General features: G+C 53.4%; 56 protein-coding genes and 1 pseudogene. 24 read left to right on the plus strand and 33 right to left on the minus strand.

The features are described from left to right. Positions 1–138: 138 nt before the first annotated feature. A complete protein-coding gene (locus MVB78_RS07085) occupies positions 139–687 on the plus strand; it encodes an ATPase (protein WP_297489762.1) in 549 nt (182 codons plus the stop codon). Between the two features lie 2 nt (positions 688–689). Here the strand turns inward: MVB78_RS07085 and MVB78_RS07090 are convergent, their stop codons facing one another. After that, positions 690–1,847 (minus strand): alanine--glyoxylate aminotransferase family protein, encoded by a 1,158-nt coding sequence (locus MVB78_RS07090; RefSeq protein ID WP_297489848.1) that lies wholly within the window; start codon positions 1,845–1,847, stop codon positions 690–692. A 166-nt stretch (positions 1,848–2,013) separates the two neighbouring features. Between MVB78_RS07090 and MVB78_RS07095 the strand changes: the two genes are divergently transcribed. After that, positions 2,014–3,186 (plus strand): MFS transporter, encoded by a 1,173-nt coding sequence (locus MVB78_RS07095; RefSeq protein ID WP_297489764.1) that lies wholly within the window; start codon positions 2,014–2,016, stop codon positions 3,184–3,186. A gap of 54 nt (positions 3,187–3,240) precedes the next feature. Continuing rightward, a complete protein-coding gene (locus MVB78_RS07100) occupies positions 3,241–3,789 on the plus strand; it encodes a 50S ribosomal protein L16 (protein ID WP_297489766.1) in 549 nt (182 codons plus the stop codon). A gap of 162 nt (positions 3,790–3,951) precedes the next feature. Here MVB78_RS07100 and MVB78_RS07105 read toward each other — a convergent pair whose 3' ends face one another. Continuing rightward, positions 3,952–5,520: a hypothetical protein gene (locus MVB78_RS07105; RefSeq protein ID WP_297489768.1), complete on the minus strand. Its 1,569-nt coding sequence runs from the start codon at positions 5,518–5,520 to the stop codon at positions 3,952–3,954. A gap of 105 nt (positions 5,521–5,625) precedes the next feature. On the opposite strand from MVB78_RS07105, the gene MVB78_RS07110 reads away from it, so the two are divergent. Further along, positions 5,626–9,534, plus strand: coding sequence for a replication factor C small subunit (locus MVB78_RS07110; protein WP_297489850.1), 3,909 nt, complete (start codon positions 5,626–5,628; stop codon positions 9,532–9,534). A gap of 5 nt (positions 9,535–9,539) precedes the next feature. Continuing rightward, positions 9,540–10,973 (plus strand): replication factor C large subunit, encoded by a 1,434-nt coding sequence (locus MVB78_RS07115; RefSeq protein WP_297489851.1) that lies wholly within the window; start codon positions 9,540–9,542, stop codon positions 10,971–10,973. Positions 10,974–11,180: 207 nt separating this feature from the next. Here the strand turns inward: MVB78_RS07115 and MVB78_RS07120 are convergent, their stop codons facing one another. The 9 genes from MVB78_RS07120 to moaA all read right to left on the minus strand — a co-directional run bounded on the left by MVB78_RS07120 (position 11,181) and on the right by moaA (position 19,937). After that, positions 11,181–12,986, minus strand: coding sequence for a hypothetical protein (locus MVB78_RS07120; protein ID WP_297489770.1), 1,806 nt, complete (start codon positions 12,984–12,986; stop codon positions 11,181–11,183). After that, positions 12,983–14,206 (minus strand): hypothetical protein, encoded by a 1,224-nt coding sequence (locus tag MVB78_RS07125; protein ID WP_297489771.1) that lies wholly within the window; start codon positions 14,204–14,206, stop codon positions 12,983–12,985. The genes MVB78_RS07120 and MVB78_RS07125 overlap by 4 nt, the downstream gene beginning before the upstream one ends. A 162-nt stretch (positions 14,207–14,368) precedes the next feature. After that, positions 14,369–15,166 (minus strand): ABC transporter ATP-binding protein, encoded by a 798-nt coding sequence (locus MVB78_RS07130; protein ID WP_297489773.1) that lies wholly within the window; start codon positions 15,164–15,166, stop codon positions 14,369–14,371. Next, positions 15,138–15,581 carry a hypothetical protein gene (locus MVB78_RS07135; RefSeq protein ID WP_297489776.1) on the minus strand — a complete coding sequence of 148 codons (444 nt, stop codon included), beginning with the start codon at positions 15,579–15,581 and terminating at the stop codon, positions 15,138–15,140. The genes MVB78_RS07130 and MVB78_RS07135 overlap by 29 nt, the downstream gene beginning before the upstream one ends. Continuing rightward, complete coding sequence (locus MVB78_RS07140) at positions 15,568–16,365, minus strand: hypothetical protein (RefSeq protein ID WP_297489778.1); 798 nt, start codon at positions 16,363–16,365, stop codon at positions 15,568–15,570. The genes MVB78_RS07135 and MVB78_RS07140 overlap by 14 nt, the downstream gene beginning before the upstream one ends. Further along, positions 16,362–17,159: a hypothetical protein gene (locus MVB78_RS07145; protein ID WP_297489780.1), complete on the minus strand. Its 798-nt coding sequence runs from the start codon at positions 17,157–17,159 to the stop codon at positions 16,362–16,364. Before MVB78_RS07145 ends, MVB78_RS07140 begins: the two co-directional genes overlap by 4 nt. A gap of 47 nt (positions 17,160–17,206) precedes the next feature. Further along, complete coding sequence (locus tag MVB78_RS07150) at positions 17,207–17,716, minus strand: hypothetical protein (RefSeq protein ID WP_297489782.1); 510 nt, start codon at positions 17,714–17,716, stop codon at positions 17,207–17,209. A gap of 249 nt (positions 17,717–17,965) precedes the next feature. Beyond that, positions 17,966–18,976: a class I SAM-dependent methyltransferase family protein gene (locus MVB78_RS07155; protein ID WP_297489784.1), complete on the minus strand. Its 1,011-nt coding sequence runs from the start codon at positions 18,974–18,976 to the stop codon at positions 17,966–17,968. A gap of 37 nt (positions 18,977–19,013) precedes the next feature. After that, positions 19,014–19,937, minus strand: a complete 924-nt coding sequence (gene moaA, locus MVB78_RS07160) for a GTP 3',8-cyclase MoaA (protein ID WP_297489853.1) — start codon at positions 19,935–19,937, stop codon at positions 19,014–19,016. A 122-nt stretch (positions 19,938–20,059) separates the two neighbouring features. On the opposite strand from moaA, the gene MVB78_RS07165 reads away from it, so the two are divergent. Then, complete coding sequence (locus MVB78_RS07165) at positions 20,060–20,818, plus strand: hypothetical protein (protein ID WP_297489786.1); 759 nt, start codon at positions 20,060–20,062, stop codon at positions 20,816–20,818. After that, the gene (locus MVB78_RS07170; protein ID WP_297489788.1) at positions 20,784–22,199 is read left to right on the plus strand and encodes a DUF402 domain-containing protein; all 1,416 of its coding nucleotides are present in this window, start codon (positions 20,784–20,786) and stop codon (positions 22,197–22,199) included. The genes MVB78_RS07165 and MVB78_RS07170 overlap by 35 nt, the downstream gene beginning before the upstream one ends. On the opposite strand, the gene MVB78_RS07175 is transcribed toward MVB78_RS07170, so the two are convergent. The 4 genes from MVB78_RS07175 to MVB78_RS07190 form a co-directional block, all read right to left on the minus strand. Then, positions 22,196–22,582: a PIN domain-containing protein gene (locus MVB78_RS07175; protein WP_297489791.1), complete on the minus strand. Its 387-nt coding sequence runs from the start codon at positions 22,580–22,582 to the stop codon at positions 22,196–22,198. The genes MVB78_RS07170 and MVB78_RS07175 overlap by 4 nt on opposite strands. Beyond that, the gene (locus MVB78_RS07180) at positions 22,579–22,803 is read right to left on the minus strand and encodes an AbrB/MazE/SpoVT family DNA-binding domain-containing protein (protein ID WP_297489793.1); all 225 of its coding nucleotides are present in this window, start codon (positions 22,801–22,803) and stop codon (positions 22,579–22,581) included. The genes MVB78_RS07175 and MVB78_RS07180 overlap by 4 nt, the downstream gene beginning before the upstream one ends. A gap of 159 nt (positions 22,804–22,962) precedes the next feature. After that, positions 22,963–23,655: a DNA repair and recombination protein RadB gene (gene radB, locus MVB78_RS07185; RefSeq protein ID WP_297489795.1), complete on the minus strand. Its 693-nt coding sequence runs from the start codon at positions 23,653–23,655 to the stop codon at positions 22,963–22,965. Between the two features lie 10 nt (positions 23,656–23,665). Then, entirely contained in the window at positions 23,666–24,301 is a 636-nt protein-coding gene (locus MVB78_RS07190) for an MBL fold metallo-hydrolase (protein ID WP_297489855.1), read from the minus strand. Between the two features lie 62 nt (positions 24,302–24,363). Between MVB78_RS07190 and MVB78_RS07195 the strand changes: the two genes are divergently transcribed. From MVB78_RS07195 to MVB78_RS07205, 3 genes are read left to right on the plus strand one after another with little or no spacing between them, the layout of a single operon-like run. Further along, positions 24,364–25,530, plus strand: a complete 1,167-nt coding sequence (locus MVB78_RS07195; protein WP_297489797.1) for a DUF4157 domain-containing protein — start codon at positions 24,364–24,366, stop codon at positions 25,528–25,530. Further along, complete coding sequence (gene thrC, locus MVB78_RS07200; protein ID WP_297489799.1) at positions 25,484–26,632, plus strand: threonine synthase; 1,149 nt, start codon at positions 25,484–25,486, stop codon at positions 26,630–26,632. Before MVB78_RS07195 ends, thrC begins: the two co-directional genes overlap by 47 nt. A 5-nt stretch (positions 26,633–26,637) precedes the next feature. Next, complete coding sequence (locus MVB78_RS07205; protein ID WP_297489857.1) at positions 26,638–27,426, plus strand: extradiol dioxygenase; 789 nt, start codon at positions 26,638–26,640, stop codon at positions 27,424–27,426. A gap of 1 nt (position 27,427) precedes the next feature. On the opposite strand, the gene MVB78_RS07210 is transcribed toward MVB78_RS07205, so the two are convergent. Next, entirely contained in the window at positions 27,428–27,880 is a 453-nt protein-coding gene (locus tag MVB78_RS07210; protein ID WP_297489801.1) for an alanyl-tRNA editing protein, read from the minus strand. 191 nt (positions 27,881–28,071) lie between these two features. Between MVB78_RS07210 and MVB78_RS07215 the strand changes: the two genes are divergently transcribed. The 4 genes from MVB78_RS07215 to MVB78_RS07230 all read left to right on the plus strand — a co-directional run bounded on the left by MVB78_RS07215 (position 28,072) and on the right by MVB78_RS07230 (position 30,793). Beyond that, positions 28,072–29,418 (plus strand): cyclic 2,3-diphosphoglycerate synthase, encoded by a 1,347-nt coding sequence (locus MVB78_RS07215; RefSeq protein WP_297489803.1) that lies wholly within the window; start codon positions 28,072–28,074, stop codon positions 29,416–29,418. Positions 29,419–29,495: 77 nt separating this feature from the next. Then, the gene (locus MVB78_RS07220) at positions 29,496–29,747 is read left to right on the plus strand and encodes a PLDc N-terminal domain-containing protein (RefSeq protein ID WP_297489806.1); all 252 of its coding nucleotides are present in this window, start codon (positions 29,496–29,498) and stop codon (positions 29,745–29,747) included. A 117-nt stretch (positions 29,748–29,864) separates the two neighbouring features. Then, entirely contained in the window at positions 29,865–30,281 is a 417-nt protein-coding gene (locus MVB78_RS07225) for an EamA family transporter (protein ID WP_297489808.1), read from the plus strand. A gap of 206 nt (positions 30,282–30,487) precedes the next feature. Then, positions 30,488–30,793, plus strand: coding sequence for a hypothetical protein (locus MVB78_RS07230; RefSeq protein ID WP_297489810.1), 306 nt, complete (start codon positions 30,488–30,490; stop codon positions 30,791–30,793). Positions 30,794–30,796: 3 nt separating this feature from the next. On the opposite strand, the gene MVB78_RS07235 is transcribed toward MVB78_RS07230, so the two are convergent. The 6 genes from MVB78_RS07235 to MVB78_RS07255 form a co-directional block, all read right to left on the minus strand. Further along, positions 30,797–31,276 (minus strand): DUF3368 domain-containing protein, encoded by a 480-nt coding sequence (locus MVB78_RS07235; RefSeq protein ID WP_297489859.1) that lies wholly within the window; start codon positions 31,274–31,276, stop codon positions 30,797–30,799. Continuing rightward, on the minus strand, positions 31,266–31,514 hold the full coding sequence (locus MVB78_RS07240; RefSeq protein WP_297489861.1) for a UPF0175 family protein: 249 nt from the start codon (positions 31,512–31,514) through the stop codon (positions 31,266–31,268). Before MVB78_RS07240 ends, MVB78_RS07235 begins: the two co-directional genes overlap by 11 nt. A 220-nt stretch (positions 31,515–31,734) precedes the next feature. After that, positions 31,735–31,815, minus strand: a complete 81-nt coding sequence (locus MVB78_RS11330) for a hypothetical protein (RefSeq protein WP_297522710.1) — start codon at positions 31,813–31,815, stop codon at positions 31,735–31,737. Beyond that, a complete protein-coding gene (locus MVB78_RS07245) occupies positions 31,803–31,997 on the minus strand; it encodes a hypothetical protein (RefSeq protein ID WP_297489812.1) in 195 nt (64 codons plus the stop codon). Before MVB78_RS07245 ends, MVB78_RS11330 begins: the two co-directional genes overlap by 13 nt. Positions 31,998–32,060: 63 nt before the next feature. Further along, the gene (locus MVB78_RS07250; protein ID WP_297489814.1) at positions 32,061–32,216 is read right to left on the minus strand and encodes a hypothetical protein; all 156 of its coding nucleotides are present in this window, start codon (positions 32,214–32,216) and stop codon (positions 32,061–32,063) included. After that, positions 32,213–32,464 carry a UPF0175 family protein gene (locus tag MVB78_RS07255; protein WP_297489816.1) on the minus strand — a complete coding sequence of 84 codons (252 nt, stop codon included), beginning with the start codon at positions 32,462–32,464 and terminating at the stop codon, positions 32,213–32,215. The genes MVB78_RS07250 and MVB78_RS07255 overlap by 4 nt, the downstream gene beginning before the upstream one ends. A gap of 128 nt (positions 32,465–32,592) precedes the next feature. On the opposite strand from MVB78_RS07255, the gene MVB78_RS07260 reads away from it, so the two are divergent. Then, positions 32,593–33,054, plus strand: a complete 462-nt coding sequence (locus MVB78_RS07260) for a hypothetical protein (RefSeq protein ID WP_297489817.1) — start codon at positions 32,593–32,595, stop codon at positions 33,052–33,054. 81 nt (positions 33,055–33,135) lie between these two features. Continuing rightward, positions 33,136–34,326, plus strand: coding sequence for an ATP-binding protein (locus tag MVB78_RS07265; RefSeq protein ID WP_297489819.1), 1,191 nt, complete (start codon positions 33,136–33,138; stop codon positions 34,324–34,326). Here the strand turns inward: MVB78_RS07265 and MVB78_RS07270 are convergent. Together MVB78_RS07270 and MVB78_RS07275 are read right to left on the minus strand one after the other, a co-directional pair. Beyond that, positions 34,301–34,714 carry a secondary thiamine-phosphate synthase enzyme YjbQ gene (locus MVB78_RS07270; RefSeq protein ID WP_297489821.1) on the minus strand — a complete coding sequence of 138 codons (414 nt, stop codon included), beginning with the start codon at positions 34,712–34,714 and terminating at the stop codon, positions 34,301–34,303. The genes MVB78_RS07265 and MVB78_RS07270 overlap by 26 nt on opposite strands. After that, positions 34,714–35,610, minus strand: a complete 897-nt coding sequence (locus tag MVB78_RS07275) for a thiamine-phosphate synthase family protein (RefSeq protein WP_297489822.1) — start codon at positions 35,608–35,610, stop codon at positions 34,714–34,716. The genes MVB78_RS07270 and MVB78_RS07275 overlap by 1 nt, the downstream gene beginning before the upstream one ends. A gap of 111 nt (positions 35,611–35,721) precedes the next feature. On the opposite strand from MVB78_RS07275, the gene pyrB reads away from it, so the two are divergent. From pyrB to MVB78_RS07310, 7 genes are read left to right on the plus strand one after another with little or no spacing between them, the layout of a single operon-like run. Continuing rightward, positions 35,722–36,657 (plus strand): aspartate carbamoyltransferase, encoded by a 936-nt coding sequence (gene pyrB, locus MVB78_RS07280; protein ID WP_297489824.1) that lies wholly within the window; start codon positions 35,722–35,724, stop codon positions 36,655–36,657. Continuing rightward, positions 36,658–37,113: an aspartate carbamoyltransferase regulatory subunit gene (pyrI, locus tag MVB78_RS07285; protein WP_297489826.1), complete on the plus strand. Its 456-nt coding sequence runs from the start codon at positions 36,658–36,660 to the stop codon at positions 37,111–37,113. A gap of 38 nt (positions 37,114–37,151) precedes the next feature. After that, positions 37,152–37,958 (plus strand): hypothetical protein, encoded by an 807-nt coding sequence (locus tag MVB78_RS07290; protein WP_297489827.1) that lies wholly within the window; start codon positions 37,152–37,154, stop codon positions 37,956–37,958. Continuing rightward, positions 37,955–38,533, plus strand: coding sequence for an AAA family ATPase (locus MVB78_RS07295; RefSeq protein ID WP_297489863.1), 579 nt, complete (start codon positions 37,955–37,957; stop codon positions 38,531–38,533). The genes MVB78_RS07290 and MVB78_RS07295 overlap by 4 nt, the downstream gene beginning before the upstream one ends. A 32-nt stretch (positions 38,534–38,565) precedes the next feature. Then, positions 38,566–38,760, plus strand: coding sequence for an antitoxin family protein (locus MVB78_RS07300; RefSeq protein WP_297489829.1), 195 nt, complete (start codon positions 38,566–38,568; stop codon positions 38,758–38,760). Continuing rightward, the gene (locus MVB78_RS07305; protein ID WP_297489831.1) at positions 38,747–39,211 is read left to right on the plus strand and encodes a type II toxin-antitoxin system VapC family toxin; all 465 of its coding nucleotides are present in this window, start codon (positions 38,747–38,749) and stop codon (positions 39,209–39,211) included. Before MVB78_RS07300 ends, MVB78_RS07305 begins: the two co-directional genes overlap by 14 nt. A gap of 1 nt (position 39,212) precedes the next feature. Next, on the plus strand, positions 39,213–39,788 hold the full coding sequence (locus MVB78_RS07310; RefSeq protein ID WP_297489865.1) for a hypothetical protein: 576 nt from the start codon (positions 39,213–39,215) through the stop codon (positions 39,786–39,788). On the opposite strand, the gene glmM is transcribed toward MVB78_RS07310, so the two are convergent. The 8 genes from glmM to MVB78_RS07350 all read right to left on the minus strand — a co-directional run bounded on the left by glmM (position 39,785) and on the right by MVB78_RS07350 (position 47,784). Next, positions 39,785–41,134, minus strand: coding sequence for a phosphoglucosamine mutase (gene glmM, locus MVB78_RS07315; RefSeq protein WP_297489833.1), 1,350 nt, complete (start codon positions 41,132–41,134; stop codon positions 39,785–39,787). The two genes, MVB78_RS07310 and glmM, sit on opposite strands and share 4 nt — an antisense overlap. Positions 41,135–41,213: 79 nt before the next feature. After that, positions 41,214–41,672 (minus strand): hypothetical protein, encoded by a 459-nt coding sequence (locus tag MVB78_RS07320; protein ID WP_297489835.1) that lies wholly within the window; start codon positions 41,670–41,672, stop codon positions 41,214–41,216. Between the two features lie 10 nt (positions 41,673–41,682). Next, positions 41,683–42,393, minus strand: coding sequence for a hypothetical protein (locus MVB78_RS07325; protein ID WP_297489837.1), 711 nt, complete (start codon positions 42,391–42,393; stop codon positions 41,683–41,685). A 36-nt stretch (positions 42,394–42,429) separates the two neighbouring features. Then, entirely contained in the window at positions 42,430–42,813 is a 384-nt protein-coding gene (locus MVB78_RS07330) for a hypothetical protein (protein ID WP_297489839.1), read from the minus strand. A 29-nt stretch (positions 42,814–42,842) separates the two neighbouring features. Beyond that, entirely contained in the window at positions 42,843–44,555 is a 1,713-nt protein-coding gene (locus MVB78_RS07335; RefSeq protein WP_297489841.1) for a hypothetical protein, read from the minus strand. 13 nt (positions 44,556–44,568) lie between these two features. Beyond that, positions 44,569–45,324, minus strand: coding sequence for a hypothetical protein (locus tag MVB78_RS07340; protein ID WP_297489842.1), 756 nt, complete (start codon positions 45,322–45,324; stop codon positions 44,569–44,571). Beyond that, positions 45,321–46,736 (minus strand): hypothetical protein, encoded by a 1,416-nt coding sequence (locus MVB78_RS07345; RefSeq protein WP_297489844.1) that lies wholly within the window; start codon positions 46,734–46,736, stop codon positions 45,321–45,323. Before MVB78_RS07345 ends, MVB78_RS07340 begins: the two co-directional genes overlap by 4 nt. Positions 46,737–47,007: 271 nt before the next feature. Continuing rightward, positions 47,008–47,784, minus strand: a complete 777-nt coding sequence (locus MVB78_RS07350; protein ID WP_297489846.1) for a BtpA/SgcQ family protein — start codon at positions 47,782–47,784, stop codon at positions 47,008–47,010. Between the two features lie 139 nt (positions 47,785–47,923). On the opposite strand from MVB78_RS07350, the gene MVB78_RS07355 reads away from it, so the two are divergent. Further along, positions 47,924–48,505, plus strand: a complete 582-nt coding sequence (locus MVB78_RS07355) for a PH domain-containing protein (protein ID WP_297489867.1) — start codon at positions 47,924–47,926, stop codon at positions 48,503–48,505. On the opposite strand, the pseudogene MVB78_RS07360 reads toward MVB78_RS07355, so the two are convergent. Next, positions 48,450–48,799, minus strand: a pseudogene (locus MVB78_RS07360) (hypothetical protein); the annotation flags it as partial. The gene MVB78_RS07355 and the pseudogene MVB78_RS07360 overlap by 56 nt on opposite strands.

Consider the following 48,799-nt stretch of genomic DNA (forward strand, 5'->3'; position numbering starts at 1 on the left):
CGTGCCTTCGGGCTGAACCGAAACCGGTAACAGAAGTAGGTGGATGAGTGCCCGTAAACCGAACCGCCCTTGGCGAGGGGTTAAACCGTTGGAACCCTCGCCTTTCAAGGCGGGGAGGAGGTCAGCCCCGACGACCTCGTGCGCTACGGCTCGGCCAGGCCCGAGCAACTCGAACTCCTGAGGGAGGAGATTCTTGATAGGAGGGACGTTCTCATAGTTGGAACGAGCAGGAGCGGAAAGACCAAACTCGTTGAGGCGCTCCTCCACTACGTCCCCGAGGACTGGAAGGTTGCGGTTGTAACGGCCTACGGGGAGTTCAAGCCCTTCAGGCCAAATATAGAGATAGTGGACACCAAGTTTGACCGCAGGTCTCTCAAAGCGAGAACCGAAGAGGTCATAGGGAAGCTGAAGAATATAAGCCCGGATTACATCGTCATAGACACACTGCACACCGTGGACGTCCCGAGGATTTTAGATGAGCTGATAGACGACTACGCCTTCATGGTCACCTCGTTGGCGATGAGCGATGACCTTAAAGCGGAGGTTATCCACTGGCTCAGGATAGACGAGGGAACCTTCGACCGCTTTGACGTGCTGGTGGAGCTCAGCAGGGACTGGAGAAAGGGGATAAAAAAGATAAACCAGATTTACAGGATAGAGAAAGGGGAGCTGAAGCCCCTGCTCTGATTTCACTTCTTTCTCAGCTTTTCTATGACCTCCCTCAGGTTGTCGAGCATCTCCCTTATATCCTCAAAGGTCACGTAGCCCATGTTGCCTATGCGGAAGGTCTTCTCGGCAACGCTTCCGTAGCCCTTAGCCAATTCAAAGCCCCTCTCGCGCATCGCGTTGTAAACGTCAACCCCCTTCATCCCCTCGGGAACGACGACCGCTGTTATAGTCGGGCTCTCGTAGCCCGGTTCAGCCAGAATTCCGAGGCCCATCTCCCTGACGCCTTCCCTGATCATCCCACTCCTCTTCCTGTACATGTCGAGCCAGGCCTTCTTTCCTCCCATCTTCTCGACAATTCTGAGGACGACGTTGAGCCCGAATATCTGTGGCAGAGGTGGCGTTGAGGGCGTTCCCTTCTTCTTCTCGTTGAACTCCTTGTATAGCGGCAGATCGAAGTACCAGCCCCTCTCTGGCATTTTCTCCGCTATCTCGAAAACGCGCTCGCTTACCGCGGCAACCGCTAATCCCGGAGGAACGCCAAAGGCCTTCTGGCTGCTCGCGAAGACCAGATCGATCCCCCACTCGTCGAACCTTATGTCCGCACCGCCCATCGCTGAAACGGCGTCAACGAAGAGCAGCTTGTCGTGCTCGTGAACCACTTTGGCAAGCTCGGGGAGCGGGTTTAAAACGCCGGTTGAAGTCTCGTTGTAAGTTATGGTAACCGCGTGAACGTCGGGGTTCTTCCTCAAAGCCTCGTCGAGCTCCTCGGGCTTTACCGCCTGGCCCGGCTCCTTTTCAAGGACAACCGCCTTTCTGCCGTTTGAATTGACGACGTCAGCGAAGCGCTTTCCAAAGGCACCTATAACCGTAACCAGAACCTTCTCGCCACGCGGAACCGTGTTCCTGACCGATGCCTCCATGAAGCCCGTTCCCGAACTGGGGAATAGAATTATCTCTCCTTTATCAGCCTCAAGGAACTTCTTGAGCCTCTCAAGCGTGTCAACGTGAACCGCTTTGGCCTCGGCCGAGCGGTGACTGAACATCTGGACGGACATTATAGCGAGAACCTCCGGGAAGCAGGCAACCGGACCGGCTGTGAAGAGCTTGTACTTCGGCTTCACCATCTCATAGACTTCCCTGTATGCATCCTCGTAATTCATATCAAACTCGAGGGTCAGACCCATGGGGATCACCACTCCCAATTGCCCGGCATCCATAAAAAGGGTTCGTTCGTCTTGGGCGAGTGGTTTCGATGGAAGTTCCGGCCTTCTGGCTGGCTCCCGAAGAACCTTCACGGAGATTAAGACTTTTAAAAAGTTGCCCCAACGTTAAGACGGTGGTCTAATGGAAAACAGAAGGCTCGCAGGGATAGCGCTCCTCGTGCTCTCAGCTTTCACTGGAACGATAGCCTTCCGTCTGGCAACTCCAGCTATAGCCTTCTACACTCGCGATGTTTTGAGGGCGAGCATGCTGGCGGTTTCTCTGGTTTCCATGTCCTTCGTTCTGGCGAGGGCCCTAACCTCCGTCTTGGGTGGTCTTGCCCTTGAGAGGAGAAAATGGCTGGTCTACTTGGGCGCGGTGGCTATGATGGGAAACGCCCTCGCGGTTCAGCTCTACCCTCTAACCTCAAGCTGGATTCAGGTTGCGGGAATAAAGCTCCTCAACGGCTTCCTCAACGGGCTGAGCTGGCCGATGGCCCAGTTCGTCGTGGCGGTAACAACGCCGAAGGAGATAAGGGCCCGGGTTACGGCCGTTTACTTCTTCTTCGGGAGCATCGCTTCGCTCCTCGGGAACTACGCCTATGCATACACGGTAAACCTCGGTTTAGCAGGCCAGATGTGGATATCCTCGGCCTTCTTCGTCCTGACGGGTCTGATAATGCTCCTGAGCTACTACCTCCTCTACAACAGGATAACGCCGAGGAGTGAGGGAAAGAGTGGAGTTATAAGCCTTGACCCGGGAAAGGTTCTGATCATAGCTTCCCTCATGGCCGTCATAGTGGCCTTCACATCGGGAGAGATAACCTACGTCTACGTTGCAGAAACCCTCGAGCTGAGCAGGGAGAGAACTGCTGTTTTACTGGGCTGGACCGGATTTACGGCCTCTCTGCTCAGCTATTTCTCCTCGTGGTTCGCTGACGTGAGGAGCGAGGCAAAGACGGTGAAGCTGACAGCATTCTTAGCTGGGATTTCACCGCTTTTGACATCGATAAAGACCGCCCCAACGGTCTTCCTTGGCGTCTTCCTCGCTCTCTTCGCCTTCCAGAGCTTCCGTCCGATTTCTAGGAAGGTCTTAGCGAGCTACCACCGCTCTTCCTTAGCTATAGGGGGAGTCAACGCGATTCAAAACCTCTCGACCTTCGTCGGCGGGATGATCTTCGGCTTAGCCTACTCCCTCGGCGAGGTTCACATCTGGTTGAGCCTCAATCTGGCCCTCCTTGCTTTCCTGCCCTTTTCAGTTGGGCTTTTCGTTGAGGGCATGAAGATTGGAAAAGATATCCCTCCAAAACTTTTATAAAAGCGGGGGCAAGCTAAGTTTAGGCTTAGCTTACGCTCATTTGGAGGTGAGAGTATGGGACTGAGGCCAGCAAAGATTGATAGGGACGTTGACAAGCCCGCTTACACGAGAAGGGAGTACATACGCGGTGCCCCTGGGCCGAAGATAACGATCTTCGACATGGGCAACCTCTCCGCCGAGTTCCAGTACGAGGTCAGCCTTCACGCCGAGCAGGCCATGCAGATAAGGCAGAACGCCCTTGAGGCTATTCGTATTCAGGTCAACAGGTACCTTCAGAAGAACGTCGGCAGGAGCAACTTCCACTTCAAGATCCGCGTCTTCCCATTCCAGGTGCTTAGGGAGAACCCGATGGCCACCGGAAGGAAGGCCGACCGTTACGGGAACGGTATGCGCAGGCCCTTCGGAAAGCCGATCGGCCTTGCTGCGAGGGTCAGAAAGGACCAGAAGATACTCAGCGTCTGGGTGAACGAAGGGCACCTCAAGTTCGCCCTTGGAGCGATGCACAGGGCCAAGATGAAGCTGCCCTACTCAGCCTACTACAGGATCTACGACAGGGAAGGAAACGACGTCACCACCAAAGTTCTCTCGACCATGAAGCGCTGAACAGGCCTTTGAGTTTTGAGCGTTCCCTTTTCCAACTTTGCCCCCGCCCCACAAGAGGGGGGAGTAGCTGCTTGGGCTCAAGCGTAAAATACATCGTTCTCTTGAAAAAGAGAAAGGAAGACATCGCGATATCTCCAGGCCCGGCAGGAGGAGCCCCGGGCTTTAGTTCACGGGGTACACTGGATGGTGGGGGTTTATCGGGAGCGTTGGGCCGTACTTCGGGATCTCGTAGATGTCAACGTACATCACCGGGATGACGTAGCTCTTCTTGTCCCTCAGGTAGAGGAAGAGGTCTTTCAGCTTGTAAGCGGTCACCTTGAACTTCTGATCCTTGTTCCAAGATTTATAGGCAACATTCATCTCAAGAAATGATGTGTCGTCAGAGGACATGCCTATCGAGAACCCCGCTACTGGCATCAGCCCGAGGTCGTCCACCGAAACCCCCATGGAGAACAGGGGGGTGTAGTGGGACTCGCTCCTGAGTTGCCAGGTATCCACGTGGAATTGCCCGGTGAACGTGTAGTTCCTGTACGTTTCAAAGGTGTTCTCGATGTCCCTGACCTTCTCCACGAGCCTGGAGCCGTTGTCCCCGCCAAAGATCCCGTCCCACGCCTTTATCCTCGCCCCCTCCGGGGTCTTCTCAAGGACTGGAACCGCTATCGTGAAGAAGGCCCTCGTCTTGGTCGGCTCAACCAGCCTCGTCCCGGTCTCGTCCTGGGCGTCCTCGTAGAGCCTGAAGCGCACGACGGCGTAGTGGCCGACGATCCCGGACATCACGTAGCTGTCTTCATCATCCGGCAGGTCTCTTCCAAAGAAATGAGTGTAGTGTTCCAGCCATTTCCCCTGTTTCTTGAGGGTGAAAACCGGGCCAGCAGATACGGGGATTACTGAGCCCCCATAGTTCTCAGCGCCGAGCGATGAGAAGGATATTGAAACCCCGGATGAGCTCTCGGTCGCCATGAACATCCTAAGGAGCCCTGAATCCCTGATGTCGGTTTTCCCCCAGATGTGGGCTATGACCAGGGGGATTGTGGTGTTGATGCCGTAGGACAGGGTTTTGCCGTCGGGGGCCCAGTAAAAACAAATACTTCCGTAGCAGCCGTCGTCAATGCGATTTGGGATCACCGAATCCAAGAGGATCTCGTCATTCCTATCTATCACCCAGTTATCCGAATCATTCCATATCGACTCAACCCCCATGGTTCTGTTCTCTATGGGCTTCAGGGAGGACTGGGACAGCCTGAGCATCGGTGCAGAGACCGAGACCTTCACCGCGTAGCCCTCCAGCACCTTATCCACGCGTATCGGAACCGCGAACGCCGTTGAATAGGTGCCGTTATCCTTCCTAACAACCCCGAGGAAGAGCATCCCCGGGTTTACGCTCCCGGGATCCAGTCCGAGGTGCCTCAGGTGCTCCTCCCATATCCTCGCGTAGAGGAAAACGGCCTTCATGCTCACGTGAAAGCTCCCGTCCCCATGGTAGTAGCCGAGGAAAACGGGGCTCCCATTGGGCAGCATCCCGACTGCCGTGAAGGTTCCCGTGCCTGACCCGAAGTGAACGGCAAAGCGATCCCCCTTGTTAACCAGGAACCTTGAAAACACTGACTTACTGTACTTAACCTGGACTCCCTGAAAGTTGTCCGCCGCCACTTTTAGCGAAAACTGATTCACCGCCATGCCAAATAAAAACAAGATCAAAACTCCCACTATTATCCATTTATGTATTCTCATTGGTTATCACCACCACATAGAAAAAAAAGGATTTAAAAATGTTGCGTTGCAAACATGGCACAAAAAGATTAAGAGGTGTAGGACATAGGAGACTGGGGGATGAACATGTCGGCTGAAGTCCAGGAGGTTAAGATCCTCGAAAAGCCCTGGGTTGAGAAGTACAGGCCGGAGAGGCTCGACGAGATAGTCGGTCAGGGTCACATAGTTAAGAGGCTCAAGCACTACGTCAAAACGGGCTCGATGCCCCACCTTCTCTTTGCCGGGCCTCCGGGCGTCGGGAAGTGCCTCACTGGGGATGCGAAGGTCGTAGTCAATGGAGAGTTAACCACAATAGGGGAACTCGTTGAAAATCTGAGCAATGGAAAGTTCGGCCCAACACCGGTTAACGGCCTCAGGGTTCTTGGAGTTGACGAGGACGGCAAACTGAGAGAGTTGCCGGTGGAGTACGTTTACAAGGACAAAACCAGCGAGCTTGTTAGAATAAGGACGAGGTTGGGAAGGGAGCTTAAAGTTACCACTTATCATCCCCTCCTCGTAAACAGGAAGGATGGAAGAATAGAGTGGGTAAAGGCTGAGGAACTTAGGCCCGGGGACAGGCTTGCAGTCCCGCGTTTTCTCCCCGCGGTTCTCGATGAAGACCCCCTCGCTGAATGGCTCGGCTACTTCATAGGCGACGGACATGCAGATTCCAACACCAACGCGATAACATTCACAAACACCGACGAAAGGCTGAGAAAGCGCTTTATGGAGCTCACAGAGAAGCTCTTTCCAGACGCGAGGATCAAGGAGAGACTTCACGAAAACCGTGCTCCTGATGTTTACGTGAACTCAAAGATAGCGAAGGAGCTCGTTAAGGCCCTTGGCCTCGCGGGCAGAAAGGCCGACAGGGTTTACATACCCACTCAGGGATGGAAAGGACTTCGCTCCTTCCTGAGGGCCTACTTCGACTGCGATGCCGGCGTGGAGAGCAACGGCATCGTCCTCTCAACCGCGAGCAGGGATATGGCGGAGCAGGTCTCCTACGCTCTGGCTGGACTTGGAGTGGTTGCCAAAATCAGGGACAAAACCATCAGGGGGCGCACCTACTACTACGTTGTGATCTCCGGCTCAGGGAACATCTCACGCTTCCTCTCCGAGGTTGGCTTCTCCATGGAGGAGAAGAGGAGAAAGGCGGAGGCTCTGGTAAAAAGGCCGAACCCCAACCTCGGCTCCCTCTACGCCGACAGGGAGCTTATCTCCTACGTCAGGGACAGGCTCAAGCTCAAATTCTACGACGACAAAGTCAGATGGAGCCCAGAAAAGGCAAGGAAAATAGCCTGGGAGCTGATGAAGGAAATCTACTACCGCCTCGACGAGCTGGAAGGGCTTGAGAAGACCCTGTCGAAGAGCATTCTTATTGACTGGAATGAAGTGGCCGAGAGGAGGAAGGAAGTAGCTGATAAGACTGGAATACGGACTGACAGACTCCTTGAGTACATCAGGGGCAAGAGGAGGCCCAGTCTGAAAAACTACCTCAAGATTGCAGATGCCCTCGGAATCGGGCTTGAGGAAACGATAAAAGCAATGCGGACCTTTGCGAAGAGGTATTCAAGCTACGCGGAGGTTGGACGGCTTATCGGGACTTGGAACTCAAGCGTAAGGGTAGTCCTTGAGAGCAACACAGAAAAGATAGAGACCCTTGAGGAGATCAGGAAGGCCGAGCTGAAGCTCTTGAGGGAAATCCTGAACGACAAAAAGCTTAAGCGGGGAGTAGCGTACCTCATCTTTCTCGCCCAGAACGAGCTCCTCTGGGATGAGATAGTTACGGTCGAGAAGCTCAAAGGCGACTTCGTCATCTACGACCTCCACGTGCCGGGCTACCACAACTTCGTAGGCGGCAACCTTCCGACGGTTCTCCACAACACAACGGCGGCTTTAGCCCTTGCGAGGGAGCTGTTCGGCGAAAACTGGAGGCACAACTTTCTGGAATTGAACGCCTCCGTTTCAAAAGACACACCAATTCTTGTGAGGATCAACGGAAAAACCATCAGAACGACCTTCGCCGAGCTCGATAGGCTCTACTTCGACGAGAGAGACGGCGACGTCGCCTACAGAGACGCCCCGAACCTTGAGGTTCTCACGGTTGACGAGAACTACCGCGTGAGGTGGGCGAGGGTAAGCAAGATAATCCGCCACCGCGTCCCGGTTATACTGCGCGTTCACCTTGAGGACGGAGGAAAGCTCGAACTGACGGGCAACCACTCCGTTATGGTCCTCACCGAAAACGGTCTCGAAACTGTGAAGGCGAGCGAACTCAAAGAGGGTTCGATACTCCTGAGCTTCACGGCCAACTTCCGGGGCTTCCTCGATGTCCTCGACGTGAGCGACTATCGGGTTAAGGAAAGCACGAGGACGAGAACCTTTGAGAAGCTTCCGGTTGGCGAGGAGCTCTCATACATGCTCGGACTTTACGCGGCGGAAGGAGCTGTTGGCTTCAGGGGCAACACCTCGGGACAGGTAATCTACACGCTCGGGAGCCACGAGGGTGAACTCATAGACCGCGTTAGGGAGTTCGCCGATGGGTTAGGGTTGAGCGTTTACGAGAACTATACCTCTTCAGGCTTCAACCGCTCAAGGAAGAGCGCCTACCAAGTTAGGCTACTCAACACCCAGCTGGCTAAGTTCTTCGATGAGAACTTCTACGACGGTAACGGAAGGAAGGCTGGAAACAAGAGGATTCCCGGATTCGTCTTTGAGTTCCCAATCCAGGAGAGAATAGCCTTCCTTAAGGGCCTAGCCGACGGCGACGGAACCGGTGAATGGGGCGGAGTCATCAGGGTTTCATCGGTCTCGAAGGACTTGCTAATTGACACCGTCTGGCTGGCGAGAATTTCCGGAATCGAGGCGAGCCTCTTTGATAGGGAGGCGAGGCTGATCTGGAAGGGAGGAATGAAGTGGAGCAAGGCGGAGCTCCTCCCTGCTGACCCTGTAGTCAAGATGCTCAAGGCAATTGAGCACTCCATAGAGGGCAACTGGCGCTACGAGCTGAGGCACCAGCTCTATGAGGACAAGAAGCGCGTGAGGAAGGAGACGCTGAAGAAGGTTATCGGAATGATAAACGAGGAGAAGCTCGACGAAAGGGGCAGGAAAACCCTCAAAACGCTCAGAAAGCTCGCCAGTACAGATCTCCACGCCCTAATTGTCAGGAAAGTTGAGCTCGTCGAATACAACGACTTCGTCTACGACGTCAGCGTCCCCGAAAACGAGATGTTCTTCTCGGGAGAGATACCGGTATTGCTCCACAACTCCGACGAGCGCGGCATAAACGTCATCCGTGAGAAGGTGAAGGAGTTCGCAAGGACGAAGCCGATAGGAGGGACCAGCTTTAAGATAATCTTCCTCGATGAGGCCGACGCACTAACCCAGGACGCCCAGCAGGCCCTCAGGAGAACCATGGAGATGTTCTCGAACAACGTAAGGTTTATTCTTTCTGCGAACTACAGCAGCCGCATTCTTGAACCGATACAGAGTAGGTGCGCCATCTTCCGCTTCAGACCGCTCGATGATGAGGCCATAGAGGAGCGCATAAAGTACATCGCGGAGAACGAGGGGCTTGAACTAACCGAGGAGGGCATTCAGGCGATTCTATACGTTGCCGAAGGTGATATGAGGCGCGCGATAAACGTCCTTCAAGCTGCTGCCGCCCTCGACACAAGGATAACCGACGAGAACGTCTTCCTCGTTGCGAGCAGGGCAAGACCAGAGGACGTCCGCGAGATAATGCAATTGGCCCTGAAGGGCAACTTCCTCAAGGCGAGGGACAAGCTGAGGGAGATTCTCCTCAAACAGGGCCTCAGCGGTGAAGACGTGCTCATCCAGATGCACAGGGAGGTCTTCAACCTCCCGATTCCAGAAGATAAAAAGGTGGCTTTAGCGGACAGGATAGGCGAGTACAACTTCCGCCTCGTTGAAGGGGCCAACGAGATGATACAGCTCGAGGCGCTCCTCGCCCAGTTCACAATAATGGGCAAGTGATGACCATGAGCGAAGTCCCGTGGGTCGAGAAGTACAGGCCGAGAAGACTGAGCGAGATTATCAACCAGACCAAGGCCATCGAGCAGGTCAGGGCATGGGTTGAGGCTTGGCTCCACGGCAACCCGCCGAAGAAGAAGGCCTTAATCTTAGCGGGTCCGCCGGGAACGGGAAAGACGACCACTGTTTACGCTCTGGCGAGAGAGTACGGCTTCGAGGTAATCGAGCTGAATGCGAGCGACGAGAGAACCTATGAGAAGGTGGAGCGCTACGTTCAGGCTGCATACACGATGGACATCCTCGGAAAGAGGAGGAAGCTCATATTCCTCGACGAGGCCGACAACATGGAGCCAACGGGGGCGAAGGAGATAGCCAAACTCGTGGACAGGGCCAGGAACCCGATAATAATGAGCGCCAACCACTACTGGGAGATACCGAGGGAGATACGGAACAGGGCCCAGATAGTCCAGTACAAGAGGCTCAGCCAGAGGGACATAATCAAGGCCCTTGTGAGGATCCTCCACATGGAGGGAGTAACGATCCCCAAGGAGCTGCTCTACGAGATAGCGAAGCACGCCAACGGCGATTTAAGAGCGGCTGTGAACGACCTGCAGACGGTCGTGACCGGTGGAGTTGAGGACGCGGACAGAGTTCTCGCGTACAGGGACACGGAGAAGAGCGTTTTCCAGGCTTTGGCACAGGTCTTCGCAACCGACAACGCCAAGAGGGCAAAGATCGCGGTTTTGGGGGTGGACATGTTCCCGCACGAACTCCTCCAGTGGATAGAGGAGAACGTCCCCTACGTCTACTACAGGCCGGAGGACATAGCGAGGGCCTACGAAGCCCTCAGCAGGGCGGACATATTCCTCGGCAGGGCCCAGAGAACCGGGAACTACTCCCTCTGGAAGTACGCCACCGATCTGATGACTGCCGGAGTTGCCGTTGCCGGAGTCAAGAAGAAGGGCTTCGTGAAGATCTACCCGCCGAAGACGATCAAGTTGCTCACCGAGAGCAAGACCGAGAGAACCCTCAGGGATTCCGTGCTCAAGAAGATAATGGCAGAGATGCACATGGCCAAGCTTGAGGCCCTGGAGACCCTCAACTACCTGAGGGCAATATTCGAGAACAACCCGGAAATGGCAGCACACTTCGTCGTCTACCTCGATCTCGACCTGAAGGAGGTCGAGTTCATAGCCGGGGATCCTGAGAGGGCCAGGAGGATCTGGGCCAGGAGCATGAACATAGAGAAGAGGATGAGAAGAGAAACCGAGCTCGAAGCCAGGGCAAGGGAAGCTGCCAGAAAAGCAGGAGAAGAAGCCGGAGAAGAGCTAAGCGGTGAGGAGCTTGAGGAAGCCGAGAAAGAGATCGAGGCCGTTGGCAAGAAAAAAGAGGAAAAGAGGAAAGGCAAGCAGGCCACGCTGTTCGACTTTTTGAAGAAGTGAAGGCATGTTTTGATTTTTGTATTCTTTGCAATACAAATTTTTGCCATTTTTGTATTTTGCGGAATATAAGTCGCTAAGATCTCTGGCTTGAAAACAGAGCATCATCACTGGCTGGGGGTCCTGCGAGGAGAGGAGGAAAGAATAGGGGCTAAAGTGCCTTCCGCTTTGGCGGTTCCTGTTTGGTCGAGTCTTTAACACCAGCACTGTCTAAGGTTCACCCTCGGTTAACTCCGCTAAAACTCTCGAAAGCGACTCAATGAACTTGCCTAGCGGTACCAACTCCCCGGTTGAAAGATTAAACGTGTAATACTCGACATTAAGGTTTGAGTAGAGCTTTCCTTTTTTAATGCCTGCAATCTGATGTTTAAATTCATGCAGATGCAACAATACTGTAATTGGCTCGACGACTATGCGAACTTTTGCTCCAGGTTTGGCCCTTGCGTATTCATCCAGTTTGTTGGTTATCTTCCTAAAGCTCTCTCCAAATAGTGTTTCGAATTCAAAATAGGCCTCTTTTGGCTTGTACAAAACGTCTGGCCTTGGATAACTCTCAGGCTCGGTCTCTATTATTGTCCTAACCTTATCCCATTCAACATCCTGTAAACGGGAAGGTAGTTTCCCTTCTCTCTGGAGCCGTTTAATAAGCGTGTGAATTATGAAATATTTTGCCAAGACATGCTCAGTACTTTCATCATCTGAAGCTCTGACAGGGAAGAATGGTTCATATTTGTGCATAATCCGTTTTAGAGCTTTCAAGTACTGTTTCTCGGCTGTATTCACAATCCATGAGACTTTTGAACCCGGCATCAGGTCAGGGAGGGACACGAAACCGTAAACATGCTCTATAATTCTTAGTTTTTCCTCAAACGGCAGCTCTCTGGCAAGTATTTTGAAGATCTCGGGCTTTAATCCCAGTTTGTTCCAGTTCAGCTCTTGGACAAGCTCATTGATTGCGTAGAAAGTATCATCGTCTTTGGTGTGGAATACGACTGTTCCATCCCCCTTCGAGAAAATTGCCCATAACCTGTCCGCTATGTCCCTCTTTGTTAGTTTGTCAAGAATTTCCCTATTGGCGACTTCAATGAATATGATACCGCCCTCGTCAAGCCACTTTTCAATTTCTTCTTTGTTCCAATCTTCATCACTGAGAGTCAGCTTTTTGACCTTTCCTGTTTTTCCCTTTTCTCTCTGGAGCCTCAAAAGGAGCTTTTCAAAGAGGTGGATATAACCCTCGTCTCTAACGTCTTTGAAAAGTATGATTGCGGCGTTAGGTTCTCTTAGTTCTTGACTGCTAACACCGAAGAGAGCTTTTATGAAGTCCTCTGTCTCTGTTTCAATAATCCAGTTGCTACTGCCTGTTTCAGACAAACTTACGGCTTCAGTTTCTTGGGTAGTTTCAAGGGGTCTAGTCTCGTGTTTCGGAACTGAAATTGGCTGAATGACCCTTTGAGTTTTCTTCGCTTGGATTATTGGAAGCTGTGAAATGTCGCTTAAAGGCGGATTAGGACTAATGTCTACCACTAAATCAAGGGTTTTGTCTTGAAAGACAAAAACTGGGGCGTGGAGCCTTATCCGGGGGATTTTTATAAACCTCCTGGCTTTCTTTGTCATTGTAACATTGCTGTCCACAGATATCCTTTGAAATTCCAAAATAGGAGCGTTTATTTTGATGGTTGGTACCTGTACCCTCTGCTTCTTCTTTTGGATAGAATACTCGGTATCCATTTTGATCAGGTCATACTCGATTGTTGGGGTGGAAATCAGCACTTTTGGGATGGTAACTTTGTAAGGCTCATTTACTTGTACTGCCAATTTTGAGATGTGGTCAATACCTTCAGATGGTTCTTGTGGGACTTTGCCCTCCTTTGGAGTGTGGCTCCTAAGCTTTTCTGTCTTGGGTTCTTGTGTGGCATGTGTGGAGTGATGGGAAGCCCTCTCCTCTCGTCTTGCCCTTCCCTTTCGTTCTCTGTGGTATTTTGATTTTCTTTTAGTTTCATCTCTTTGCTCATTCATCCCAACCACCAGACGGCGTTCATTGGGATGTTCCCGTAGTATTTGAGGTGCTCTTTGTGTTTTGGATGTCTTGAAATCTCTCCATATCCTGTGAACAGGTACGGCCCAAGCTGATCAAGGAACTCGATAAAGGAAAGCTTGGGTTTCGAATGTTCTCGTTTAAGTACATCCCTTGCAGCACTAGTTGCACTGACGCTGGATATCAACGTTTCATTTGGCCAATCCGTTATCCACAGTCCCTCGATTTTCAGGTCATAGCTATCCTTTGGGTAAAACCGCTCATTCCCAATATGTATCTCCCTTGGGTCTCCTAGAGCATCTTTCACGAGTCTTATATGGCCTTTTGCTAAGTCCTCGGGGTTCTTGGTTATGTATCTGAGTGCATCTTCGATAGGCTTGTTTATTTCGGTCTCCACTTCAAAGTTGAAGCGTCCCCAGAGTCCAATTTGCATTGAGTAAATGCTCTCTGCAATTTCACCTCTTGAATGGCTCCAGATTGTGTAATCTCTCTGGACGTCTTCTTTTCCGGTTTCGGGAATAAATATCTCTTCTAATCCCAAGAATTCCTTTATCTCGTCTAGATTCTCCTCCAGTTTGTGATAACCCTCTCTTAGTGCTTTCCAGTGTGTTCCTCTAGTGCTGACAATAAAGAATGTGTAGTAGTTGTGATTTGCACTAAACGAAATACTGAATCTGTAAAATTCCTTAAGGACATCCAGTATCTTCTCCGGCTGTTTGATTATTTCACCAGAAGAAGGGATTGAGATTTCGGAAGGGCCAATATCTGCAAGTTCGAGCACATTGCCACTTAGCCGATTTAGACCGCTTATCAGGCGAAGAAAAACAGAGCTCTCTTTTTCCTCTGCTTTAACAACGACTTCACTCAACCCCTCTTCTCCCAAGCTTGAGACAGCACTTGAGAATTCACGGGGATCCACATAAAGTCCGTAGATAAGTCGGGTAAGTTTTGCAAGGCTGTACTTCGAGTAGTCCCCGTCCTTAATCCCGCCTGCGAGAAACGGCAGTAGTTCTCTTCTTGAATTTGTGATTACACCAAAGGAATTACCGGTGTACGGGGCAAGTTCGTCCCTAACTTCAAGGAGCGTAGTGGTTATTGAGTATAACGGTGCAATGTTTTGTTGAATGTATTGTTTCCATGCTTTGACATCCCAGTACCGGAACCCAGAAATGCTCTCATAATAGCCACACATTTCTGTCACCAATTCCTATTCCTCTCTTTGATATTTAGCTTTTTTGAGGTTCATCAGAAATTGTGGATCAGAAATCCTCACGTCCGCGCAGACATTGAGGGCTCTCGCTGTAAGCTTACAGACTGCCCTCTTAACCACGAAAGAGCGCTGATAAAAGCCACAAAACAGCCGCTACTGGAGCCTACGTTCCTTGCCTCTCAGCGTCTCGTATATCACGTCTTCCGGGGTTATCGGTTCAATACGGGCAAGCTCCTTTCCTTCCCTGATCCACTTCATGAGCTCCCCAACATCATCTTCCACCACCGATCCGTCTTGGAAGACGGCCCTAAAGCCCCCTACAGTCTTAGCCTTATCCCCCACTCTGTTCACCACAACCCTTCCGTTGTGGAGCAAGACCAATGAATCCAAGTTCCTCAATCCTGAGATTATGTGGGAAACTATGACGATGCTGACCTCCCCTTTTATTTCCTGGAACGTCCTGCTGAGCTCCACCTTTGAGATCACATCCAAGTTGCTGAACGGTTCATCCAAGAAAACAACATCAGGCTTTCCCACGAAGGCGGCTGCTACCAAAAACCTCCGTTTGTATCCCTGAGATAGCTCTTTAAACCTTGCCCCTTGGTATTCTCTGAGCCCAAACATGTCGACAACATCATCAACGTTATCCAAGCCACGATATTCCGCAACGGCCTCCAGGTAGTCCCTGACTTTAACCCTGGGGAGCATGATAGTCTTCTCAAACGAAAATCCAACTTTATGAGGCGGGTACTCCTTGTACTTCATGCCCCTGAGGACAATGCTTCCATCATCCGGCTCGATGATCTTGGAGAGTATCTTCAAAAACGTCGTCTTCCCACTTCCATTGGGGCCCAAGATTAGGGACAGCCCGTCCGCAAGGGAGAATGAGACGTTCTGCAGTGCTTTTACATTGCCGTATGACTTACTCAAATTTGAGCATTCCAACAGCAAAGCCAACCACCCCCGAAAGAACTATGGCAACCAGTGGAAGGGCATAGGTGGGTGCCCCCTCATGTTGGAACTCGACGCAAACATCAGAGCTCTGGTTGAGAATTATAACTCTGACAACCCTGCTTCCCTTAATGCTGACCTTCACTGGATTCTTATAGAGCTTTGAAGCCGTCTGAATGTAAAGTTCCGCGTTGCCCCTCATATCAACTGAATACTCTCCAGTTAGGGGGAGTACAATCTCCTTGTTGGCCGCTTGAACCATGTTGAACCCTTTCCCAGTCTCTGGGAACTGGAACAGAACTTCCACCCTAACTGGAGAGGACGAAGCGTGGAGATACAGTCCCCATGCTGTTCCAACGGAGAGCAGTGAAGCAACCACAAATAAGACTAAGAAGACCCTCCTAATAGAAATCACCCCCCTCAAAGGCCTTAACTGCCAGTACACTGAGGACGGTGTATAAGACGAACCCCGAGTACAGGTAGTCGCCAGGGTGACCAAAGCGAGAAGAACTCCAAAGTATAAACGTAAGATCCTTAAAAGGAAGCAACAGGCGGGCAAAATTCCCGCCCGCAAGGATGCCCACGAAGACCGTAAAAACTCCTAAAACCGGAACCACCAGATCCCGGGACAGGGCCGCCAGGAGGAGAGTTAAAAACGCGGAGGAGAGTATAGAGAGGAATGACGTTCCGAGGAGGACCAAAAAGAACCTGGCATCAGGTGATATCCCGAACCCGGGCGGCAAGTAGTACAGAAAAACAGCGGTGAGAGATGAGAGCAAAGTGGCGCAGAGGACTAAAAAGAGGGTTCTCACGGCAAGCACTCTTCCCTTACTTCCCAGTGCGGCGATGTCGTGTATCACGGTTCCCCTCGCTATAGGAACCCCAAAGACGAAGGCCCCGAGAAGACCACCGAGAATGAAATCAAACACCACAGCTGCTGAAACCGCATTGAAAAACGCCTTCCATTGTGCAAGGCCAAAAGATACGAAGATGCTGGTGTCACTGGTGAGGTTGGCGAGCACCTGAGCCTGAAGATTGTAGTTTGGGGGAACGGGGAAGACGGAGGATCCTGTGACAACGGTCGCACTGGAGAGTCTGCTCCATACGATGTAGACCAGGATTGCCGGGGCGGAGACCAATATGGAGATGAACTGGGGCATTGACCTGAGTTCAACCCCAATGAACTTTACCGATCTCAACCCCTCCACCTCCAGAGGAGCAGGCCTAAAAGGACGGCAGCAGCGAGCCCGGCCAGGTAAAGCTTGAGTGGACTATTTCCGGGGATGTCCTTCACAGATCTGAGAAAGCTCTTAGCCTGCGGTGAGTCTACCACGTCAAAGTTTATCAGCACGGGATGATCTTCTGCAATGCCAAATGGATCCGAGCTGTAATAAACCTCACCGGTAACAGGGTAGGGGCCTTTAAAAACGATGTCCGTGGTGAAGTTCCGGGGCCCTGCCCCTACACACTTAGGGCTCTGGTTCAGGAACTTCCCATTGGCCTGCGGTATCGAAAACGCCGTGCACTTCTCGATAATCCTCGGATGCCCCTCAAGATCCACGCCCCACCCTATACGGTTCCCTTCGCTGCTGTTGTGGAGGTATATCTCGGTCCTCGAGGGTTTAAGCTCGTTGCCGAGGTTGTAGAAAGTTCGGGAAAGAGTATATCCCACCCAGTAAAAGGCGAAGAAAGCGGGCTTCCCATCGAGGATGAAGGTGTTGGTGTCCTTCTTAACCACAAACGAGACCCTCTTTGTCCTCGGGCAGGAAAGGTTGAGGTTCACACACCTTGTGATTTTAAGCCACAGAACGACGGTGTAAACCGAACCGTTGTCCTCATAGGTCAGGTTCGTCAGGGTGAAGGTATACCCTGCGTTGATCTTTCCAAGCACTACAACGTCTCCCCTCCATGCTAATGGTGCCCCTGCAACCGCCGCATGAGACTGCACCAGCAGGAGTACAATGAGAAGTGAAAGGGCAGCGGAACGTCTCATTTTACTCACCTCATGGGAATTCTTAAAAATCAAAGAATAAAAATATTTCAGTTACTGGAGTTTTCCGTGCTTAGAACCTTATTGGGATCGGGGATATATCCCTGAAGTGTGCCTGAAGTATCTACAATGGTCTTAGTGTCTGATCCCCCCAGGAGATGGGACACTTTTTCCTTGACAGTTACATGGTAGGGGGTCACTATGTTATAGCCACCCCAAGAACTTATATATCCGTAGGTGTATCCCATATTTATGTCAACAGAGTAGCTTATTTTGGTTATATGTATCAATGGAGTCTGATAGTTCTTAACGGAGTACCTGTACCCGTGGGAGAAAAGGATGAACTTGTTAATTGTATCATCATAGAGTCCATATTGATAAAGGCCCCATGCTGCTCCATGGTGATCATTCCAAGAAACACTGAAACTTACGCTTACCCCATCATAAGCTCCAGAAACCTGCAGATGTGGATCTATGCCCTCATCAGTCCTTCCGGTAGCCTGACCTGCTGGGACACCCCAGACCGTAGCGGCTGCACTTCCTGAGGTCATTCCAAGCACTAGCAGACCAAGCAAAATTCCCAATAACCCCCTGCCATCGCATAATGCCCACCCCGTTAAGTTATCTGCAATAGATTCTATTTAACCTATCCTTATAAGCTTTTTCCTTTACTATAAGTAATAACTCCTTCTTTTTTTTTTTTTTGAATATTAAATTTATTCAGAGTTGCATTTTGCTCCTGAACTTATCTAAAAGAAGCCCGAGTAAAAGAGTTGCATGGCCATGCAACCAATGCCGTTCGGCGTTTGTTACCTCACCACTACATCGGCGCAGACCTTAAATACGTGGGGCTTAAAGTCGCTCACCTTCTTCACCCTCACCTCGCACTCCTTCCCCTGGCTTGAGCATTCCTCGATTATTCTCCTTCTGAAGTTCTCTATCTCGGCCTCGCCAACGAAGTCGTAGTAGTGGAGCCACCTCTCCGCTTTGCTCAGCGTTAAAGCTAAGGCATCAATGCCCCTCGGCGTTGGGCTTATCACGCGGTCGTAAGTGGGAAGCTCAGGCAAAACCTCAAAGGCATCGCCGTGTATGAACTCTATCTCACCCTTCAAGCGCTTCCTGTTGAGTTCAATGTTCTCCAAACCCAGTTCGTAGGCTTCCCTGTTCAGCTCGACCGCCGTTATTTTGACCCTCCTATACCGCGCTATGACTAAAGCGTAGGGAAGAACGCCCGCGAAGGGGACTAAAACCCTCTCGCCATCGCGAACGAGCTGGGCCAGCCGATAGCGTTCGCCCTTCATCCTCGGGTTGAAGAAGACCCTGCTTAGGTCAACCTTTATCTCGACGCCGTTCTCCCTGTGGATTGTTTCGAGCCTCTTCTCGCCCCAGATTATCGAGTAGTCCCTTATTCTGAATTTGCCTTCGTGGAAGCCCTTCTGGGCCACGACCCTGATGAACGGGTGAACCTTTCGGAGGCCCCAAACGATGTCATCAACCCTATGTTCCAGCTCGGGCGGGATTTGAACGACCGCTATGTCGCCGACGATGTCGTACCTCCGGAGGTGCCTCAGCTCATCTTCACTCAGCTTTTCCGCCAAAACGCTCTCAAGGTTCTTGTATATCTGCCTCTCAGGTCTCAGCGGGAGCTCAACCGGTAGAACTTCGTAGCCGAGCGAGCGAACCATCTCATCTCCAACAACGGGAAGGAGGACGAAATCACCCTCCCTCCTCGGCCTTCTCTTCCCATCGTATATCCCGAGGCTTTTCAGTTTTCTCTTCACCGGCTCTGCCTCTCGCTTTGGAACCTTTAGTGCGGGCATATGTATCAGAAGGGGTTCGGTCGGCACCTTAAAAGCTTCACTTCCAGTAGGGCTCCCTCATGACGACTGCTTCCCTGAATATCTCCACTATCTCCCCATCGCCCGCGCCGTTTCTCATCGCGGTCATAAAGTCTATCAGGTCGTCGTTCCTCAGCAGGCAGGTCTTGAACATCCCGTTAGAGGTGACCCTCAGGCGGGTACAGTTGGCGCAGAAGACCGTGTTGTGCATAGCCCTCACAACTTCAACCTCGGCTATGCCGTAGTCGGTTGGAACGAAGTACTTCTTCCGCCTGTGCATCCTCCTCTCGCGCGTTTCCACAGCTTTCCTCTCAAGCTCCCTCTCAACCGGTTTGAGCGGGTAGAAGTACTTCCGGAAAAATGCAGTCTCCTCAACCTCCCTTGGGGCCTCAAGCTCGATGAGCTGGAGTATCGTTCCAGTTTTAGCCGCGAAGTCAACCATGTCCCAGATTTCACCCTCGTTCAGGCCCCTCATAACCGTCATGTTAAGCTTTACGGGAGAGAGGTATTTCACCGCCTCCCCTATCCCCTCCAGGACAACGTCGAGCATGTCGACGCCGGTTATGCGTTTGTAAACCTCTCTCCTGAGGCTGTGGAGGGAGACGTTAACGCGGTCGAGGCCGGCCTTTGCCAACGGTCTCGCCAGCTCTTTGAGCCTGCTCCCGTTGGTCGTCATGCTGAGGTCAATGAGGTAGGGCTTTATACGCCTCACGATTTCGATTATGTCCTCCCTGACCGTTGGCTCGCCCCCGGTCAGCTTGACCTTCCTGATGCCGAGGCGCGAGGCTATCCTGACGATCCTCTCGATCTCTTCCGGGGTCATTTCGTTTTTAGCTAAGAACCTCTGACCCTCACGGTGGCAGAAGAAGCAGTGGAAGTTGCACTCCTGCGTCAGGGAAATCCTGAGGTTCGTCACCGGCCTTCCAAAGCGGTCGTAGAACATCCCCTTCCCCCGCATTATTTAGCGCTTTGAGTTAATAAATTTTTTCAAGAAAACAAAATTGTTTAACATAATCATGGGAAAAGTAAATGTAGGGGTAAAATGAAGGGTGATGGGGGGAGACCATGAGGACAGAGAGGGGCAGGGAGATACTCAACCGGCTTGAGGATCTTCACAGGAATTTTGAAAGGCGTTTTCCCGAGCTCTATTCTGAGAAAGGGACTGAGGAGCTCTACAAGCTGGTAAGCGGCCTCTATGAGATAGTGAACGAGAGCATGGAGCTTGTGAACGACCTCTACCGGGAGATGGCTGCCGCTGGACCGGAGCTTGAGTCCACGCTGAGGGAGCTGCAGAAGGGAGAGCACCAGATGAAGTTCCGCCTTGAGGAGCTGTTGGGAATCCTCGCGAAGCCCCAGGACTACTCGACCAAGGCCAGACTGAAGGTGGCCCTCGACAGACTCGTCCAGTTCCACAGGGTGTACGACTACACAGTTTCGAGGGCCCTGGCGGCCCTCGGCAGGGAGATAGAGGGGCTTGAGTTCATGGAGAGGATGGGCGTTGAAAGCGAAAATCAGAAAAAGGCACCGGCGAGTATAATCGAGAGGCTCAGGAAAATCGATGAAACTGAGGAGAAGCTTGAAAGGCTTACCTCCTTCGTTGGAAGGCTGTACCTTCATCCATCCGATGTCTACCGCGTGGAGAACGCCCTGATGGAGTGGCACCGCATGGGGCTTCTCTGGGTGGAGGCGAGGTACGTTGGAAAGCTCAGCGGGGTCGCGAACCCTGAGGAGATACTGGAGGGACTAGCGCTCATTGGAGTTGTGGAAAAGAAGGAACGGGGGGGTGAAAGTGTCTACAGACACAGGAGTTTCAGTTCGGGTTAGGGGGATATACAGCACCGCCCTAACAAAGCTGTTCCTCGACAGGGGCTTCAAAATCGCCCAGCCAAGCCAGAAAACGGCCGAGAGGCTCGGTATAGAAAGGGGCTACGACGAGTTCGATGTGGACGTCTACGACAGGAAGGATCACCAGGGGGTCATCCTGACAGGGGATGCCGTGGAGAAGGTCAAGGCCCTGTTCGAGGAGGAGTTCATTGACGCCCTCTTCAGAAAGCTCCCTTACCAGCTCTACGGAATCTACAAGGGGCTCGTCATCAAGAGGGATGAGAAGTACGTGTACGTGGACATCGGGAGCGCCATAGGAACCGTGCCCGCAGAGGAGGGCCGGAACCTGAGGGAGGGCGACGAGGTTCTGGTTCAGGTTAAGAGGCACAGCGTTCTGCCCCACCTCAGCACGACGATAACGATCCCCGGGGACTACGCCGTCCTCATTCCAAAACCCGTTGGAAGCCAGAGACACGTCAAGATATCGAGGAAAATAAGGGAGCAGAAGGAGAGGGAGAGGCTCAGGATCCTCGGACTGAGTATAGACATGGGCGAATGGGGCATCCTGTGGAGAACGGCCGCGGCCTACAAGGACTGGAACACCCTCAGGGACGAGATAATAAGGCTTTCAAAGCTCTCGGACAGGCTCAAGAAGGCAGAAGGGGTATCGGCGCCGGAGCAGATAATAGAGGGGAGGAACATCTACGAGGTCGAGTTCGGAGGGGGCACCAAAAAGAAGCTCGACGAAATTAGGAACAGGGTCGTTCCGACCATAGATGGCCACCACCAGCTGAAGGCCTACGACCTGGAGATGAGCTTCGCCGTTGAGATAGCGGAGAGCATACTCGCCAAGATCCCCGGCCAGAGGCTCAAGGTCAATCAGGGGTTCTGGGAGGGCCTGATAGACAGCAAAGGGCCGAAGAAGGGCTGGCTCTTCTTCTTAGAGCACAACAAACCGGACGGCCAGGTTTTCAAGCTGGGGCCGGGGGAGATAACAGAGGTCTCCTTCAACCCGCTCAAGATCACCATGAGGCGGAGCCTGAAGCCCGGCAAGTTCTACGACGGTCTCGACCTGCCGATAGAGAGCGGGGACTACGCGATAACCGAGATAGAGGCCGGGAAGTGGTGGTTCGTGCACCGCTACTACGACAGGAGGGGCAACCTGAAGGGTGAGTACTACAACATAAACACCCCCGTTGAGGTGTACCCAGACAGGGCCCGATACATAGACCTCGAGGTGGACATAGTCAGGTGGCCCGACGGGAAGAAGGAGGTAATAGACAGGGACAAGCTCACTGAACACTACAGGGACGGCATCATCAGCGAGAAGCTCTACCGGGCCGTGCTCAAGATAACCCAGGAAGTCTACGAGAGGGTTTAGGGCAGGGTTTTGATGCCCAGCTTCTCAGCATCTTTTTTCAGTCTTTTATCGTAGGTCGCCAGCCTTTTGAAGTCCTCGGCAGTTGCCAGGATCACCATGTCGTTGAAGCGCTTCGGATTCTTGGCCAGTTCAAGCGCGCGTTTTGTGTACTTCCCGTCATCACCGATAACCTTCGCCCTCGGGCTATTCAGAATCGAGGAGACCACCTTCATTATGTCTTCCCCTCTGTAACCTTTCTCTCTGAAAAACCAGTAGAGCTCGTAGAGGACGATACTCGGTACGACCCATCTTTCCAGCGATGCAAGGATGTTTCTTGCTTCCGAGTTGAACTCAGAATCCCTTAGGGTGGCGTATATGAAGAGGTTGGTGTCTATTACCGTCACTCCTCCTCACCCTGGCCCCTTCTTATTGCCTCCTCGATGTCCTCGACCTTCAGTCCCCTTCCCCCGGGCAGTAGGGGGAGTTCAAGGTCGCTCTTTTTGATCACGGCCTTCCCGTCTTCGATCTCGACGACGAGAACGTCCCCCACTTTAATTCCCAGCTTCTTCCTAATATCGCTTGGGATAGTAATTTGATAGTTCCTAGTTACCTTTGTGACCCCCATAGTCTCACCAGATATAGTAGGGCACTGGAGTGTAAAAACGTTGCGGTGGAAACCCTTTAATATTTCCCAGTGTCTTTTTACTTCTTTCTCCCGAAAGCCTCGCCCTTCAGGGCGGGGAGGAGGTCAGGAAATTGGAGTAATATACTCGGCGGGTAATGTTCAGAGGTTTCCTTTTCCCTTTTCTTGCTCGGTGTCGATTGCGTCTTCAATTCCCCTGTCGGTTATCCTGAAGTAGGCCATTAGGCCGCTGGGCCTGAAGCGGTGCCTCTCAAGGACGGCAGCTCCCCTGCCGTTCGGCAGTCTGTCGAGCCTCAGGATATCCTTGCACCTGTAACCGAGGGTCTGCTCCGCCACTGGGCGGGTCTTCTCAAGTCTGCTGTCGAAGTGAACCTGGTTCACCACTATGACGGGGAGCGAGTTCCTCCTCGCTATCCAGAGCAGAACCTGGAGCTGCTTGCTGATCTCGGGGGTCAGGTTCCACCAGTCTTCCTCGGCCCTGTAGTGGGCCGTTATGGAATCAACGACAACGAGCCTGAAGTCGGCGCTGACGATCTTCTTCAGCGACCCTATGACCCTCCTCTGCTCCCTGAAGTCCGATGGAGTGAAGAGTATGAACCTCTTCAGGGCCTCCTCCGGGTCGATGCCCCTGAGGGAAGCCATCTGGGATAGCCTCTCGGGGGAAAACCCGCCCTCAGTGTCCACGTAAGCCACCTTTCCGCCGCTGAGGAGGCCCGTTTGAACCGCCAGGGTGGTCTTACCCGTGGCGTAGGGGCCGTAGACCTGGGTGAGAACCCCCTCGGCAAAGCCCCCTCCAAGCAGCTCGTCCAGCGATCCCACGCCCGTGGACAGCATGGCGACACCTTCACAGGGTGATCTCCTCGTAGGGCTTGAGGACGCGCAGGAAGGTGAACACCCTGTCCTTCAGGAGCTGCTGTCTGAGCTTCTCAGGGTCGCCGTTCCCGTAGACACCGTAGTGCATTGGTATGGTCACCCTGGGTCTTATGTCCTCTATTATCTGAACGGCCTCACGCTCGTTTGCCGTCGAACGGCCGCTTATCGGGACGAGCAGAACGTCAACCTTTCCCCTGAGCTCCTGAAGGGCGGGAAAGGGATAGGTATCCCCAACGTGCAGGAGCCTCTTGTCCCCCTCTATCAGGTAGCCTAAGGGGTACTGGCTCGATGGGTGCTCCATGAGGTAGGCCGTGACCCTGACGCCGTTTCCAAGCTCCAGAGTTTCTCCGTCCTCAATCTCGCGAACTCGCGTGATTCCATCGCTCACGGCCATGAGGTAGACCGGCTTTGGTCCCACCACCGTTGCACCCCTGAGCCGCGAGAGCAGCTCCACCTTCCCGTAGTGGTCGCTGTGTTCGTGCGTTATGAGGATGTAGTCCACCTCTCCTATTCTGTCGTCATCTACCTCTGGATACGGGTCGATCAGGATCCTGACCCCCCTCGTCTCGACCCAGAAGCAGGAGTGACCGTACCATATGAGCTTCATCCGTCTCACCGAGATAAGTCTGAAGAGGTGGACTTAAATATTTCCCCGCCCAAAACCCTGCGATGAAGATGAAGGGAAAGGTTGCGGCGGCCCTCATCGCGGTCCTTATCCTCTCACTGGCGGCCTCCGTTCAAACGGTCCAGCCCAAAGAAAACGTTTTGAGCGAAGCCCAGGCCATACTGAAGAGCGTTGAGGCCATAAGGGGACTCCAGTTCAAGGAGCCTCCAAAGATAGTGGTGCTGACGCGGGCGGAGGCAGAGAGAATGTTCAAACCCGGGAGACCGGACGTGGAGAGGATGAAACTTGAAGGCGACGTCTACAAAATGAGCCTGCTCCTGAAGCCGGACTACCCCTACGTCCACGAGAAGGTGGAGCAGAGCGTCGGCTGGATAGCGGCCACAGTGGGGGACACGATATACATCATTGAGGAGAACTTCCTCTCGGATCCGGCAACCGCGAAGAGGGTAATAGCCCACGAAAGCGTTCACGTCCTTCAGAAGCAGTGGTTCAACGCCCCTTACGGCGGGCCGACGCTCGACACCACCAAGGCAATACAGGCGGCGATAGAGGGGGACGCCGACCTCGTGGCGGACATCTACTGCAACGAGACTGGCATACCGATCCACAAGATAACCGACCTCTACACGAGGGACCCAGTCACCGACCTCGGGATATTCCCATACGTCTACGGCGACCGCTTCGTTGCGTACCTCTACAGGAGAGGAGGCTGGCCCCTCGTGAACTCAATGTACGGGAACCTCCCTAACACCACGAAGGAGGTCATGTTTCCAAAGCTCTACCTTGAGAACTGGACGCCGGTGAACCTCAGGGAGGAGGCAGTCTCAATGCTCCCGAAGGGCTCTGAGGTAGTCTACTCGGACAGGATGGGGGCCTTTTACATCTTCCTCATCTACTGGGGACACGGTGCGAGCATGGCCAACTCCACTGAAATGGCTGAGGCCTGGACAGGAGACTGGCTGGTCGTGGGGGACTCAAAAGAGGGCGACCTAACAAACAGAACCCTCGTCTGGAATGTGGAGTTCAAGGACTCCAAAAGCGCAGCTGATTTTGCCGACTTCTTAAGGGGGCTTGCAAGGGGAAATCCCTACGCCCACTTCACGATCAAGGAGGAGGAAAAGAGGGTTGTCCTCCGGTCATGGAGGATGGAGGGGGCCGAGGAAAATGAGGGGAAGACTGCACTGCCCGATCTGTGGAAGGGAGTACGATAAACCGATCCAGCGCTGTTCCTGCGGTGAGCCGGTGGAGTTTGAACTCTTTGAGGGAGAGCCCTACATTGCCAAGACAGCCTGGGAGAGGTTTTACGACTTCTGGCCCATCGAGCCAGAGCTTGAGCTTTCCCTCGGTGAAGGCGACACTCCCCTGGTTAGGTCCAGACTCGGAAAGGAACTCGGGGTAAAGCTCTACCTCAAGAACGAGACGGTAAACCCAACCTGGAGCTTCAAGGATAGAGGAACGTTTTTGGCAGTGAGCTACGCCCTCAAAGCCGGCTACAAAGCGGTCGGAACGGTCTCTACAGGCAACATGGGGGCCAGCGTTTCAGCCTACGCATCGCGCTTCGGCCTTAAAGCGAAAATCCTCGTCTCGGAAAACGCAGGCGACGAGAAGGTGAAAGCCATCTCCGTCTACGGCGGGGACGTGATAAGGGTTAAAGGCGACTACGGAAAGCTTTACTTCGAGAGCCTGAAGCTTGGAGAGAAGCTCGGCGTCTATTTCATAAACTCCGACAACCCGTTTCGCGTTGAGGGCTACAAGGGAATAGCCTTCGAGATAGCGGAGGAGCTGAGTCCGGACTACGTTTTAATTCCCACCAGCTCAGGGGGTCTCTTCAGGGGGATAGCGAAGGGCTTCATCGAGCTGAAGGAGAATGAACTGATTGAGGAACTGCCAACGCTAATAGCGGTTCAGGCGGAAGGCTGTTCGCCGATATGCAGGGCGTTCAAAGAGGGGAAAGAAAAAATCGAGCGCTTTAAAAAGCCAGAAACGATAGCAAAGGCCATAGCCAACCCTTATCCACCGAGCGGTAACGCGGTTCTGAAGCTCCTCCGCGAGTTCGGCTGGAAGTGCGTTGCGGTGAGCGATGAGGAAATAACCGAGGCCCAGAGAAAGCTCGCAGGAGAAGGACTCTTCGTCCAGCCCGCGAGCGCAACTGGAATTGCCGCGGTGAAGAAGCTCATCGAGAGCGGTGTTATTTCTGAGGGGTCGAAGGTGGTTTCGATTCTTACGGGTTCAGGTTTGAAGACCCTCCCCCATGCGGAGGGCGGGGAAGTTAGGGAATGCTCCCTTGAAAACCTTGAAAGTTGCCTGAGGTGATGGGAATGCTCGTTGGAATAGGCCTCATGCCCCACGGAAACCCGGTTCTGGAGCCTCCGGATGAAGAGACGAAAAAGTTAGTGGAGGTTCTGAGGGACATCGGGAGAGCCTTCTCTGATGTTGACTCCTACGTCCTGATAAGCCCGCACAACGTGAGGATGAGCGACCACCTTGGAGTGGTCATGGCGGAGAACCTGGTTTCGTGGCTCGGCTTTGAGGGAGTTGAACTTCCGGGAGAGTGGAATACCGATAGGGAGCTGGCCGAGAAAATCTACAGGGCCGAAAAAGATGCTGGAATTCCAGTCGTTGACCTGAACTTCGCCAGCAGGAGCGGAGAATACTCCCGCTGGCCCCTTAGCTGGGGGGAGCTTATCCCTCTCCATTTCCTCAGAAAGAGGCCTCTGGTTTTGATGACGCCGTCGAGAGGGGTTGATAGGGAAACCCTCGTGAAGTCGGGGGAAATCCTTGGGAAAGTTCTTGAGGAGAGCGGGAAGAGAGTTGCTCTGATAGTCAGCGCAGACCACGGGCACGGGCACAGCGAAAACGGCCCCTACGGCAAGGTAAAGGAGAGCGAGGAGTACGACAGGCTTATCATGGAGCTCATCAACGAGAACCGGCTTGAAGAGCTTCTCAACATTTCCGAGGGGCTGGTGAGAAAAGCCCTAGTTGACAGCTACTGGGGGATGCTGATGATGCTCGGAGCTGTGAGTATCGGAGAGTTCGAGCTTAAGGGCTCTGCATACTCCTGTCCGACCTACTTCGGCATGGCGGGAGCGCTGTGGGTGAGGAAATGAGTCAATCCAAAACGTCAAAGCTGATCTCCAAAAGCCCCTTGCTCTTCCTGAAGCGGGTTTTTCTGATTCTTACCTCTCCAATCTCTCCCGTCGTCTTTGTATGCTCTTCCCTGCATGCGTTGACGTTCCAGCCCTCGATGACGACCACTTTGAGGGTCTTTACCTCCGAAGGAACCGGGAAGAGGTCGTACATATCCTCGCCAAAGCGCTTCTCGGCCTCCTCGCGCGGGAGCTCGTAAACCTTGACGGGGGCGTTTTCCATGATTTTCTCGTTGGCGAGGCGCTCTATTTCCCTAACCTCCTCGGGGGCGGGCTTTCGTTCGAACTTGACGGTTAAAATAGCCCTGTTGCCTTTAACGTGGGTCGAGGCCGTCCACTTGGCCCCCTCACCGAGAACTTTAACGACGGCCCCCTTGACCACGTGAAGGGCGGTATGTGTTCTAACCTCGTCCATGCTTGGGGGTTGGAGGTGGAGGATATAGGGGTTTCGGTATGCCGAGTGCAGGGAGTTTTTGAAAGTCCTTCAGGTGAGCTATTCTCTTTCCGAATGAATTGCACTGGAGCCTTTCAACGCTCAACGAAAACCGTTATAAAAGCCAAAGGGGATACACCAGTGCCGAATTAAATGCCTCTGAGGTGGGGAACATGCCGGAGAAGAAGAGAAAGAGGGTTCTCATTTTGGGTGCCGCTGGCAGGGACTTCCACAACTTCAACGTCTTCTTCAGGGACAATCCGGAATATGAGGTCGTTGCCTTCACCGCGACCCAGATCCCGGACATCGAGGGAAGGCTCTATCCGCCGGAGCTGGCAGGAGAACTCTACCCTAACGGGATTCCAATATGGAGCGAGGACGACATGGAGAAGATAATCAGGGAGCACGACATCGACATAGTTGTCTTCGCCTACTCGGACGTCTCCCACGAGCACGTCATGCACCTCGCCAGCAGGGCCCACTCGGCTGGAGCAGACTTCTGGCTTCTCGGACCCAAGAGCACGATGCTCAAGTCCAGCAAGCCTGTGGTAGCTGTAACAGCAGTCAGAACCGGCTGCGGAAAGAGCCAGACCAGCAGGAAGGTCGCCAAACTGCTCCAAGAGATGGGCTACAAGGTGGTTGCCATAAGACACCCGATGCCCTACGGCGACCTCAGAAAGCAGATCGTCCAGCGCTTCGCCACCTACGAAGACCTCGACAAATACGAATGCACTATCGAGGAGCGCGAGGAGTACGAGCCCTACATCGAGAGGGGAATGGTCGTCTATGCCGGCGTTGACTACGAGAAGATTCTCCGCGAGGCTGAGAAAGAGGCCGACATAATCCTCTGGGACGGCGGAAACAACGACTTCCCGTTCTATGTGCCGGACCTCTGGATAGTGGTTACAGACCCGCACAGGCCCGGCCACGAGCTCAAGTACCACCCCGGTGAGACCAACTTTAGGAGCGCTGACGTGATAATCATCAACAAGATAGATACAGCCAACCGCGACGACATCCAGAAGGTCCGGGAGGACATCGAGAAGATCAACCCGAACGCCATCGTTATCGACGGTGCCTCACCGCTCTACGTCGACAAGCCGGAGCTTATCAAGGGCAAGCGCGTCTTAGTTGTGGAAGACGGGCCAACGCTCACCCACGGCGGCATGAAGTACGGTGCCGGCTACATAGCGGCGAAGAAGTTCGGGGCCAAGGAGATAATAGACCCGAGGCCCTACGCGGTCGGCTCGATCGTCGACACCTACAAGAAGTACAGCCACCTCGACGTCATACTCCCGGCCATGGGCTACGGCGAGAAGCAGATCAAGGAGTTGGAGGAGACCATAAACAACGCCGACGCCGATGTGGTTGTCATTGGAACGCCCGTTGACCTTAGGCGCTTCATGAACCTCAACAAGCCGGCGGTGAGGGTAAAGTACGAGCTCGAGGAGATCGGCCAGCCGAAGCTGAAGGACGTTCTCAAGGAGTGGCTTGAGAAGTGCGAGAAGCTCAAGAAGTGATCTTTCTATAGCTTTCATTTTCAACCTTCTCCGAAAACATTTTATATTGGACGTGGCCAAGCTGAAAGGGTGGTTTCATGGTGGTGTTTGCTATAGGGTTAGTGTTGCTATGGATTAGCGGAATAGTAGCGGTGATCTGGGTAATCTACGACGTGCTTACAAACCAAAAGAGAATGCCCGACACGGAGAAAGTAGTATGGATCCTGGTGGCTCTGTTCCTGACGCTGATCGGGGCGCTCCTCTACTACCTCATCGTCAAGAGAGAAAGAAAATATGAGGGGGAGCCAGAGGAGTACGGGGAAAACCGTGAAGAACCCATCGTCTACTGAAGCCTTTTCGAAAGGCTTTTAGGGGGGAATGCCCAACTATCAACGCCCGGGGAGTGCCGCCGAAGGCGGAGCCGATGAACTTGGGCGGGTTATTACCCCCTTTACGGCGGTGGTTCGATGAGAGACTACATCGTCTACGCGGTTCTGGCTGCTTTTTTCGCGGCGCTCGTCCCGATATTCGGGAAGCTCGGCCTCAGGGACGTCAACCCCACCCTCGCGACCGCGATGAGGGCCGTTATAATGGCGCTCTTCTTAGCGGGCGTTGCCCTAGCGAGCGGCTCAACAGGCGTTGCTGAAATCGATGGCAGGGCGCTCCTCCTGATAAACCTTTCCGGACTTGCGGGGGCGCTCTCGTGGCTGTTCTACTTCATGGCAATAAAGAATGGAAGGGTTCCCGCGGTGATTGCGATAGACAAGACCAGCGTTGCCCTCGCGATATTCCTATCGTGGCTCGTCCTTGGGAGCAGGATAAACCTGAAAACGGCGCTCGGGGCAGTTCTCATCGTCATCGGCGCGATTCTGGTGTCGCTGTGAGCGTGTTCGAGTTTCCTCACCGATATCGGAGTTCCGGTCTCAGGTGCCCAATTCTCGCCCAGTATTATACCCTCCGGGAGGAGGGAAATCTATAAATACCCGGAGGGAGGAGGGAAATGAACACGGGCTTAATGATGCTTGTTTGGTTTGCCGTTATATTGCCGGTTTTCGGAATAGAATACTTCCTTTGCGACAAGGCGCCGGTTTTGAAGAGTCAGATATACAGCACTTCCCCCTCAGATCTGATGAGCTGGTCTGAAAAATGCAGAATTGCAGGGGCTATAGGACTGCCCGTGGCCCTGTGGGGAATAGCAATAAACATTGGTCTGTTCGTGGATGGGGAAGTAACCTTCGGCTTAGCGGCGCTGTTTTTCACCGGAGGCTCGGTGTACATGTTCGCTGGCGATGCTATGAGGAGCATCAAATACCGGGCCGTAGCCCAGGAGCGCCTCCTTCAGGAGGCCGTCGCCAGCGGTGTCGAAATAGGCATGAAGAAGGCAAAGGAGAGCTGAGCTCTACAGTTCCCCAGCTTCCTTTAGTATCTTCTCATAAAGCCCTTCACTAAGCCAGAAACCAGTATCTCTTAGCCTCTCCAGTTCGTCTTTAAGACTGGTTATCCTCCCAGTGAACTTGGCTTTAAGGAGAATGCCGATGGTTCCGGTCACTCTGAGACCGAGAGCTTTAGCAACTTCCCTTCCATCGTAATCATCTATCAAGGCAAGTTCAGCGCTCTTTTCAAGGGCCAGGACTATCGCTTCACTCTCGCCTTCATCCAGCTCGATCATTAGGGACCTCTTGAGTCTCTCGTCAGCTATCCTCTCCACCCTAATCCATTCGGCGTTTTTAATTGTCCTGGCGTCTTCGCTATCGCCACCTTCAATAACGCATTCTCTGTAAACGGCTTCAGGGATTAAGATCTCGCCAAAGAACTTCCTCAGAAGTGCAAGCCTCCCGATTTTAGCGAGATGGATTAATGGAGTCGAGTTACTCACCACGGGCAAAGGCCACATCCTCCAGCAGTTCCCTTTCGGTGTAGTGCCGCGGGATCCTTCTCTTAGCGAGTTCCTCAAGGAATTCCCTTTTGGTCACTCCTGCGAGCTTAGCCGCTTTCCCAAGGGGGAGAACGCCCCGCTGGTATAGTATAACAGCCAAATCCAGTCTCAGCTCCCTTTCAACTTCATCCTTGGGAAGCTTCATGGCGGTGACAACATCATTCGGAATGACTATCTCCATTCCCTCCACCAGATTAATGTTGAACGAGAGCATATTTAACTCTTCTTACCAACCTTTTCGAAGGGGATGTATACCCTGAGCCCCTCAACTCTCCCGGGCGAATATAACGAGTCAGGAAGCTTTATGTTGACTTTCCTCCGAAGTTCGATGGCAACGTCGGCTATCTCATCGGTGAGAGATAACATGGGCGAAGTTTAAGAATAAAAAGGGCAAAAGAAACCTAAACCTCGCCGGCCTCTCTTAGAATTCTCTTTACAACCTCATCAGAGATTCTGAAACCGTTCCCCCTTAGCTCTTCCACGTAGGGAGCGATTTGGATATAAGGCCCTTTCTCTTTGCAAGGAGAAACAGGCCGAGCGTTCCAGTGGCCCTAAGCCCAAAGCTCCTTGCGACTTTTCTCGCATCCTTATCGTCGGGGATAACCACCTCAATCTCGTTTTCAAGGGCAAAGGCTATCGTCTCGGCTTCTCCATGATCTATCATTTCAAGGAGAACCTCCACGAGCCTCTGGTTCTTTACCGAACCCCTCTCCGAAAACCTGGTTTGCTATAACGAGGGCTTCTCATGCCCCACACCTTCGACAACAGTCTCGTAATGGACCGCATCGGTAATGTAAACTTCGTCGAAGAGTTTCGCCGGAAGGTCGAGAAGTTCAAGCTTTGCGAGAAATATGAGCGGGAAAGAGTTCACAACTGCCCTCATGAGAGCTCCCCCAGAGCCTCAAGGTCGCTCTCAAGCTCTTCTTCATCGTAAGGTATGCCACTTCCCTCTCTCACAAGGAGTTCAATGAATTCCCACTTGCTCAGACCTGCCAATCTTCTAGCTTGGCCAAAGGATAGTATACCCTTCTCGTAGAGGCGCAGGGCCAGCTCCACTTTTATTCTCTCCTCAACCTCTCCATCGGGTATCTTCACCATTCTTGGAAGCTCGACGATTATTCTCTTTCCCATCTTCCCACCAAGGTGGGGTTAGAGGAGGCTGTATTTAACTCCTTCGTCCCCAGTATTATACCCTCCGGGAGGAGGGAAATCTATAAATACCCGGAGGGAGGAGGGAAAGGGGTTACCGATACCCCCATATGAACGATGATACTGCGAAGCATGTGGGAGTTACTTGGATTTTGAGCCTTATCGTAATGATGTCTGGAGTGCTAGCTAAAGTGAAAGCCCTTCAGGATCTTGGGATAGGACTGGGATTGGGAGGACCTTTCTTAGTATCCGGGATAGAAGACTACTATAAAATAGAAGGTGCTGAGTACATAGTGACTCATTATTCTGGCGAAGACGCTATAAACGAAGCCATGAAGCTGGCAAAAGATGCACGCAACGGGGCACTGGAGTCTTGGATTGCTGGAGGATTCTTCTTTATGCTCTTTGCTTGGGGAGGACTTGGAATATCGATGACATTAACGGGCCTTGCAAATTTAACCAACTTCATAGTAATGATCCTTGCACACAAACGTTACAGCGAGCTGAGAAAGATGCTCATGATACTCCAGCTCAAGAAGGGCGACAAAGCAGAGATATCGATCAAGATCTAACCCTTCCATTTTTAAACCCTGAGAACTTACACTTCTCAATCTTTATAAGGGGTTGAGAACTATAACTTCTCAGGTGTCCCCATGAGACTGGGCGATCTCACCTACATGAACCCCTGGTGGGAGGGGAAAGAGGACTACCACGTGAGGCGCTGGAGAGAGCAGAGATTCCACTGGCGGCCAAAGTGGCTGGGGAAGCTTTCGCTTAAGCCGTTCTCCCTCAACTTCGTCCTCGGTCCGAGGCAAGTGGGGAAAACCACAGGGATAAAGCTTCGGATTCAAGAACTCCTGAAGGATAACCCGCCCGAGGCCGTTCTCTACGTCAACGTTGAGGTCTTACCAAGCCATCGCGAGCTTTTAAACATCCTCCGCGAGTTCCAGGAGCTCAAGGAGAAGGAAGGGATTAAGACGGGTTACATCTTCCTCGACGAGGTTACCTCCCTTGAAGGCTGGTGGCGCGGGATTAAACCGCTCATAGACGCCGGCCTCTTGGAGAACGACGTGGTTACAGTTACAGGCTCAAGCTCCCTGAGGGTCAAGAGGGACATTGAGCTCTTTCCCGGCAGGAGAGGGAGTGGAAAAACTATAGAGGTCATGCCACTCTCGTTTCCAGAGTACGTGGAGGTAATGGGACTGGAGAGGCCAGGACTGCGGAGGGAGAGAGTCCTGAAGCTCTTTGAGGCCTACCTGAGTACCGGTGGATTCCCGGCGTCGATAAACGGCCTCCCGATGGACGACCTCCTCGGGGCGTATATCGGAGAGATCGTCCGCTTTGGAAAGAGCCTTGAGATAGCTAAGGAAACCCTCGCGGCGGTGATAAGGAGCGCCCCCTCGGCGACGAGTTTCAGAGCCTTGGCGGGCATGACCTCCGGCTACTCCTACAAGGTTGTCCAGGACTATATCGAGTTCTTCACCGAGCTTTACATCCTCGGGATAGCCTACCTAAAGCAGGGTAACCAGGTGCTCTACAAGCGCGAGAAGAAGTTCTTCTTCCGCGATCCCCTCCTGGCGAGGCTCTTCGCCCTGTGGAGCGGGACCGAGCTTAGGGAGGACGCACTATACGAATGGGTAGTTCAGGAGCATCTCCACCGCCGTTTCGGCGAGGTGTACTACTACAGGAACTCCTATGAGGCCGATGCAGTTGCCGGAGACCTCAAGGTCGAGGTGAAGACTGGAAAAACCCACAGGAAGTATCCGAAAAGCGTAAGGGTTTTAGGGAAGGAGGAAGTGCCCTTCTTCCTCCTCGAACTCACTCCCCAACAACCTGCACTATAACGCGCCTGTGCCTCGGCCTCACATCCAGCTCGACGAAGAATATCTGCTGCCACGTTCCCGTCACCAAGCGGCCGTCAACGACCGGGAAGCACTCGCTCGCGCCGAGCAAAGTCGCGCGGAGGTGGCTGTGGGCATTGTCGTCTATCCTGTCGTGGAGGTAGCCCTTTCCCTTCGGCACTAACTCCCTCAAGGTTCTTTTGAGATCTTCCAGGAGACCGCTTTCATGTTCTATCGTCACTATCGCTCCAGTCGCCCCCGGCACGAAGACGAGGGCCTGCCCGTTCCTTATCCCAGAACCCCTCACAACCCTCTCAACCTCGCCGGTTATGTCAACGAGGTCTATCTCACCCCTCGTGGAGAACCTCAGCTCCTCCGTGAAGACGGCCATCACACCACCCCCAAATTTTTGATCACGAGCTCAAGTTTTCTGAGTACGTCAAAGGGATCAAGGCCAAAGATGTAGACGCCGGGCTCGAGGCCATGGCCCCCCTCATCAATTACGACGTCATAGGTGCGCTCCCTGAAGGGGGAGACTATGGCAACTATGGAGTCCTCCTTACTGGGCCCGCTCCTGACCCTCGCCGCTTCAAGGCCCGCCGCCTCGATGGCCTCCTCCACGTCCTTCCCGTACCTGATGTTGAGCACGCTCCTTATCTCGGGCCTTATCCTGCCGAGTTCAACGAGTATCCCCGACGTGAAGGAGCTTGCCCCGAACTCGGGGGAGAGGGCATGGGGACGGCCCTTGACGAGGTTTATCCTCCCGGGAATCGCGGCGACGTCGTCCTTGCCCTTCGGGGCAGGAAGGGAGTAGGCAAAGTTGCTCCTGACCTCGGGGATGAGGCCTCCAAAGCCCTTCATCCCGAGGAGCTTCCTGAGGGCCAGCTCAAGGGTCTCCAAAACCTCCCTCCCGCTTTCCTTCGGACGGTAGAGGGAGTAGCAGACCTCCTCATCTATCCCGGCGTAGCGGGAGTAGGGGGGACATAGGGCCCCGTTTAAGAAGAGCTCCATTATCCTCCTGGTGAGGAGAACTATGGCATCCTGCTTTGAGCTTCCATAGGCTATCGCCCTGGAGACCTCATCGGCCACCCCTTCAAGGACAGGCAGAATCTCATCATCCGGGTTTTTGTAATGGCCACTCAGGTACTTGCTCACCATGGCCTGAGTTATCCCGAGGTAATCCCCTATCTCGGACTGGGTCATCCCCAAGCTGTAGAGGTTCTTGGCTATCCTCGCCCTTATGAATGGGAGGAGCTCATCGGCTATGTAGAGAGCCGGAATTTTCACCCGACCACCACCCGAGATAGAATACGACCGAAGGTTTTAAATCTACTGTCTTGCCGTGGATCTGTCAAAAATCCTTAAAAACCCCTCACGATTTACACAGAAAGGGCTCTTATGGACTGGAAAGGCCGCGACGTGATAAGCATACGGGACTTCTCGAAGGAGGATGTCGAGTTCGTTTTGAGCGTTGCAGAAAGGCTTGAGGAGGAACTTGCCAAGAAGGGCTCGCTCGACTACGCGCGCGGAAAAATTCTGGCGACGCTCTTCTTCGAGCCGTCAACGAGGACGAGGCTTAGCTTCGAGTCAGCTATGCACAGGCTTGGGGGGTCTGTTATAGGCTTCTCCTCGGCATCGAGCACGAGCGTCAAGAAGGGTGAAAGTTTAGCCGACACGATAAAGACAGTCGAGCAGTACGGCGACGTGATAGTAATCAGGCACCCGATGGAGGGGGCGGCGAGATTAGCGGCTGAAGTTGCGGAAGTCCCGGTCATCAACGCCGGCGACGGGAGCAACCAGCACCCAACGCAAACTCTGCTTGATCTCTACACGATAAAGAGAACCTTCGGAAGGATTGATGGATTAACAATAGGCCTGCTCGGCGATTTGAAGTACGGGAGGACCGTCCACAGTTTAGCCGAGGCTCTAGCCTTCTACGACGTCGAGCTCTACCTCATCTCGCCCGAGCTTTTGAGGATGCCGAAGCACATCGTTGATGATCTCCGAGAGAAGGGCTTAACTGTTCACGAGACGACCGACCTGGAGGGCACAATTCCGGAACTGGACGTTCTCTACGTGACGAGGATTCAGAGGGAGCGCTTCCCGGACGAGGAGGAGTACCTCAAAGTGAAAGGTAGCTACCAGGTGAACCTCTCAACCCTCAAGAACGCAAAGGAAAGCCTGAAGGTAATGCACCCTCTCCCGAGGGTGGACGAGATACATCCTGAGGTGGACAAGAGCGGGCACGCCCTCTACTTCAGGCAGGTCTTCTCAGGCGTTCCCGTAAGGATGGCCCTCCTCGGATTAACGCTGGGGGTTCTGGAGGGGGTTTGAATGCCCGAGCTGAAGGTTGAGGTTATTCCCGAGGGGACTGTCATAGACCACATCCCAGCGGGGAAGTGGCTCAAAGTAATAGAGATACTTGGCCTGACCAAGCCCAACGGAGGAACCCTGCTCATAGCCTCGAACGTCCCGAGCAAAAAGCTCGGAAGGAAGGACATCGTTAAGGTCGAGGGGCGCTACCTGAGCGAGGAAGAGGTCAACAAGATAGCCCTCATAGCGCCGATGGCTACCGTGAACATCGTGAGGGACTACAAAATCATCGAGAAGTTCAAGGTGGAAATCCCGGACGAGATAGTCGGAATCCTCAGCTGTCCGAACCCGAACTGCGTCAGCAACCACGAGTACGTTGTTCCAAAGTTCAGGGTGGAGAGCAGAGAACCGCTAAAGCTCCGCTGTTACTACTGCGAGAGAACAATCGAGGGAGAGGAGATAATAGGCAACCTGTGAGGAAGGCTTTTTAACGTTCTTCCCCTCCCTTCTCCGTTATGTTCACGGTGGAGGAAATCCAAGAACTGGTCAGGCAGGTCAGGAGGGAGCACAACCTCCCGGAAAGTCCCTTCAGGATAGACGAGGTTCGCTATGACAAAGAAAACGACAAGCTCTTCATAATAGCCCACGACAGGACGGACAAGAGCGTTGTGATAGGCAACAGTCTCGTAATAGGAAAGCTCCGCGAGAGGCTTAAAGTCAAGCAGGTGACGGTTTACTCGAACCTCGACCTCGCGATAAAGAGGAGGAAGCTCAGCGAAGCAGAAAAGCTCGTGAAAGGCACTGGACTGGAGTTTCTACTGCCAATAATCGAGGCGGAAAAGCGCTTCCCACCGAGGAAGTGGCCGTCTGTGAAAGGGAGCGTTAAAACCCTCGTCTTCCTCAGCTTCAACGCGAGAGCTCTCCTTGGCTTCGCCGAGAAGTTGAGCTTACCCCACGGAGCCGTTGGGATAAGGTACGTCTTCCCAAAGCTGGACTACGAGCCGGTGGAAGGAGAGCCCAAAGAGGTTCTCTTCCCGAACGAGGGAAAACTCGTGAAGCTCGCCCGGGAGAGAAACGCGAAGCTCGTCCTCGCTGACTTTCCCTTCGGGCTGAGATGGAGAGAGGGAATAGCGCTCCTCAACCCGTTTCGATTTCTGCACATCGGGTTCTTCGAGCTCAAGTACCTCTTCGGCTTCGAGTTTCCCACGATGGTTGACTACGATGCCCTCATACGTTTTGTGGCTGAGCTAACCTACGAGGGCCTTATGGAATCAACGGATGGGGCGAATCTGATATGGCGCTACTGGAGGCGGAGAAGATGATAATCGGAGTGGTAGGGAAGATTGCCGCGGGGAAAACCACAGTCGCAAAGTTCTTTGAGGAGAAGGGCTTCTGCAGGGTCTCGTGCAGTGAACCGCTTATCGACCTCCTCACCCACAACGTTTCAGACTACTCGTGGATTCCTGAACTGCCGGAAAAGGCGGAGCCGACGCGCGACAGGCTGATAGAGCTCGGGAAGTACCTCAAGGAGAAATACGGCGGGGACGTTTTGATAAAGCTGGCAATAGACAAGAAGAGGGGCTGTAAAAACGTCGTCATAGACGGCGTCCGCTCAAAGGAGGAAATAGAGGCTATAAAAAGGCTCGGCGGAAAGGTCATCTACGTCGAGGCAAAGCCCGAGATAAGGTTCGAGAGGCTGATGAAAAGGAGGGCCGAGAAGGACAGGGGCATCAAAAGCTTCGCCGACTTCAGGGAGATGGACGACGCCGAGGAACGCTTGTACCACACGAGCAGGCTAAAAAACCTGGCTGATTACGTCATCGTTAACGAGGGCACCTTGGAGGAGCTGAGGAGAAAGGTGGAGGAGATAAGTGAGAACATCGCGGGGAAAGTTTAAAGGAAGTTGGGGGAACTTAAAACGGTGGTGGCATGGAGGTTATTGAGGCTATATACGAGGACGGCGTTTTGAAGCCGTTGAAAAAACCCAAACTCAGGGAGCACTCAAAAGTCAGGATAAAGATAATCCCGGAAAACGTGGATGACCTCTTAGATTCACTCATTATCGAGAAAGTCGGGAAGATAGACTACAAGCGCCTCAAGGAGGCATACTATGAGTCGCTCTGAAGTTTTTATAGACTCCTCAGTGTTTATCGGACTCCTCCTCGGCGATGAAAACGCAAAGGAACTGATCAAAAAAGCCCTAAATGAAGGATGCACTCTTGTCACAAACCCCATAGTGTTCTCCGAAACGGTTTACAAGGTGATGTTCACGCTCGCCCTGAAGAACGGCCTAAAGGGCATACATGACCTGAGAAAACACCTGAAGGATTACACTCACGTCTACGGGAAGGTCGAAGAAGCCTTTGAAAAGCTTGAGGAGGCTGGTTTCCTGAGGATTACAGAAGTAACTCAAGAAACTATCAGGATTGCCTCCCAAGTGGGTCGAGATTACAAGCTGCTCCCCAACGATGCGTTAATAGCCGCAAGCTGTAAGGAAAACGGAATAGAGCGCATAGCCACTTTTGATTCCGATTTCAAGAGGGTCCCTTTCTTAAAGATCTTCGGGGTTGATTGACATGAACCTCCTGGTCATAGCCCCATGCCTTTTGAGTCCCTTCTACGTCTACCGCGGGCCGAAGGAGAAGGAGTACGAGACCGCGAGAAGGATGAGGAAGCTCCTTGGAGGGCTCGGCGATGAGTGGCAGGTTTTGGCTTACCCCTGCCCGGAATACGCCTTAATCGGCTGGCCACGCGCTCCAGCGAGCAGGGAAGCCTACGAGAAGCTTGGAATGCGAGAAAAGGCGAAGATAATAGCGGACTTCATCGGGAGGGTTCTGGCGGAGGAAAAGCCGGAAAAGGTCGTCTTCATCGGCGTCAAAGGCTCCCCCACCTGCGGTGTCTTCCATACCAGCTCGAGCGACCCGAAAAGATACCCTTATAGGGCTATGCAGGAGTTCTTCTACCTGAGCAAGGAGGAAAGGGTTAAGCGCTCGAAGGAGCTTGTTGGCGAGCAGGGGTTCAGGCTCGTTAAGATGCCAGGGATACTCTTCGAAATCCTGACGGCGAGGTTTCCAGAGGGGCTTTACATAGAATTCGACAAGGAGGCTATAGAGGGGAGTTTAGAAAAGGTAAAAGAAGTCCTCCGAAACTAAGCCCTCCCTATCGCTTCCCTCACAAGCTTCTCAGCCTTTCCCATCAGCCCCCTGGCTTTTTCCTCAGTGTGGGCCTCAAGGGTTATGCGCATTATCGGCTCCGTCCCGCTGGGCCTGAAGAGGATCCACCAGTCGGAGTTTTCAATCCTGATCCCATCGATGTCTATGAGCCTCTCGTGGTCGAAGCTCCGGAGGGCTTCCCTCGCTATGATTTCCATCGCTTTGGCTTTTTTCTCGTTGGGGCAGGGAATTTTTGCCCTCAACGTTACGTAGCGCGGGACTTCCTTCGCCAATTCGCTTATAGGCCCGAGTTCATCTATCATCTCGAGGACTAAAGCCCCGGCGAATATCCCATCTGGAGTTAGGTTCCACTGGGGAATTATCCACGTCCCGCTCGGCTCACCACCGAAAATCCCGCCGTGCCTGGCCAGTTCATCAGCAACGGCCACATCTCCAACGCGCGTCCTGATAACTTCCCCGCCGAGGGGTCTAACGTAGTCATCCAGAGCAAAGCCGGCATCAACGGTGGTAACGATTTTACCCCTCCCAAACTTCCTGAGCATATAGCCCGCTATTAGCGAGAGCATCACCTCGTACTCGACGAAGTTGCCCTGATCATCTACAACCCCAATCCTGTCCGCATCGCCATCGTGGGCTATTCCCACATCTGCTCCCATCGCTTTAACTGTTCTCGCTAAAGTGGAAAGGCTCTTCGCGTTCGGCTCAAGCTCTCTAACAAAGAAACCGCTCGGGTGGGAGTTGAGACTGATAACTTTGTTCCCGAGCTCGCGCTGGAGGTATGGGCTTAGAATTGAGCCAGCGCCGTTGCCCGTGTCGAGCACGACGTTGTAGGAGCCGTTAAGTTTAACCATCTCAAGGGCCCTCTCGATGTACTCCCTTTTTGGGTCGGCCCTCTCAACCCTTCCGATTTCGTTCCAGGGAGCTTTTTTGAAGTTCCCGGAGTCGATTATGGCCTCAAGTTCCGCCTCCATCTCCGGTGTGTAGGCCATCCCGTTCGGTTGCCAGACCTTTATCCCGTTGTATTCCGGCGGGTTGTGGGAGGCGGTGATGGTTACGCCAGCGTCAGCTTTGTAGAGCCTTATCGCGAAGCCCGTCAGTGGTGTAGGGGCCAAACCGATGTCTATAACGTCAACGCCGGTCGAGAGAAGCCCGCTTATCAGGGCGCTCTTCAGCATCTCACCGCTCGTTCTGGTGTCCTTTCCGACAACGACGGTTCCGCCGCTGAGGTAAGTGCCGAGGGCCTTTCCAACGCGCAGAGCGAGTTCAGGTGTTAATCTCTCGTTGACGACCTCCCTGATGCCGCTCGTCCCGAAGTACTTCCCCATGATGACCACCCGTGAGAGTTATGTTCAGTGGTCTTGGAAAGGCGATATAACCTTTTCCCTGCAATGAAAAGAGAAAGGCTCAGAAGAGGCTGAAGCGCGGGGCCTTGACCTTGATGCCGAGGCCTTCAAGGACTTTCTTCAGCTCTCTAACGCGTATCGTGCCGTCACCGGCGTAGAACTTGTGGTTCTTTTTAGCTTTGACCTCAAGCTCCTCCCTCTTCCCAGATTCTGAGTCACCGCCCTTTATCTTGACCTCCCTGACCTCGCGGAGCGGTATCTCGAAGTTCTCTTCGCTTTCGCCGAGTATCTCATCCGGCTCCATCTCGTAGTATTCGTTCCAGTGGCCGTAGGCTTTGGTAACGCCCTTGAGGAAGCCTCCGATGCCTCCACCGGCCTGCCTCTTCATCTCCTTGGCGAGTTCCATGGTCAGGAAGGCCACTATAAGCCTATCATCGGTTATCACGAGGCTCGCTCGGCTCTCCCTCATAAAGCCCTTCCTGTAGTCAACGTTTCCGACGACGTAGAGAACCTTCTCCATGTTTTTCACCTCAGCTTGTGAACCTCGCTATCTCCTCACCGCTCGGGCTCAGAACCCTGAGGATGACCTTCCCGCCGAGCCTCTCCGAGAGGTCGGAGACCATCTTCCTGTAAGCACTCTCGGCATCTCCTATCTCCTCCCTGCCCTTGAAGGAGCTCATGGCGCTTACCGTATAGGGATTGCTCCCATCGATGAATATGTCCCACGGGCCGCTCCCGGCAAAGGACACCGCGTAGTCGAGAACCTTCTGCGCGTCGTCTTCACTAACGCCTGCGTACCAGACGGTTATCCCGTTCGACTCGATGTAGGCGTATTTGCTCTCCGCGGAGAAAACCTCCTTTTCATCTCCGTTAAGGAGCTTCAGCGTGAGTTCTGCACCGTTGAAAACATCCTGGGACATCTTGGAGGCCATGGTCTTGACGTAGAAGGCAGTCTTTCCGTCTATGTCGCCAGAGCTCTCGTAAGGGGTCGTCACCTTGACGGTGTAAGCATTTCCGCTCTTCGAGACGTAGACGTCGGTCTCCCCGTTTATCTGGAAGTTGTCGCGGACGAAGTTCAAGATTGCCTTTGCCTGGGAGAGGGAGACATCACCGGAGTAGTGCACGGTCACCTCGTCTATCGTGAGGGTCTTCTCGGTCTTCACGTTTGCCTTGGGGCTTTCACAGCCCGCCGCAATGACTAAGAGGGCCACTGCGAGCAGGGCAAAGACCAACTTTCTCATATCCATTCCTCCTTTTTCGTATGGAAAACGAAAGGGTCACTTCTTCTCAAGCCTGTAGATGCCGACGCTGACCTCGTAGGAATCAACGTTGAGGGGTGCCTTGTAGTCCACCCTGACTTGGAAGGGCTTGCTTGAGCCGTATATCATGCTGTCCGTTTCAGATTCGGTCAGGACGTTGTCCTTCTCGTCGAGTATCGTTATCTTCTCCACGGAACCTTCGCTACTCGCCTTGATGTAGTATTTCCCCGGCTCAAGGACGTGCGAGAGGTAAAAGACATCCCCGCTTACGGTTTCCGTTTTGACCTCGACCGGAACCTTGTCGTAGGCGTGGAGGTAGTAGTACTGCATTCCGAAAATGCCGGCAACCCCTATGACAAGGAGCAGGAAGAAGCCAACGACCAGTTTTTTGATGAGTCCCATTTTCTCACCTCCCTTCTTTTTGATTCAACTCAAATCCTCCGCCTCCAGAGCAGGAGCAATGGCAGTAGAGCCAGGGCAACGATAACCCCCGGCCCGCATGTGAAGTTTATTGACCTGCTGGCAGTGCTGGAGGGGCTTTCGCCCCTATTTTCACCTAAACTTCCCGTATTCGAATGGACTGCACTGGAAGTCGGGGATGCTGAGGACGAGGAAGGTTGATATGTTGAGGTATGCGAGGCGCTGGAGCTCTGGGTGGTCGAAGCTTCGGTTTGGTTGCAGGCTTCCTTGACGTGGAAGTACTCGCTCGGATGGTCGTGAACCCAGACGCTGGGCTCCCCAATCCTGTACCACTCCCCCGTCGGGAGGTCGTCGAACTCGATGGGCTCTCCAAAGTTAGCCTCCGAATAGAGGGGCACCTTCACGAACTTTACCTCATCCTTCCCTAACTCCACGAAGTTCGGGACCCACGCCTTTAGCTCCCCGCCCTTCTCGACGTGATGGACGTCACAGCCGGCGAACTCCATGTTCGGGCCGAGCTTCAGGAGCCTGTCGGGAACGAGGAAGATAACGAAACCTTCTCCCGAGCGGGCTATGTAGTGACCCGAGGGCACGGTGTTGTAGTAGACCCTGATGATATCGCCCGATGGCGAAGTCTTGACGAGGGGATCGAAGAAAACGTAGTTTCCGTCGCTGGCGAGGGCAAAACTTGAGGGGGACTGGCCATTGTAGAGGGTCGTGTTCCAGAAGCCGCTCCAGAGAACCTTTCCTTTCTTGTCCAGCTTCACCCATATCGAGGCACCGCCGTCGTACTTCCCTCCCAGACCGTTGGTGTAGAGCCACCCGTCCGGGACGCTGTAGAGCATCGGCCTTCCGCCGGAGAGGCTGAAGAAGCCGCCCATTTTCCACAGTTCAGCCCCGTCTATGGCCTGCTTGTATTCCCTGACCCATTTCATGTTTCCGGTCTCTGGGTCTATGCCTATGAACCCGAGGGCGGGGCTTTCATCGGAGGTGAAGGCTATAACGACCTCGCTCCCGTCGAAGCCGACCGCCCAGACGTACTCGTGTATCCACTCCCTCCCGTAGATGTGAACCCACTTCAGATTTCCGGAGGAGTCGAACTTTACAGCACCGACGTCGAGGCGGGGCGCTATGTGATCGCTGTCGTAGGGGTCGTCAGGATTCTTGTGGTGCATGTGCGCGTAGAGGGGGGCAACCACTATGACCCCGTCACCCGTTGGCTGAACCCTGATGCCCCTATAGCCGCCGTTCGAGTTCTTGAAGGCCCTTGCCCAGAGTGCCTTCCCTGAGAAGTCGAACTTGACCAGCGTGAACAGTGGGTCTCCCCGCTCCCAGTCGCTCGGGGTCGAGACGTTGACGACCCCGTTCGTCATCAGGACGACGTAGATTCCGTCTTTCCCTACGGCCATGTCCTGGATAACCTGTGACTGCCCGTAGGGGAGGTTCAGGGGGAGCTTCCCGCTGAGGCTGAAGTTCTTCATCCAGAGCACTTCGCCCATCGGCGAGAGGTGCACGAGCACCGCTAACCCGGCCCCATGGCTTCCGAGGAGGTAGTAGTCACCCCCGCTCCCGGGGACAAAGGAGATCGGGTTGTAAACGTCGTCAAACTCCATCTTGTCCTGCCGGACTTCGTAGATGACCTCCCAGGCGTTGGAGGAGCTTACAAGGGGCAGAAAAAGGGCCAGAACAAGGAAAAAGACGACGAAGATGGCGAGTTTTTTCATTTTTCACATCTCCTCATGATTTCCCCATTTCAACAACGCTTATTTCCTCCGCGAACTCCTCCGGCGAGAGCTCTCCGGAGAGGGCTTTAAGGAGGGCATCACTGGAAACGGAAACGCTTACGTTCCTCTCGCCGAGGTAGACTATCTCCACGCTCTTCACCCAGGGGGCATCCTCAAGGATTGCAAGGCTCATCTTGGCGTAGTCCCTCCAGAAGGAGTCCTCTCCAGCCAGATATTCAAGGGAAACGCTGGCAGTGTCGTTGGTCACTGTCACGTTGTGGACGAGGACGTCGAAAAGGCCAAGGTCGGTCTCTATCCTGAACTCCGGCCTTCTGATATCCTCGAAGGTAGCGTTGCCGAAGTTGCCGTTTTTGACGGTCAGCGCGATCACCGGCTCGTTCCCAAAATAAGCCTCAACGCGAACGTTCTCAGAACCGTTCTGGTAGGCCTTCTCGGCCAAATCGTATGCGAGACCGAGGATACCGTCGTCGATGGCCGGTGCGTTGAACCTGATTACCGTGATGTTGCCTGAGCTCACGGCGGTCACGTTCTCGGGGGCAGTTCCAGGGCTTGAGGTTTCAGTTACGCCCGGAGAAGTCTCCGTTCCCGTCTCCGTTGCGGTGGAGGTCTTCCCAAGGTTATTCGTCACGTTCTTGGCGGTGTCTATGACCTGCTCCGGATTGAGGTTGTCGGGGATGTGAAAGTCCCCGTTGAAGTAGAGGTAGCCCGCTATGAGCAGGAGGAGCAGGAGAACGAGCTTCCCCTTCATATTATCCCCTCCTCGTAGAGCTTGTTGATGTAGAACCTTATCCTCGCCTCCTGATCCTTAAAGGCCCCCTTTGAGTTCCTGTTCATCATGTTGACGCGGTGCATCCCGGTGGTTGTGTCGCTCATCTCCTCAACGGTGTTCCTGATGATGTCCTTGTACTTCAGCCCGGCCTTCTTGTAGCGGACGGCTATCTCAGCTGTCTTCTCTAACTCCCAGCGGTAATCTTGAGCCAGCGTCTTCTTTATGGCAACTCCCATCGAGTTTATGACGACCTCTATCGGCTTCGTCTCGATGTTAGTTGGAACGGCGTTCTTGTATGGCGAGAGGGATTTCTCACGGTTCTCAATGTCGGACATGCCGTTGTAGAGCGACGCACTTTTTTCGTCCACGTGCAGGTCTTTGGCGGTCTTCTTCACCATTTCATCGTCAGAGAAGACGTTGATGTCCTTGTCGGCCTTGAAGTAGTCCTTGAAGAGGCCTAAAGGTTTGGGGAGGTAGTTCGCAACCTGGTCGATGAAGGTATCGAGGGCCTTGTTGCCGTAGTACTTGGCCTTCCAGCCAATGGCCGAGCTATCGCCGGTGTAATCGGGGCTGGAGCTGACGAGTCTGATGATATCCCCCTTTGGAGTCTTGATAACAACGAAGCCACCCCAGTTATCGCCAAGCCATTTAAGCTTCTCTCTTGTGTCGTCCATCCTTTTAACTGCATCTGGACTCAAGCCCGGAGCCCCAGAGGAAGTTCCGGAGTTCTCCGATCCCCCCTGGTTTCCAGGGGCGGTTGTTGAGGAGTTCACCGGGAACCTCACCGTGCTGTTGGGGATTCTGCTGAGGTAGAGGTTCAGGAGAACCGGTGCCGGCCCCTCAAGGTCGCAGGCGGTGGTTCCCTTCAGGTAGGACACCTCAGCGGTTACCCAGTAGTGCTCCCCAACGAGGGCCGCGTAGGTGTGTTCAACCGATGTGAAACCATGGCCGTCGAAGTACCTCTTGGTGTAGACGAACTTGAGGTCGGCGTAGTTCTGCCCCCCGTGGAACTCGTAGTGGTAGGTTATGGTTCCTTCCTTCTCACCGCTCCAGAAGCCTATAAGATCTTCAACCTTGTCTGTGGAGTTTTTTCCCTGCTGGACAAACCAATTGAACTGCTCGACCGCCTCGTTGTCCTTGTAGTAGGTAACCATTATTCGGATGTAGTTGTTCACGCTATCGTTCCTGTGGGGACAGATGAAGTCCTGGTAGAAGTTGACGTAGTTCGAGCCCTCCCATCCGCCCCCTCCGTTGCTGTAAGAGAGAATTAAGCCGAATGAGTTTGCCTCCTCCTTGGTTACGTAGGGCAGTTGATCTGGAAACTGGGAAGCGGAAACCGGAAGGGTCAGGAGAAGTATAAAGCCCAGAGCCAGGGCGATCGCCTTAAACATCGCTTTCACCTCCGAACGACCCCCAGAACCACCTCACGAGCAGGAAGAACACCACTACTGCCCCGAGGAGCAGTAAAAAGCCCAGTAACGGGCTCAGTAAGTGAAAGCCCGTAAGGGGTTCAGAGGGCATGCGTTCACATCCTCGCAAAACCATCTCGCGGAAAAGAAAAGCGGGACAGGTTTCGCATTCTTTTTAACAAATTACGCATTTCTGGGTAATAAACCTTTCGGAAAAGAAAATTCGAGGAGAAATTTGTAAAGCAAATTTCCTTCAAGACCGAAGGTTTTTTGCCAACTCGGCCAGTTTCCTTGCCCTCTCCAGAGAAACTTCGTTTTCAACCTTCCCATCCCGCTTAATCCACGTCCCAACGATGAAGCCGTCCGCATGCTTCCACAGCTCGGGGAGGTTCTCATAAGTGGTTCCGGAGCCAACCAAAACGGGAACTGGGGAGATTTTCTTCGCCAGCGTGAGCCTCTCGATGTCAACGGGCTCCCCGGTTGCCTTCCCGCTGACGACAACTGCATCGGCCAAACCCCTCTCAACGGTGTCCCTAAGTGCGTCCTCAAAATCCCCAAAGTGAACCGCGTGCTTGACGTGAACATCGGCGAAGACCTGGATTTTTGAAGGAAGGAGTCTCATCAGCCTCGCTAACTCGTGGGCGATGCCCTCTATAACTCCCTGGTCTGTGTAGGCTACACCGCTCAGCACGTTCACCCTTATGAAGTCCGCCTTTACCGCGTAGGCTATCGAGTAAGCGGCTATTCCATCATTTCTGAGAACGTTTATTCCCAGGGGGAGAGAGACCTCGTCGCGGATTTCCTTGGCTACGGCGGTAAAGGTAGCCACCGTCGTCTTGTCAGCGTACTTCGGGAAGGGAACGTCGCCGAAGTTCTCGACCATTACCGCATCGAAGCCGGCTTTCTCAATTGTTTTCGCGTCCCTGAGGGCGGACTCGATGACATCATCAAAGTTGCCCCCGTACCTGTACGAGCCGGGAAGAGGTTTGAGGTGGACCATCCCGATGAGGGGCTTTTTCCCGAAGTCCATGGTATCACCCTAAGCTGAACTGCTGAGGGAGGTAAGTCAGAGGGCACTTAAGGATTTCTCCAGGCTCATCGGTTGGATTCATGGCCCGGAACAGAAAGCCTGATATACAGGTTCACCTCAGATACAATGGGTGGAACCCGTGGGAGTGCAGGAAAACCCGAAACTGCCGAAGTCAGTTGTCAGGCACATTGAGCCGGATGAGAAAGTTCTCTTCGCCATAAAGAAGAAGGTGAGCCTCGAAAAGCCCAAGTGGCTCCTCGTAACCGACAGGAGGATAATCTACCTCGACGAGAAGGTATTGGGAAGGTACGACCTCAAGGCCATCCCCTATCAAAAGCTCGAAAAGGTAACAGTGAAGCTCGGGATAATGTCATCGGAGTTCATCATAGAGGGCGAGGAGAACATAACGCTGAAGCTCGGCTGGATGAACAAGGAGGAGGCGAGAAAGGCGATAAACGCCATAAAAGACGCCCTCAACGCTATAGCAATCGAACCCGTCTCGATAGGGGTCAACAAAGGACTGACGAGCGAGACGTGGGTGCTCAACAAGCCCAGGGAGTTCGTGACGAGGACGATGCCGGCTTATCAGCCCGCCCCCCAGGAGCCGGCGAAGGAGGATCCACTTGAGAAGCTCAAGAAGCTGAAGGAGCTCTACGACATGGGCGTCATAAGCCAGGAGGAGTACGAGGAGAAGAGGAAGAAGCTCTTGGAGGAGGTTTAAGCTGGCGCTCCCCATTTTCATATTTTCTCAGGCATTTCTTTACCCTTTTAGGGAGTGGCAATAGGTTTTTAAGAATCGTAAGCCTCTCATTAGTCCGGAGAGTCCACGCAAAAACGTAACTCCCCCGATGCTCATCCCGGTTGTCGCCCTTGCGGTAGGCCTTGCTCGGATGCATGAAGACAAGCCTCCCATTATCAACGACTGGATAGAAGAGGTTCTCCTTCCGAACGAACATCCCCGCCTGCCTCCTCGAGAGATGCGGCGTATAAACAATAACCCTCCTAAAACCAAGAC

This window comes from Thermococcus sp., assembly GCF_026991495.1.
GTDB lineage: Archaea > Methanobacteriota_B > Thermococci > Thermococcales > Thermococcaceae > Thermococcus.

What these genes read in the sequence shown, in the direction of transcription:
- MVB78_RS07290 (WP_297489827.1), top strand. Translation starts at nt 37,152, where the DNA reads ATGTTCACGGTGGAGGAAATCCAAGAACTGGTCAGGCAGGTCAGGAGG.
- MVB78_RS07095 (WP_297489764.1), top strand. Translation starts at nt 2,014, where the DNA reads ATGGAAAACAGAAGGCTCGCAGGGATAGCGCTCCTCGTGCTCTCAGCT.
- MVB78_RS07320 (WP_297489835.1), bottom strand. Translation starts at nt 41,672, where the DNA reads ATGGAGAAGGTTCTCTACGTCGTCGGAAACGTTGACTACAGGAAGGGC.
- MVB78_RS07195 (WP_297489797.1), top strand. Translation starts at nt 24,364, where the DNA reads ATGAAGATGAAGGGAAAGGTTGCGGCGGCCCTCATCGCGGTCCTTATC.
- MVB78_RS07340 (WP_297489842.1), bottom strand. Translation starts at nt 45,324, where the DNA reads ATGAAGGGGAAGCTCGTTCTCCTGCTCCTCCTGCTCATAGCGGGCTAC.
- MVB78_RS07250 (WP_297489814.1), bottom strand. Translation starts at nt 32,216, where the DNA reads ATGAGGGCAGTTGTGAACTCTTTCCCGCTCATATTTCTCGCAAAGCTT.
- thrC (WP_297489799.1), top strand. Translation starts at nt 25,484, where the DNA reads ATGAGGGGAAGACTGCACTGCCCGATCTGTGGAAGGGAGTACGATAAA.
- MVB78_RS07330 (WP_297489839.1), bottom strand. Translation starts at nt 42,813, where the DNA reads ATGGGACTCATCAAAAAACTGGTCGTTGGCTTCTTCCTGCTCCTTGTC.
- MVB78_RS07260 (WP_297489817.1), top strand. Translation starts at nt 32,593, where the DNA reads ATGAACGATGATACTGCGAAGCATGTGGGAGTTACTTGGATTTTGAGC.
- MVB78_RS07225 (WP_297489808.1), top strand. Translation starts at nt 29,865, where the DNA reads ATGAGAGACTACATCGTCTACGCGGTTCTGGCTGCTTTTTTCGCGGCG.
- moaA (WP_297489853.1), bottom strand. Translation starts at nt 19,937, where the DNA reads ATGTTCTACGACCGCTTTGGAAGGCCGGTGACGAACCTCAGGATTTCC.
- MVB78_RS07120 (WP_297489770.1), bottom strand. Translation starts at nt 12,986, where the DNA reads ATGAATGAGCAAAGAGATGAAACTAAAAGAAAATCAAAATACCACAGA.
- MVB78_RS07210 (WP_297489801.1), bottom strand. Translation starts at nt 27,880, where the DNA reads ATGGACGAGGTTAGAACACATACCGCCCTTCACGTGGTCAAGGGGGCC.
- pyrB (WP_297489824.1), top strand. Translation starts at nt 35,722, where the DNA reads ATGGACTGGAAAGGCCGCGACGTGATAAGCATACGGGACTTCTCGAAG.
- MVB78_RS07270 (WP_297489821.1), bottom strand. Translation starts at nt 34,714, where the DNA reads ATGGCCGTCTTCACGGAGGAGCTGAGGTTCTCCACGAGGGGTGAGATA.
- radB (WP_297489795.1), bottom strand. Translation starts at nt 23,655, where the DNA reads ATGCTGTCCACGGGCGTGGGATCGCTGGACGAGCTGCTTGGAGGGGGC.
- MVB78_RS07110 (WP_297489850.1), top strand. Translation starts at nt 5,626, where the DNA reads ATGTCGGCTGAAGTCCAGGAGGTTAAGATCCTCGAAAAGCCCTGGGTT.
- MVB78_RS07180 (WP_297489793.1), bottom strand. Translation starts at nt 22,803, where the DNA reads ATGGGGGTCACAAAGGTAACTAGGAACTATCAAATTACTATCCCAAGC.
- MVB78_RS07155 (WP_297489784.1), bottom strand. Translation starts at nt 18,976, where the DNA reads ATGCCCGCACTAAAGGTTCCAAAGCGAGAGGCAGAGCCGGTGAAGAGA.
- MVB78_RS07190 (WP_297489855.1), bottom strand. Translation starts at nt 24,301, where the DNA reads ATGAAGCTCATATGGTACGGTCACTCCTGCTTCTGGGTCGAGACGAGG.
- MVB78_RS07310 (WP_297489865.1), top strand. Translation starts at nt 39,213, where the DNA reads ATGAACCTCCTGGTCATAGCCCCATGCCTTTTGAGTCCCTTCTACGTC.
- MVB78_RS07335 (WP_297489841.1), bottom strand. Translation starts at nt 44,555, where the DNA reads ATGAAAAAACTCGCCATCTTCGTCGTCTTTTTCCTTGTTCTGGCCCTT.
- MVB78_RS07245 (WP_297489812.1), bottom strand. Translation starts at nt 31,997, where the DNA reads ATGATAGATCATGGAGAAGCCGAGACGATAGCCTTTGCCCTTGAAAAC.
- MVB78_RS07255 (WP_297489816.1), bottom strand. Translation starts at nt 32,464, where the DNA reads ATGGGAAAGAGAATAATCGTCGAGCTTCCAAGAATGGTGAAGATACCC.
- MVB78_RS07305 (WP_297489831.1), top strand. Translation starts at nt 38,747, where the DNA reads ATGAGTCGCTCTGAAGTTTTTATAGACTCCTCAGTGTTTATCGGACTC.
- MVB78_RS07295 (WP_297489863.1), top strand. Translation starts at nt 37,955, where the DNA reads ATGATAATCGGAGTGGTAGGGAAGATTGCCGCGGGGAAAACCACAGTC.
- MVB78_RS07115 (WP_297489851.1), top strand. Translation starts at nt 9,540, where the DNA reads ATGAGCGAAGTCCCGTGGGTCGAGAAGTACAGGCCGAGAAGACTGAGC.
- MVB78_RS07100 (WP_297489766.1), top strand. Translation starts at nt 3,241, where the DNA reads ATGGGACTGAGGCCAGCAAAGATTGATAGGGACGTTGACAAGCCCGCT.
- MVB78_RS07300 (WP_297489829.1), top strand. Translation starts at nt 38,566, where the DNA reads ATGGAGGTTATTGAGGCTATATACGAGGACGGCGTTTTGAAGCCGTTG.
- MVB78_RS07350 (WP_297489846.1), bottom strand. Translation starts at nt 47,784, where the DNA reads ATGGACTTCGGGAAAAAGCCCCTCATCGGGATGGTCCACCTCAAACCT.
- MVB78_RS07165 (WP_297489786.1), top strand. Translation starts at nt 20,060, where the DNA reads ATGAGGACAGAGAGGGGCAGGGAGATACTCAACCGGCTTGAGGATCTT.
- glmM (WP_297489833.1), bottom strand. Translation starts at nt 41,134, where the DNA reads ATGGGGAAGTACTTCGGGACGAGCGGCATCAGGGAGGTCGTCAACGAG.
- MVB78_RS07145 (WP_297489780.1), bottom strand. Translation starts at nt 17,159, where the DNA reads ATGAGACGTTCCGCTGCCCTTTCACTTCTCATTGTACTCCTGCTGGTG.
- MVB78_RS07325 (WP_297489837.1), bottom strand. Translation starts at nt 42,393, where the DNA reads ATGAGAAAGTTGGTCTTTGCCCTGCTCGCAGTGGCCCTCTTAGTCATT.
- MVB78_RS07205 (WP_297489857.1), top strand. Translation starts at nt 26,638, where the DNA reads ATGCTCGTTGGAATAGGCCTCATGCCCCACGGAAACCCGGTTCTGGAG.
- MVB78_RS07105 (WP_297489768.1), bottom strand. Translation starts at nt 5,520, where the DNA reads ATGAGAATACATAAATGGATAATAGTGGGAGTTTTGATCTTGTTTTTA.
- MVB78_RS07215 (WP_297489803.1), top strand. Translation starts at nt 28,072, where the DNA reads ATGCCGGAGAAGAAGAGAAAGAGGGTTCTCATTTTGGGTGCCGCTGGC.
- MVB78_RS07345 (WP_297489844.1), bottom strand. Translation starts at nt 46,736, where the DNA reads ATGTTTAAGGCGATCGCCCTGGCTCTGGGCTTTATACTTCTCCTGACC.
- MVB78_RS07265 (WP_297489819.1), top strand. Translation starts at nt 33,136, where the DNA reads ATGAGACTGGGCGATCTCACCTACATGAACCCCTGGTGGGAGGGGAAA.
- pyrI (WP_297489826.1), top strand. Translation starts at nt 36,658, where the DNA reads ATGCCCGAGCTGAAGGTTGAGGTTATTCCCGAGGGGACTGTCATAGAC.
- MVB78_RS07240 (WP_297489861.1), bottom strand. Translation starts at nt 31,514, where the DNA reads ATGGAGATAGTCATTCCGAATGATGTTGTCACCGCCATGAAGCTTCCC.
- MVB78_RS07220 (WP_297489806.1), top strand. Translation starts at nt 29,496, where the DNA reads ATGGTGGTGTTTGCTATAGGGTTAGTGTTGCTATGGATTAGCGGAATA.